Consider the following 57,219-nt stretch of genomic DNA (forward strand, 5'->3'; position numbering starts at 1 on the left):
TGTCAGGCCACGGTCATCGCGTGAAGCTGTTTCTGTCGCTGCTCGATCTGCGTTCGAGGTGATCGTGTTGGACATGAAAGCGGGCGAGAACCGCAAGCCCGCGTACCTCGCGCTGAACCCGTTCGGTCAGGTGCCGGCGATTCAGGACGGCGAGCTGACGCTGTTCGATTCGAACGCGATTCTCGTTTATCTGGCGAAGCGCTATGGCGACGCGTCGTGGCTGCCCAACGATCCAATCGGCGCCGCAGCGGTGCAGCGCTGGCTGTCGCTCGCGGCAGGCCAGATCGCATACGGGCCGTGCGCGGCGCGGCTCGTTACCGTATTCGGCGCGCCGCTCGACCACGAGCGTGCTAAGCAGATCGCCGTCAAGCTGTTCGACGTGATCGACGCGGAGCTTGCCGGCAAGCCGTTCGTGGCTGGCGCGCACGTCACGATCGCCGATATCGCCGCGCACACGTATATCGCTCACGCACCCGAAGGCGGCGTGTCGTTGCAGCCGTATCCCAATATTCGTGCGTGGCTGGGTCGCGTGGAAGCATTGCCGCGTTTCATCGCGATGCCGTCGACGAAGGCGGGTTTGCTGGCGGCGTGATACGCGTTCAGAGCCGCTTCAGATCTTGCAAGGGAGTCAGATCATGTCCGAGTTCGTTCCGCTCAATAACTGGGGAGCCGACGTGTCGCCGTTTCATGCCGGCGAGCAGGATGCGCAGCAGCGCGCGGGTGTGCGCGACGTGGCGGAGTCGATGGGGCGTCGGGGCATTCGCCGTTTCATGCCGGAGCAGCATCGCGAGTTCTTTGCCGCGCAGCCGTTGCTCGTGATCGGCGGCGTCGATGCGAGCGGTCAGCCGTGGGCGACGCTACGCGCGAGTTCGCCGGGCTTCGTCACGTCACCGGATGCGCGCACGCTGCGCATCGAAGGCGGCGCATTGGCTGGCGATCCGCTCGCCGCGGCGTGGCGCGAAGGGGCGCAGCTCGGCGCGCTGGGCATCGAGCCGCGCACGCGGCGCCGCAATCGGGTGAATGGCGTCGTACGGTCGGTGCAGGGCGACGCGTTGCAGGTCGAAGTCATGCAGAGTTTCGGCAATTGCCCGAAGTACATCCAGAGCCGTACGCCGTCTTTCATCGAGCGGGACCCGGCCGCGACGGGCGTGCAGCCCGAGATCTCCACCCACCTGGACAGTGCCGACCGCGAATTGCTCGCGAGCGCGGACACGTTCTTTATCGCCAGTGCGAATCTGAGCGAGGAAGCGGGGGTGGGGAAGGGTGTAGACGTCTCGCATCGCGGCGGTGCACCGGGCTTCGTGCGCGTGGACGACGCAAATACGCTGACCACGCCCGACTACAGCGGCAACCGCTTCTTCAACACGATCGGCAACCTCGTGCACGATCCGCGCGCGGGCCTGCTGTTCATCGACTTCGCAACCGGCGATCTGCTTTATCTGGCGGTGCGAGCGGAGATCGTCTGGGACGGCGACGAACTCGCGGCATTTGCGGGCGCGCAGCGGCTCGTGCGGTTCCATGTGGACGAAGTCCGGCGCAGCCGCGGCGCGTTGCCGTTCCAATGGTCGCAGGTCGAATTCGCGCCGCAGTTTTTGCCAAAGGTTCGAGAAAGCGCCTGAGCCGATGCGAACGCGCGTGCGTTAGCCTGGTGCGGCCGCCGTTTTAGTGTGCATTTCGGCCGAGCCGGTAAGACACGCCGAGTCTGGTGGCCAGTTGCCATACATAGACCCGCGAGTAAGAGATGCCGAACTGACGGCTTATCAGCTCGCGCATGCGCGCATTGCTCCAGCCATCGGAGTCGAAGCCATAGTCGCGCGGCGAGGCCCTCAGCGCCTCGGCCAACCAGTCCAGATCCGCCACCGCGAGTGCGGAATGGCGCCCGCCGACGCTCATGTTTCTGAGCGCGTCGAGCCCGCCTTGCTCCAATAGCTTGCGGTATCGCTCGACGGTCGTCTTTGCCATTCCCATCTGTTTCGCGACCTCGGCCGCAGCGATGCCGTCGAGCAGTTTCTTGCCCGCCGTGAGACGTCGTGCGACGGTCGGTAAATCGTCATTCGGTCGATGCATTGAAGAACTCCGCCGTTGGGTCGCTGACCGGACTGCAATCGGTTGCTGGTGTAGACAGAGAAGAGGGCACGCCCACTTACAGATAATCGAAAAGTCGCCCGCTGTGTCTAAAAGAATAAAAAATCAATCGCGTCTTTCCTCTGATAGAAAACGACGTAATCGTCGAGTAAGACGTCCGCACTATGTTTTTCTTTCTACAACCGTAAAGATCTTCCTTGCGATTGAATTTCACGTTTGCTAACCTGATTGAACTGATTTAAAGAAAAGATCAATCTGGCTGGGCTCGCGCCGATAGCCCCCAAATACCGCCAAGCCGCACAGAGCTTGGCGTCTGGGGCTTGATAGTGGGCGCGGCAGGTCGGAAGACAGAATCGTTTGAATGCGTGGATTTCTGTTTTGCGAATGCAATTCGAATGCATTTTTCGATGCAGGGTCGCATTCGCTTGAAATCTGCGAAAAATGGGTTCTGAAGATTGAAAACCGTTTCGCGGCGCTTTTCCAGGCGGACTATAGGAAAACGGGACATTCGCGCAGAGTATCGCTGTGAATCCCGACTCCGGTAACCATCTGCTTAATTTGACTGCGTCGCTCAATACCCGGAAATACTTTTCCCCCGGGCACTTTCTGACTCGATACGCATAAAACGATCAAAGGTGACAGCAGCGCTCTCATCGGTGCCATTGGGCACTGCAGGCAGGTGGTAAGGAGAATGACATGAACACTGATAGGACCCGCGATATTGCCGCGATGCTATTGCGTGCCGCCAGGCGCAAGAGACTCGTGTCTTATCAGGAACTGCACGCTCTTTTCGGTCGCGACGAACCGTTGCAAAGCCGTTATCGCGCGTTGGCGGACGCGGCGCGCTCGCTGAGCGATTGCGCGTCGCTCGACTACGGCTGCCTGATGAGCCTTGATAATGGCCTGCCGGGTGATGACTTCTTTAATCGTTTCAGGCACGACAGGCCGGGTGAATACGAAAAGGTGATGGGCTTCGGATCGGCGGGACGCTCGACGACCAAGAAACGACTGATTGCGGATGCCGAGCGTCTACGGGTGTTCGAACATGCATCGAAGACCGAGGCAAACGGCAACGCGGCGAACGCGTTGTGTCCGTGCGCCGCGTCGAAATGTACGTAGCGCATGCGCAGTCTTCTGGCGCGAGGAGACGCTCGCCGGGCGGGAGAAAATGCGAAACGTCTCTGAGCCACAAGCCAATAGACAACGATAAAAAATCCGCTTGAGCTGCGATAGCGGTATTCGCGGTAGCTTGAAAGCTTATTCCTCAAGGGCACAAAGAAAGATTTAGCAATTGTCTAATTGCGGCATATCGCGCGCATGGAAGCACCCGATCCGAGTGGAGGGTCGTAATTCGTGAAGGATCTGATTGAGTGCGCGGAAAGTTGACATTGAATTGTCGAACCAGCTTTGTTGACGATCACTGAATCGTCCAGCATCCGGGCGTCGATTGCGGTACGACGGAGACTCGCGCTTTGGACAGCTCGCTATCGTGTTTGGGCATCGTAGGGCCCCGTGGTGGCTGTCTTCGACAAATGCGGCATTTGACATAATATAAATTATCAACAAAAATTCGAATTTGGAGATCGAGTCATTATTTCCGCATTTCGTCGAACGCCGGCGCGCATCGCCGCAGTCGAGCCATTTCCAAATTCTCGTAACGAGATTAGAAAAGCAGCCAGAGAAGTCCGACTTTAGATTTAATGATCGGAATCAATGACCTGAGGACTTTACGTACGCTGCCGCACATTGTGCGCGGCTAGTAGGGAATATTTTTCATTACGGTTGTAGCGCAAAAAAACGAATGGAATTTGGGCTATGGACACCCTGACAGACGTGCGTGGGCACACTGAGATTAACCGGATCCGAATCGACCAAAGCGTCGCCCTGAAATCTTTTGACGACGTAATTCCCCAGGAGACGATCGCCGAAATCAACCAGTTCATCGACCATTTGTTTGACACGACCGCTCCGCGCTCGCAATCCGGCGCGAAGATTGCCGGGATGCTGCGTGGCGTTCAGGCCTTTCGCGAACTCGAGCAGTCGATCTGCGCGAATGCGCGCGCGATGGCCGCCAGGATCGGGCAGACAAACTTACCGGCCGAGCCGTTCCACGTACTGCGTTGCGCGAGCAAGGCTTCGCTGGCGGAGAGCCACTGCCGCCACTACGACTCGCACCTGCTGACGCTGCTGATTCCGCTTCAGCTCGCACCCGACGGCGTTCACAACGGCGATCTCGTGATGTATTGCAAGCCGCGCCTGTCGGTCACGACGCTGACCAACGTGATCTGCAAGATGCGGCATGGTTTCCTGCATAGCCTGCCGCTCAGTTGGCGCAGCTGGCATACCCTGCATGATCTGCGTGTGGGCAACTGCAAGCGCATTCCGGTCAAACCGGGCAGCGTCTACGAATTCAACGGCTTTGCGCTTCAGCATGCGAACCTCGACGTACAGAACGGGCAGCGGCGCACGCTCCTGATTCACTACTACGACCCCGGTCACTCGCTCGGCCTGAGCGGCGTGCTGCGGCGCGGGCGTATCGGCTGAGGTCCGCCTCGCAAGGCTGAAATCGCCACCTTTCCTTGCCGGTATCGCAAGCGCACATCGTAAGTTCTACTGCATCGGACAGCAGGCGTCTGCATGCGGGATCGCAATGCACAAATGCACACCGGCGCACAGCACGCCGCTGCTGCGCGCGCCGGCCACGTCACTGCCCTATCGCCCCGTCGAAGCAAGCCGATTTCACTTTGCTTTTAATCCGGCATAGACTGAATCCAGACTTTTTCCGTAAGACGCTTTCTTCGCACTTGCCGTGACCGTTGCCGTGCGCGGCGACGGATGTTTTTGTCGTGCTCCACGAGCCGATGGCGGTCCGACCGGTTCGTGCCTAATCAACACTGAAAAGGGACGACTCATCATGGCCGATACCGGTTACATGGCACGCAAAACCATCGCTGAGATCGTCGCCAGCGCCGACGTCGAAGAAGGCCGTCATCTGTCCAAAACGCTGGGCGCGACGAGTATCACCGCGATGGGCATCGGCGCGATCATCGGCGCCGGCATCTTCGTGCTGACGGGGACCGCCGCCGCGCAGTTCGCGGGGCCGGCCATCACGCTGTCGTTCATCCTGGGCGGCATCGCGTGCGCGTTCGTCGGCCTGTGCTATTCGGAGCTCGCGGCGATGCTGCCCGTGTGCGGCAGCAGCTACACGTATACGTATGCGACGCTCGGCGAAATCTTTGCGTGGATCATCGGCTGGGATCTGATCCTCGAGTACGCGATGGGCGCCGCGACCGTCGCGGTCGGCTGGTCCGGCTATATCGTGAGCCTGTTGCGCAACGTCGGTATCGACATCCCAGCTACCCTCGCCGCCGCCCCCGGCACCGTCGTCAAACTGGCCGATGGCTCGACGGTCACCGGCGTGATCAACCTGCCGGCGGTGGTGATCATCGCAATCCTGACCACGTTGCTCGTGTTGGGGACCAAGGAATCGGCGCGCCTGAACAACGTGATGGTCGCGGTCAAGCTGACCGTGGTGGTCGCGTTCATCGCGATCGGCGTGTTTTTCATCAAGCCGGAACACTGGCATCCGTTCATTCCTGCCAACACCGGCCAGTTCGGCAGTTTCGGCATGAGCGGCATTCTGCGCGGCTCGGCCGTGGTGTTCTTCGCGTTCATCGGCTTCGATGCGGTGTCGACCGCCGCGCAGGAGGCGCGACAGCCGCAGCGCGACATGCCGATCGGCATTCTCGGCTCGCTGGTCATCTGCACGGTGCTGTACATCCTCGTTGCCGCCGTGCTGACCGGCCTCGTTCCGTACACCGAGCTGAACGTTCCCGATCCGATCGCCAAGGGCGTCGACACGATCGGGCTCACGTGGTTCGCGATACTGATCAAAATCGGCGCGTTGACGGGGCTGACCACCGTGATACTCGTGCTGCTCTATGGACAAAGCCGCATCTTCTTCACGATGTCGCAGGACGGTCTGTTGCCGCACTTTTTCGCGAAGGTGCATCTGCGTCTGCACACACCTTATCTGAGCCAGATCCTGATCGGCACGGTCGTCGCGATCGTCTCGGCGCTGACGCCGATCGGCGTACTCGGCGAGATGGTCAGCATCGGCACGCTGTTCGCGTTCGTGCTCGTGTGCGGCGCGGTGATCTATCTGCGGCGCAGCGACTCCGAGGCGGCGCGTCCATTCCGGGCACCCGGCGTACCGGTCGTGCCAGTGCTCGGCATCCTGTTCTGCCTGCTGCTGATGGTCGGCCTGCCGCTCGTCACGTGGCTGCGTCTCGTCGTGTGGCTCGTGATCGGCATGACGATTTATCTGTCATACGGCCGCAATCATTCGGTGTTGCGCCATCCGGAGCGCAAGCGTACGTGACTGTTATTCAGTGACAATTGCATGCCTTTAAATAGCCGCGATTACCGGATGGGCAATTGACATGTAATTGACGATTGCCATTCAACCTGCCGGTCTCTTTGGACATGCGCGCTGCGTCTCTATCCGGCGATCCACGTGGTGCCGCGTTTGCGAGCGCGAAGCCTGGTCCTGCTCGCGACACCAAGAATAAATTGACAAGCCACCCAGACACGGTAGGATCAACGGAAATATTTTTCCGCGCATTAACGCGCCCACACTCGTTCCCAATAGTTAATTCGACCGCAAACCGGTAAAACCGTCACCGATCTCACGCGCAAAAAAGGCTGCCTTGATCAAAGGAGTTTCGCTTGCTTTGCTCCGCATTCCGCCTGCGTAGTCGTGCCGTATCGCTGCTTGTTACCGGTTTGCCGCTCCTGCTTGCCGCCTGCAACGACCGGTCGCAGACTCCCACCGCCGCGTCGATGCCGCCGCCGGTTCCCGTGCTGGTCGAAACGGTTTCCACCACCCCTGTCGCCGATGTGGTCGAGTTGCCGGGCCGCATCGAGGCCGTGCGTACCGCCGAGATTCGCGCGCGCGTCGATGGCATCGTCGAGCGCACGCTCTATCAGGAAGGCACGGACCTGCCGGCCAACGCCCCGCTCTTCCAGATCGACGCGAGCGACTATCGCGCGCAGTTGCAGCAGGCGCAGGCCGCGCTCACGCGCGCGACCGCCGTGCGAGACAACGCGGCGTCGGTCGTGGAGCGGTTCAAGCCGCTCGTCGGCCGTCATGCGGTCAGCGCGCAGGAATACGACGCCGCGCTCGCGACGATGCAGCAGGCGCAGGCCAATGTCTCCGATGCGCAAGCGGCGGTTGCGCTTGCGCAACTGCGGCTGGATCGCTGCATCATACGCACGCCGATCGCCGGGCGCGCGGGCCGCGCGCTCGTCACCGAAGGCGCGCTCGTCAGCGCGGGCGCGGCAACGCTGCTCACGCAAGTCAATCAGCTGACGCCGATCAACGCGGTGTTCACGCAGTCGAATACTGTGATGCTCGATGTCGAGCAGCAGATCCAGTCGGGCGCGCGCAAGCCGACCAGCATGAAGCACGTCGAGGTGCAACTGATCCTCGCCAACGGCCAGGTCTACAACGAGCGCGGTTTTCTCGACTTCGCCGATCTCGTCATCGATCCGTCGACCGGCACGCAGACGGTGCGCGCGCGCTTCGCGAATCCGGACCGCACGCTGTTGCCGGGGCAGTTCGTGCGCGGGCGCATCATCGCGGCGGGCACGCTGCAGGGCATCCGTATTCCCGAGCGGGCGGTGCAACTCGACAACGGCGTTGCGAGCGTCGCGCTGGTCGCCGACGACGGCACCGTGGTTCGCCGCAACATCGATCTAGGCGAACAGGGCGAAGGATGCTGGACCGTGCGCGGTGGCCTGAAGCCCGGCGAGCGCCTGATCGTCGACGGCTGGCAGAAGGTGCAACCGGGTCAGCACGTCGACGCGCGGCCCGCGCCCGATGCTTCGCCAGCGGCGCAGCCGGCCGCGCCCCCCGCCCCCGCTTCTGCCGCGCACTGACGGGCGGGCCGATGAATCGATTCTTCGTCGCCCGGCCGGTTTTCGCGTGGGTCATCGCCCTGTTTATCGTGCTGTTCGGCGCGATCGCGCTCGCGCTGTTGCCGGTCGAGCAGTACCCCGACGTCGCCCCGCCGTCGCTCAGCATCGCCGCGGTGTACAGCGGCGCCGACGCGAACACGCTCGAGCGTACCGTCACGTCGATCGTCGAAGACGAGATGAATGGCATCGACAATTTCCTGTACATGTCGTCGGTGAGCCGCTCGAACGGCACGATGCAGATCACCGTGGTGCTGAAGCCCGGCACCGATCTCGACGTCGCGCGCAGCCAGGTGCAGGACCGTCTGAGCCGCGTCGAGCCGCGCCTGCCGCTCGAAGTCCGGCAGGTCGGTGTGCGCGTGACGAAGGCGTCGTCGGGCTTTCTGATGCTGCTTGCGCTGCAGGCGACCGACAGCTCCACCAGCGCCGTCGCGATGGGCAACTTCGCGACGAACAACATCGTCAACGAGTTGCGCCGGATCGACGGCGTCGGCGACGTGCAGCTGTTCGGCTCGTCGTACGCGATGCGAATCTGGATCGATCCGCGCAAGCTCGCGGGCTTTGGTCTGTCGGCAAGCGAGGTGCTGCAGGCGATCCAGGAACAGAACAGCCAGACCGCCGGCGGCGGCCTCGGCGATCAGCCGATCGCGCCGGGCTCCGAATTCACCGCGCAGATCGTCACGCAAAGCCGCTTCACCACGCCCGAGCAGTTCCGCGAGATCATCGTGCGCGCGAATCCGGATGGCTCGACCGTGCGGGTAGGCGACGTCGCGCGCGTCGAACTCGGCAACGACAGCTATGGCAACCGGCTCACCGTCAACGGCAAGGCGTCGGCCGGCATCGCGATCCAGCTCGCGAGCGGCGCGAATGCGCTCGCGGTAGCGAACGCGGTGCGCCAGCGCATGCGCGAATTACAGCCGATCTTCCCGCGCGGCGTCACGTGGACCGTGCCGTTCGACACCACGCCGTTCATCACGACCTCGGTGCAGGGCGTGATCCGCACGATGGTCGAAGCGCTGCTGCTCGTGACGGTCGTGGTGTTCCTGTTCCTGCAGGACTGGCGCGCGACCGTGATCCCGACGATCGTCGTGCCGATCGCGCTGATCGGCACCTGCGCGGGGCTCTATCTGTTCGGGCTGTCGATCAACATTCTGTCGCTGTTCGGCATGGTGGTCGCGATCGGTATCCTCAACGACGACGCGATCGTCGTCGTCGAAAACGTCGCGCGCATCATGCGCGAGGAAGGGCTCGGCGCGCCGCGCGCAACCGTCAAAGCGATCGGGCAGATATCGGGAGCGGCGATCGCGAGTACGCTGGTGCTCGTCGCGGTGTTCATTCCGATGGCGTTTTTTCCTGGCTCGACGGGCGGCATCTACCGGCAGTTTTCGGTCACGCTGGCGGTGTCGATCCTGCTGTCGACGGTGCTGGCGCTGACACTCGGCGCGGCGTTGTGCGCGGCGATGTTGCGCAGCGAGGCGGCCGCAAAGCGACGGCCGAAGAACCCCGCGTCACGTCTGCTGCACGGCGTGTTCGGCGGCTTCAATCGCGCGCTCGACGCGGGCACCACGCGCTATATCGGCGGCGTCGATGCGATGCTGCGCGCGCCGCTGCGCTGGCTGCTGGTGTTCGTCGCGGCCTGCGCGATCACCGCGTTTTTCTTCACGCGGCTGCCGACCGGCTTTCTGCCGACCGAGGACCAGGGATACATATTCGTCACCTATACCGGGCCGCCGGGTTCGACCGACCAGCGCACGCAGCGTGCGATCGATCAGGTCGAGGCGTTCTTGCGAACGCAGCCGCAGGTGCGCAACGTCGCGTCCGTGACGGGCTTCAGCTTCTTCGGTCAGGGGCAATCGGCGGCGCTGTCGTTCGTCGATCTGAAGCCATGGGACGAGCGCTCGGGCGAGGAAAATTCGGCGAGCGCGCTGGTGCGCCGCGCGAATGCGGCGTTCCGGCAGATTCCCGAGGCGATCATTTTCGCGCTCGATCCGCCGCCGATTCCGTCGCTCGGCACCGCGACCGGCTTCACGATGAAGATCCAGGATCGTAGCGGCGTCGGCGGCGAAGCGCTGCAACAGGCCGCGCAGCGCATGATGATCGATGCGTCGCAAAGCCCTCTTCTTGCGGGCGTGCGCGCCGAGGGCATGCCGGAGGCGCCGCAACTCTATGTCGAGATCGATCGCGTGAAGGCGCGCGCGCTCGGTCTGCAGATCGGTCAGGTGAACCAGGCGCTCGCGCTGACGTTCGGTTCGAACTACGTGAACGACTTCGTGTTCGAGGGCAACGTGCTGCGCGTGCTGTTGCAGGCTGACGCCGAGCAACGCATGCGCGCCGAGGACGTGAGCGCACTGCGCCTGCGCAACAACCGCGGCGAGATGGTGCCGTTCTCGGCGTTCTCGCACGTGCGCTGGATTTCCGGGCCGCAGCAACTCGAACGCTATAACGGCTTTCCGTCCGCGACGCTGTCTGGGCAGGCCGCGCCCGGCCGTTCGAGCGGCGCGGCGATCGCCGAGATGGAACGCATCGCGTCGCACGTGTTGACCGGCAGCCTGAGCTACGAATGGACCGGCACTGCGTTCGAGGAAAAACAGGCGAGCGGGCAGATCGGCATGCTGCTGGGATTGTCGCTCGTCGTCGTGTTCCTGCTGCTCGCGGCGCTGTACGAGAGCTGGGCGATTCCGGTCGCGGTGTTGCTGATCATCCCGTTCGGCGTGATTGGCGCGGTACTGCTGACGATGCTGCGCGGACTGTCAGCGGACGTGTACTTCAACATCGGCCTCGTGACGATCATCGGCCTTGCCGCAAAGAACGCGATTCTGATCGTCGAGTTCGCGATCAAGGAGGAAGCCGAAGGAAAGGATGCGCTGGCCGCTGCGAAGAACGGCGCACAGCAGCGTCTGCGCCCTATTCTGATGACGAGCGTCACGTTCGTGTTGGGCATGCTGCCGCTCGTGCTCGCGACCGGCGCGGGCGCTGCGAGCCGGCGTGCGGTCGGCACCGGCGTGATGGGCAGCATGCTGACCGCGACGATGTTCGGCATCTTCTTTACGCCGCTGTTCTACGTGGCCGCGCGTCGCTGGCTGAGCCGCAAGAAGCGCAGCATCGATCTCGACGATGACGATCGGCCGACGGCCACGCCGGGCGAATTGGGTAGAGGGCAGCGCGATGCCTAAGAGCCTTCATCCGAGCCTTCATCGGTGCCTTCATCAGCGCCTGCTGCTGCCCCTCTTCTGCTGCTCGCTCGCCGCCTGCAACTTTGCGCCGAAGTATCAGCAGCCCTCGCTGCCGATCGCCGATCATTTCGACACGACGGAGACCGTCAATCCGGCCGCCGCGCATCTGGCAAGCGAAGTCGATTGGCAGACCTTCTTCGCCGATCCGCGACTGAAGCTGCTGATCGAGGCCGCGCTCGAGCACAACCGCGATCTCGCCGCGTCGATCGCGCGCATCGAGCAGGCGCGCGCGTTTTATCGCATCCAGAACGCCGCGCGTTTGCCGCAGGTCAATGCGAACGCGGGTGCGACCCGCACGAAGGCGCCGCTCGGTTCGATCGACCCCGAGTTCGACAACACGGACATCTCGGTCCAGTTCAACCAGTACAACGTGCAGGCCGCGGTGACGTCGTTCGAACTCGACTTCTGGGGGCGCGTGCGCAATACCAGCGAAGCGGCGCGGCGCCGGTATCTGGCCACCGTCGACGCGCAGCACGCGTTCCGTTTGTCGCTGATCGGCAATGTCGCGTCGAACTACTACGCGATCCGTTCGGGGGAAGAAGGCATCGCGCTCGCGCAACGGACGCTCGACAGTCGGCGCTACGCGCTGGAAGTCGCGAAGATGCGGCTCGATGCGGGCGTCACGTCGATGGTCGATTACGACCAGGCCGCCATTCTCGTCACGCAGGCGCAGACGCAGCTCGCGGAGCTGCAACGAACCACCGCGCAGCAGCGCAATCTGCTCGAGGTGCTGATCGGCGGGCCGCTGAACGAGGCGCTACCGCAAGCGCCGCCGATCGCCGACGCCGCGCAGTTCCGCGAACTCGATGCGGGCCTGCCCTCCGCGTTGCTGATCGACCGGCCGGACATCCAGCAGGCCGAGCAGCAGCTGCGCGCGGCCAATGCCGACATCGGCGCCGCTCGCGCGGACTTTTTCCCGCGCATCGCGCTGACGGGCAGCTTCGGTTATGTGTCGCCGGAACTCGGGGATCTGTTCGTGCCGGCCAAGCAGGCGTGGTCGTTCGGCGCGCTGGTCGGCATGCCGATCTTCGATGCGGGACAGCGCCAGGCGCAACTCGCGCAGGCGCGCGCGCGGCGCGACGAACTGGTCGCCGACTATCAGCGCACGGTGCAGAACGCGTTTCGCGAGGTCTCCGATGCATTGGTCGCACGGCAACGCTACAAGGAGCAGATCGCGGCGCAGGAACAGGCGGTGCAGGCGCAGCGGCAGCTCGCCGAAACGGCGGAGCTGCGTTACGAAAACGGGATCTCGATCTATCTGGAGGTAGTGGATGCGCGACGCAATCAGTTTGCCGCCGAGCAGCAATTGATCCAGCTTCGGGCGACAGCGTTGCAGAATGGCGTGTCGCTTTACGTCGCGTTGGGGGGCGGACCCGACGAGCCGCCGAACGTATCGCAAAGCACGTCTCACGCGGATGGGGTCCAGCCGTCCAACTGAGGCACGCGCGCTGCATCAGCGCGTCGTGCCCGCCGCCGGCATTGCACCGGCGGGTTCTACTCATCAGCCAAGCGTCACGTCGACCGACGCCTGTTCGCCATCGCGCACCACGGTGACGGACACGCTTTCGTCCGCCTGCGCGATCATGCGGCGCAGCTGCTCGACGCCGCGAATCACCTTGCCGTCGACGGCAACGATGATGTCGCCCGCCTGAATGCCTGCCTCGGCGGCCGGACCGGTGGCCTGCTGCACCACCACGCCGCCCGGCAGCTGCGCTTGCTGCAGTTCGTCGCGGCTCAGCGGACGCACGGCGACGCCCAGACGCGGACGGTTCTGCTGCTGCGGTTGCTCCTGCTGCTCTTCGCGCGGCTGGGCCGACGCCATGTCCTGCGCTTGCTGCGCGCCTACCGTCACCGACAGCTTGTTTTCGCTGCCGTTGCGCCACACGCTGATCGTCGCTTTGCTTCCCGGCGACAGTTGCGCAACCTGACCGACCAATTCCCTGGTGTTATCGATATGCTTGCCATTCACGCCGACGATCACGTCGCCCTGGCGCAGACCGGCTGCGTGCGCGGGACCATTCGGATCGACGGAGCCGACCAGTGCGCCGCCCGTCGAGTCGAGGCCGAGCGCCTTCGCCTTGTCAGCGCTGAGCGGCTGCACGGCCACGCCGATGCGGCCGCGAGTCACGTGACCAGTGCTCACGAGCTGGTCTTTCACATGCATCGCCGCATCGATCGGAATCGCGAACGACAGACCCTGGAAGCCGCCAGTGCGGGAGTAGATCATCGAGTTGATGCCGATCACTTCGCCATTCAGATTGAACAGGGGACCGCCCGAGTTGCCCGGATTGACCGGCACGTCGGTCTGGATGAACGGGATCGGGCTGTCGTCGGACATCGAGCGCGATTTCGCGCTGATGATGCCCGAAGTCACCGTGCTGTCGAAGCCGTACGGCGAGCCGATGGCCACGACCCATTCGCCGACCTTGCTGCTGTCCGGGTTGCCGATCTTCACGGTCGGTAGATTGTTCGCGTCGATCTTGACGACGGCGACGTCGGTGGTCTTGTCCTTGCCGATCACCCGGGCGCGGAATTCACGGCCGTCGGTGAGCTTCACGCTCACGCTGGTCGCGCCGTCGACGACGTGATTGTTGGTCAGGATGTACCCGTCCTGGCTGATGATGAAGCCCGAGCCGAGCGCTTCGCCGCCGCTCTTGCGTTGACCGTTCTCGTCGATCGACGCGGCTGCCTTGACGCCGATATGCACGACCGCCGGACCATAGCGCGTGACGATGCTGGAGAAGTCCGGTGCCGACGAGCGCGAGCCGACGATATCCGCCGCCGCGTGCAGCGACGACGTCGGGCCCTGCGTGTCGCTCACGGACGCATCGGCATTGCGATGGCTGAGCGCATACGCGCCGCCAAAGGCGAGTACTACGCAAATCGCAGCGCTACCGCTCCAGTATTTTTTCGTGGTCATAGTCAAGGGAATATTGCCGAAAATTTCGAGATGGATGCGTAATGTAGTGGCCTCCTCTTAAACAAGGCTTAAAGATGGTGCTCGATCAGAACGGGCGAAGAAGCCTTGATTTATGGGCTATTTGCGCGTGCGCGCTTGCGGCCACCGTTGCGCGTGCATCTGTCGCGCGACGTGAGCATGAATTGACGTGTGGTTTATCGTGCCCGACCGGTGATTTCCCCAGGATTGACCCCGCCGAAACCGGTTCCGATAATAGCCATATCGTGGACTTGATATCCACCATGTGGACATGAAGTTCTTTGAGCACACTTCGCGAGGAATTTCCGCATGCCAGAGGCTAATCAATCCGCTTTGACGCCGTACCAACTGCCGTTCCCGAAGGAAGCGCGAAAGGAAATCGTCGTGCCCTTCGCGATTCCGACCGACGAACGCGTGTGGGTCCCGCAGGCCGAAAACGTGTCGTTCCGTCCGCTATGTCTGAATGCGTCGCAGGGATACTGGATGAATCTGCTGCGCGTGCGCCGCTCGGGTGTGCTGAGCCGCCATCGTCATCCGCAGGCCGTGCACGGCATGGTGCTCAAGGGCCACTGGCGCTATCTCGAACATGACTGGGTCGCGACCGAAGGCAGCTACGTGTACGAGCCGCCGGGCGAAACGCATACCTTATATGTGCCCGAAGACGTCGAGGAAATGATCACGTACTTCCAGGTCAACGGCGTGATGTTCTATTGCGATCCATACGGCAACTACACCGGCTACGAAGACGTGTTCACGAAGATCGACATGTGCCGCAAGCACTACACGGCGGTCGGGCTCGGCGAAGACTACGTCGACCAGTTCATCCGGTAAACAACACGCCCAACGACTCTGCAATACCCGGAGTCACAGCAACACCATCCCGACACAGCAGGACCCATTGCGCAGGAGACAAGCATGCTTCAGAAGTCGCAACGTCTGAAACGTATCCAGGTGGTCGCCGTCGTCTTCCTGACGGTTGCGGGCATCGTCAATTATCTCGACCGCAGCACGCTGTCGATCGCGAATCATCTGGTCAGCGAGGAATTGCATCTGTCGGCTTCACAGATGGGGTTGCTGCTGTCCGCATTCTCGTTGTCGTATGCGTTCGCTCAGTTGCCGGTCGGCGCACTGCTCGACCGTTTCGGTTCGCGCGTGATGCTCGGCCTCGGCATGCTCGTGTGGTCGATCGCCCAGGTCGCGGGCGGCTTCATCCAGACGCTCAATCACTTCCTGAGCGCGCGCGTCGTGCTCGGCATCGCCGAGGCGCCGTTGTTTCCGGCTGGCGCGAAAGTCGTCAGCGAATGGTTCGCGGTACGCGAGCGCGGCACGCCGATCGGCACCTTCATCTCGTCATCCACCATCGCGCCGATGATCGCGCCCCCGCTGCTCACGGTGCTGATGCTGGCCTTCGGATGGCGAACGATGTTCGTCATCATGGGCGTGATCGGCATTATCGTCGCGCTCGCGTGGTACGTCGTCTATCGCAATCGCAGCGAAATCGCGCTGACCGAAGCCGAAACCGCGCATCTGAACGAAGGCGCGACCGCCCAGGAAAACCCGCAGAGCCTCAGCTGGTCCGAATGGGGCGCGCTGTTCAAGCTGCGCAATACGTGGGGCATGATCTTCGGCTTCATGGGCGTGATCTACATGGTGTGGCTCTATCTGACCTGGCTGCCCGGCTATCTCGAGCGCGAGCGTCATCTGAGCATCGCGCATACCGGCTGGCTCGTCGCCATTCCCTATGTGTTCGGCACGATCGGCATGGCGAGCAGCGGCGTGATCGCCGACTATCTGTTGAAGCGCGGCATGGCGCCGATCCGCAGCCGCAAATGGCCGCTGTGTATCGGCCTCGTCGGCGCGGCCGCGTTCACGGTGCCGGCCGCCTACACGCCGAGCACGACGCTCGCAATCGTCTACGTGTCGCTCGCGATGCTGTTCGTGAACCTGTCGAGCGGCAGCGCATGGGCGCTCGTCAGCGTCGCCGCGCCGCGCCACCTGGTCGCGTCGCTCGGCAGCATGCAGAACTTCGGCGGCTATCTGGGCGGCTCGTTCGCGCCTGTGATCACGGGCATCGTCGTCGATCAGACGCATTCGTTCGTCAACGCGCTGCTGATCAGCGCGGCGGTTGCGTTCGCGGCGGCGCTCGTCTATCTGTTCGTCGTCAAGGAAGTGGCGCCCGCGCCGCTCGCGAGTTCGATCGAGACCCAACCCACCTGACGCGGCTTCTCACATGACATTCCAGAATCAGCTACTCGAAGGCAAGACCGCGCTCGTGACCGGCGGCTTGTCCGGCATCGGCGCGGCAATCGCCAACGCGCTCGCGCAACTCGGGGCGCAGACGATCGCGGCCGGTTTGCCGCTGCCCGCAGGCGCACCCGATACGCTCGAACGCGAGATCCCGCGCGTCACGCTGGACGTGCGCTCGGCGGACGCCGTAAGCGCAGCGGTTAACGCGTTCGAGCGTCTCGACATCGTGGTCAACTGCGCGGGCGTGATAAGCCGCGCCGAAGAACATCGGCTCGACGTGTTCGAACGCGTGATGGATATCAATCTGAACGGCACGATGCGGGTGTGCGCGGCCGCGCGCGACTTGCTGAAGGCGTCGGCGGGCTGCATCGTGAATACGGCGTCGATGCTGAGTTTTTTCGGCGGCGGTCTCGTGCCTGCCTATAGCGCGAGCAAGGGCGCGGTGGCGCAGCTAACGAAGTCGCTAGCCATCGCGTATGCGGCCGACGGCATTCGCGTGAATGCGGTTGCGCCTGGCTGGATCGCAACGCCGCTCACGCAGGCGTTGCAGGACGACGATGGCCGCTCGCAGGCGATCCTCGAACGGACACCGCTGCATCGCTGGGGCACGCCGGCAGAAGTCGCGCAGGTCGCGGTGTTCCTCTGCACGCCGGCGGCGTCGTTCATGACGGGCGCGATTGTGCCGGTCGACGGCGGGTATCTCGTCGCGTGAGCCAGTCGTTGCGTGAAGCGGCGTCACCGTCGATTGAGCCATCGATAAAGCATAATTGCGTACCCCTGCCCTGCCTCTATGTAATGTCAAGTTCCGCTTCCAAACCCGCATCGCGCGCTGGCTCCGCCCGCCATGATGCCGTCCGGCACGCTGAGAACAAAGCCGACTCCAAGGCCGTCGCCGGCGCCGCCGCGTTCTCGAAGTTCATTGCGGTGCTGCAACTGATCGCCGATGCGCCAACGCCGCTCAACGTCGCGAAACTGAGCGCGGCGAGCGGCTATCCTCGCCCGACCGTGCATCGCATCGTCGCCGCATTGCAGGCCGAAGGGCTGATCATCGCGAGCGGTAGCGGCAACACCTTCGGCCTCGGACCGCGCCTGATCGATCTCGCGAGCCATAGCTGGGAGCGCTCGGACCTGCGGCTCGCGGCCGTCGACGCGTTGATGGCCTTGCGCGACCTCACGTCGGAGACGATCCACCTCGCGGTGCCGAGTCAGGGCGAGATGGTCTACATCGAAAAGCTCGAAAGCCCGCACGCGGTGCGCATGGCCTCGCGCATCGGCACGCGCGTGTCGCTGACGTCGAGCTCGGTCGGCAAGGCGTATCTGGCGACACTCACATTGCCCGAGCGCGAGGCGCTGCTGAAGAACGCGCCACTCGCGCGTTTCACCGAGCACACGCTGACCGACCTCGACGCCGTGCGCCGCGAGATCGATGCGACCGCGCAACGCGGCTACGCGGAGGATCAGGAGGAGAACGAAGCTTCGATCTGCTGCTACGGCGCCGCGATTCGCGGGCCGGACGGCCGCGCGGCCGGCTGCGTGAGCATCAGCATGCCGACCTTCCGTCGTCGCGACGATGTGCAGGCTACTTACATCGAGCCGCTGCTTGCGGCATGCCGCACGATCGCGGCGCGGCTGGGTCCGGCGAGCGGCAGATAGCAAACGATACTGCGGCCGCGGCCGTCGATAAACTGCTATTCTTGCTGTCGCGCGGCCCACGCTCCGGCCGCCCGCCGCGTGCAAGCGGCAGACCCCGACAAGCTCCCGGCGGCGCTAACGCGCCCGCCTTCGCAAAGACAGGAATACGCATGTTCGGTTTTCTGCGCGGCTACTTTTCCAACGACCTCGCGATCGACCTCGGCACGTCGAACACGCTGATCTACATGCGCGGCAAAGGCATCGTTCTCGACGAGCCGTCGGTCGTGTCGATCCGCCAGGAAGGCGGGCCGAACGGCAAGAAGATCATTCTCGCCGTGGGCCGCGAAGCGAAGCAGATGCTCGGCAAGGTGCCGGGCAACATCGAGGCGATCCGGCCGATGAAAGACGGCGTGATCGCCGATTTCAACATCACCCAGCAGATGATCAAGCGCTTCATCCAGATGGCGCATGAGGCGCGGCTTTTTGCACCGTCGCCGCGCATCATCATCTGCGTGCCCTGCGGTTCGACCCAGGTCGAGCGTCGCGCGATCAAGGAGGCCGCGCATAGCGCGGGCGCCTCGCAGGTCTATCTGATCGAGGAACCGATGGCTGCCGCGACGGGCGCCGGCCTGCCGGTGTCCGATGCGACCGGCTCGATGGTCGTCGATATCGGCGGCGGCACCACCGAGGTCGGCGTGATCTCGCTCGGCGGCATCGTGTACAAGGGTTCGGTGCGGGTCGGCGGCGACAAGTTCGACGACGCCATCGTCAACTACATTCGCCGCAACTACGGCATGCTGATCGGCGAGCAGACCGCCGAAGCGATCAAGAAGGAAATCGGCTCCGCGTTTCCGGGCTCCGAGGTCATGGAGATGGAGGTCAAAGGCCGCAACATGTCCGAGGGCATTCCGCGCAGCTTCACCGTGTCGAGCAACGAAATCCTCGAAGCGCTGACCGATCCGCTGAACCAGATCGTCTCGTCGGTAAAGATCGCCCTGGAACAGACGCCGCCGGAACTCGGCGCGGACATCGCCGAGCGCGGCATCACGCTCGCGGGAGGCGGTGCGCTGCTGCGCGATCTCGACCGTCTGCTCGCCGAGGAAACCGGCCTGCCGGTGTTCGTCGCCGAGGCGCCGCTGACCTGCGTCGTGCGCGGCTCGGGCATGGCGCTGGAGCGGATCGAGAAGTTCGGCAGCTCGTTTTCCTACGATTGATGTGCGCGCCGACCACTGAACGATGACGACCCTGCCCGCCTACGAGCCGCCCGTCGACGAAACCGAGTTGCTGTTGAAGTGGATTCGCCGCGCGCGCGAATCGCAGATGAGCCATTACGACATGGCGGATCTGCTGTCGGCGCGCGAGCGCCGCATGGGCTGGCTGGTGACCGCGCTGACCGCGTTCGTCGGCACCGCGGTGTTCGCGTCGTTGAGCGTGCCGCCGGTGTCGTTCGAGATGCGGATATTCGTTGGGCTCGTCAGCGTGACGGCGGCGATTTCCGCGGCGTTGCAAACGTTCCTGCGGTATGCGGAGCGAGCCGAGAAACATCGCGCGGCCGGTGCGCGCTATGGCGCGGTGCGCCGGCGGCTCGAAGCGGTGTTTGCCGGCGACGCCGATGCGCGCGAAGCGCACTACCTCACCGGCATTCGTACCGAACTCGACCGTCTCGCCGAAGACTCGCCGAACGTGCCGCCGCGAATCTTCTATCGCACGCAGCGCACGTTGCTGGCGGACAGGCCGCGTCGGCGCGACGCGTGAAACGGGCGGCTTTACGTTTCCGTTTCCATTTCCGTCTTCATTTCAGATCACAAATCGTCCGCGCTGATACCCAGCTCGGCCGCCATGCGCCGCACGACGGCCTGCAGACGGCTGACTTCGTCGGCGAGACGCTTCTGCTCGGCCTTCAGCGCCTCGAATGCGGACAGCGGCACGCTGTCGTCCTCGGCCACCGCCGACTGCGCGGCTTCGCTGAGGCTGACCTCGCCACACAACAGATGCATCCAGCGGTTCTCGCGCTCGCCCGCCATGCGCGGCAGCCGGACGACGCGAGGCGGATCGTTCGCGGCCAGCTCGTCGAGAAACGCTTCGACCGACGAGATATCGGCGAAACCATGCAGACGCGCGCTGTTCAGGCGCAATTCGGCGGCCGTTTGCGGGCCGCGCAGCAGCAGCGTGGTCAACAGCGCGATCGACTGCCCCGGCAGTCCGAGCACGCGGTTCATGTTGTGCTCGAAGCGCGGCACGCGGCTACTGCTGCCCTCGAACACGAGGCTCAGGCGTTTCAAGCCGTCGATGGCGGTCAGCACCTCGGCCTCGGTCGCGTTCATTACCGGCGCGCGGCCGGTCTTCTGATTGCAGCCGAGCGTCAGCGCGTTCAGCGATAGCGGATAACTGTCGGGTACTGTGTTCTGTTTTTCGACGAGCACACCGAGGACACGTCCTTCGAGCGCGGTCAGCGCGCGCAGCGAGGGTCGGGAAGGAGCGTCGGGAGTCGAATTCATGGGGATACGAGGTCTCGTGGAAGATGCGCGCGCCGTTCGCGGCTGGACGGCACGTCCTGTCAGGTGGCCACTATGATAAACGCGGCGCGGCCCGCGCGGTGCGGGAATCTGCGCTGCCGGGGCCGCCGCGCGTCAGGCGGTCTTCGAATACTTGAAGGTGCCCTGCGCGCTCGCGATCAGCAGCTTGCCGTCCACCCATGCTTCCGCCCGAGAAAAGAAAATCGAACGGCCCGAGCGTTCGAGAAAACCCTTCGCGGTGACCGTCGCGCCGAGCCCCTTGTCCAGATAGTTGGTGGTCAGCGACAGCGTGAAGCCATGCCGCGCCGGTTGTCCCGGCTGCGCATACAGGCCCGCGTAGCCCGCGGCGGCATCGAGCAGCGTCGCGATCGCGCCGCCTTGCAGCACGCCCTGACGATTGAGCTTGCTCGCGTCGATCGGCATCAGCAGCTCGGCGTAGCCGTCGCGCCATTGCGTCAGACGCACGCCGAGCGAGTCGAGAAACGGGTTGTCGATGGGAAAGTCGGACATGATTCGGGCCTTGGCTCGGTCGGAACGAACCGTGAGCATACCCTTGAACCGCGCGGCGGCAGCGGCGAGGCGCGCACGCGGGCAAATCCCGCCGCATCTGCTAGTGTGAAGGGATGGACATTCTGTTTCGTGGAGATTCCATGCGCTCCGCTAGCTCGAAATCTGGCGAGCCTACCCGCCTGACCGACGCGCAGATCGCCGCTGAAGCGGCACGCCGTCTCGCGTGGGACTCGGCCGTGCCGCCGCGCGCCGTGCGCGTGAAGGTCACGCGCGGGCGCATCACGCTGTCGGGCGAGCTTCAGCACGAAGCACAGCGCACCGCGATGCTCGAAGACGTGACGCGGTTGTTCGGCGTCACCGGCATCGCGGACCGGACCATGGTCAAATCGGCATAACGCGGCTCGAGCGGGTCAGGCGCGTCAGATCTAGCCCGCTAGCAGCAGTTCCCGACAATGCCGCGCGATCTGCTTCTCCTCCTCGGTGTGCAGCACCCTCACCTTGCCCGCCGGATCGCCCTCGACGAGCCCAAGAAACGCAAGCCCATCGCATACGCGCCGCCGGACCTCGGCGCTGTGCTCGCCGATCCCGCCGGTGAACACCAGTAGATCGATGCCGCCAAGCAGCGCCGCGTAAGCGCCGATCGTCTTGCGCACGCCGGTCGCAAACGCATCGAGCGCGAGCGACGCGTGCGCATCGCCGGCCACCGCGCCTTTTTGCAGCGCTTGCATGTCGCTTTCGCCGTCCGCGTAACCGGCCAGACCGCTCTGGCGATTGAGCAGCGTGTCCAGCGCATCCGCGTCGAGCCGTTCCGCGCGCATCAGATACAGCAGCACGCCCGGATCGAGGTCGCCGCTGCGCGTGCCCATCGGGACGCCGCCGGTCGGCGTCAGGCCCATCGTCGTATCGACCGAGCGGCCGTCGAGCAGCGCGCACAGGCTCGCTCCGTTGCCGAGATGCGCGAACACCGCGCGCGACGGCAACGCCGCGCCGAGTTGCTTGACCAGCGATTCGTACGACAGCCCGTGAAAGCCATAGCGGATCACACCGGCGTCCGCATAACGGCGCGGCAGCGGGAGCCGCGCGGCGCGCGGCGGCAGCGTCGCATGAAAAGCGGTGTCGAAGCACGCGTAATGCGTGGCGTCGCGGAAAATCTGCGTGGCTTCGTTGATCAACTCGAGTGCCGGCGGGATATGCAGCGGCGCGAAGTGCAGCGCGTCGAGCAACTGACGCCGCACGTCGTCGGTGATGCGCTGGTGCGTGCGCAGATGCGGACCGCCATGCACGACGCGATGCCCGACCGCCGGGGGCCGCGCGTGATGCTGTTGCACGAGCAGTTGCGAAAGCTGTTGCAGCGCCTCGGTCTGCGAGTCGAGTTTCTGGTCCTGCTGCAACAGCACGCGGCCGTCGGCCGCCTTGATCCGCAGGCGGCCGTCGGTGCGGCCGATGCCCTCGGCCGCGCCTTCGAGCAGCAGCGTTTCGTCGTCGGCCGAAGGTGCGAAAAGCCCGAACTTCAACGACGACGACCCGCTGTTCAACACGAGGATCGTCCGTTCCTGATCGTGGTCGTGCATGGTGTTCCCCCTCAGCCTTTCCACGTCCAGTTACGGATTTCCTCCTTGTCGATCCCCTCCTCGTGCGCATATGCGAGATGCTCGATGATCTGCCCGCGCAGCCACTCCTTCGTATGATCGCCGACGCCGCGCAGCGTCGGCACGCGATCGATCGCATCGATCGCCAGCGTGAAGCGGTCGACGCCGTTGATGATCGCGAGTTCGAGCGGGGTATTGATGTTGCCCCTCTCGTTGTAGCCATGCACGTGCATGTTGCCGTGGTTCTTGCGGTTGTACGTGAGCTTGTGCACGAGCGCCGCATACGCGTGGAAGTTGAAGATCACCGGTTTGTCGGTCGTAAACAGCGAATCGAAATCACGGTCGGACAGTCCATGCGGATGCGCACGCTCCGGCATCAGGCGGAACAGATCGACCACGTTGACGAAGCGGATCTTCAGCGTCGGGCAGTGCTCCTTCAGGATCTGCACCGCGGCGAGCGCTTCCATCGTCGCGATGTCGCCCGCGCACGCCATCACGACGTCCGGCTCGGCGCCCTGATCGGTCGACGCCCAGTCCCAGATGCCGATACCTTTGGTGCAGTGAATGACGGCCGCGTCCATGTCGAGATAATCCAGATGCGGCTGCTTGTCGGACACGATCACGTTGACGTAGTCGCGCGAGCGCAGGCAGTGGTCGCCAACGCTCAGCAGACAGTTCGCATCGGGCGGCAGATAGATGCGCACCACATCCGGGCTCTTGTTCGTGACCACGTCGAGAAAACCGGGGTCCTGGTGCGTGAAGCCGTTGTGATCCTGGCGCCACACGATCGACGTGATCAGCAGATTGAGCGACGGCACCGGCTGCCGCCAGCCGAGCTCGCGCTTGGATTTTTCGAGCCATTTCGCGTGCTGGTTGAACATCGAGTCGATCACGTGCACGAACGCTTCGTAGGTCGCGAAGAGCCCATGACGGCCGGTCAGGTTATAGCCTTCCAGCCAGCCTTCGAGCGTGTGCTCGCTGAGCATCTCCATCACGCGGCCGTCGGGCGACAGGTGGCCTCCGTCGGCGTCGCTCGGTTCGAGCGGATCGAGCCAGGTCTTGCCCGACACTTCATAAACCGCATGCAGCTTGTTGCTCGACGTTTCATCGGGACCGAACAGCCGGAAGTTCGACATGTTCTTGCGCATCACGTCGCGCAGGAAGGTGCCGAGCACCGCGGTCGGCGACGTATACGCCGCCGCCGGTTTCTTCACGGCGACCGCGTAATCGCGGAACGACGGCATGTCGAGCATCTTGCACAGCAGCCCGCCGTTCGCGTGCGGATTCGCGCTGATGCGGCTCGCGCCTTCGGGCGCGAGCGCGCGCAGTTCTTCGACGAGGCGGCCATTCGCATCGAACAGCGTTTCAGGACCGTAGCTGCGCAGCCAATCCTCGACGATCTTCAGACTCTTGCGATTGGTCACCGCATCGGCCACCGGCACCTGATGCGAGCGCCACGAGCCTTCCACCTTGTGACCGTCCACTTCTTTCGGCCCGGTCCAGCCCTTCGGCGAGCGCAGCACGATCATCGGCCAGCGCGGCCGAGTGGTGTCGTTGTTCTGCCGCGCGTTCTGCTGGATCGCGCGAATTTCGCTGAGGCATTGTTCGAGCGTCGCCGCCATCTGCTGATGCATCGTGTCGGGATCGTCGCCTTCGACGAAATATGGCTTGTGCCCGTAACCGACCATCAATGCCTCGAGCTCTTCATGCGGAATGCGCGCGAGCAGCGTCGGATTGGCGATCTTGTAGCCGTTCAGATGCAGCACCGGCAGCACCGCACCGTCGCGGATCGGGTTCAGGAATTTGTTCGAATGCCACGAGGTGGCGAGCGGCCCGGTCTCCGCTTCGCCGTCGCCGATCATCACGGTGACGATCAGATCAGGATTGTCGAACGCGGCGCCGTAGCCGTGCGACAGGCAGTAGCCAAGTTCGCCGCCTTCGTGAATCGAGCCCGGCGTTTCCGGCGTGCAATGCGAACCGATGCCGCCCGGGAACGAGAATTGCCGGAAAAAGCGCCGCATACCGTCTTCGTCCTCGCTGCGGTCCGGATAGACCTCCGAATAGGTGCCTTCCAGATAGCAGTGCGCGAGACTCGCCGGCGCGCCGTGACCGGGGCCGGACAGAAAGATCATGTCGAGATCGTGTTTGCGGATCAGCCGGTTCAGATGCACGAGCACGAAGCTCTGGCCGGCGTCGGAACCCCAGTGGCCGAGCAGCCGGTTCTTGATGTGCTCGGGCTTCAGCGGTTCGCGCAGCAGCGGGTTGTCGCGCAGATAGATCATGCCGACCGACAGATAATTGCATGCGCGCCAGTACCGATCGAGGTTGCGCAGCATATCGGGGTCCAGAACTTGCGGTGGGGTGGGATGCGAGGTTGCTTCGGCCATGGCGTCACTCCTCGAAAAGAACTGTCAGGCTGGTTGGCGGATGATGCGGTGCAATCGAAACGAAGCCGTGGGGCACGGGTCGAATGTACTAAGCTGCTCAAACCGGGGGCGAATGTTTCTACCCCTCGCAGTATCTGGCGCTGAATGTGGCATTCGTACTGCAATTGCCTTGCGCTGTCTGCTTTCTTTTCGTGATCCTCTGTCTCAGGTCAATGGCCGCCATGTCGACATCTCCCAGTGCGCTCAAAGTGCTTAAGGTTCTGGTCCTTACGCTCGTATTGACGTTCGTGGCGGTCGGAATACCGATAGGCGTATTCGGGCTGCTGGTCAAGCTTTTCAGCCACGCGTAGCACTGCGGCGCCGCTGTCGGCACGCGGACGCGAGCGCCGCGGAATGTGTATGCTCTCTGAAAAACCGGGCGCGACATTTGCATCGCGCCGCTCATTCAACGCAAGGAGAGAGCCTTGGCCAACCACAGCGACCACACCAACAACCCGTCCGCTTCGCAATCCGATCCTGAATTGCAGGCGCTCGCCCGGGAAGTCTTCGACCTCGCGCGACGCGGCGATGCGACGATGCTCGCCGCCGTCATCGAAAAAGGCGTACCGCCGAATCTGCGCAACGAGCGCGGCGACAGCCTGCTGATGCTCGCGAGTTACCACGGCCACGTCGACGCGGTGCGCACGCTGCTCGAACAGGGTGCCGATGCGAACCTGCGCAACGATGCGGGGCAGACGCCGATCGCGGGCGCCGCGTTCAAGGGCTTCGACAACGTGATCGAAACCTTGCTCGCGCATGGCGCCGACGTCGAAGGCGCATCGCCCGATGGCCGCACCGCGCTGATGATCGCCGCGATGTTCAACCGCACCGCAATCGTCGATCTGCTGCTCGCGCACGGCGCGGACCCGCATGCGCGCGACGCGAACGGCGTCAGCGCGGCCGATGCCGCCGCGCGCATGGGCGCAGCCGATACCCAGGCGCGCCTGAAAGCGCTGGGCGCTTGATCTCGCGACTTCACCCGCGACTCCATCCAAGAGGCGGTGCCCGCACATCGCGCGCGGCGCCGCCTAGTTGCCCTTCCCGCTACGCAACAGCGTCTGCACGTCGATCTCCGCCAACTCGCCGATTCGCCCGATGCTCACGTCCGCGGGCGGATTGTTCGCGATCTCCTTCGGATCGAACGCATAGTGTCCCTGGCGCGGAAACACGGTCGTCAGCTCCGCGCCCCATGCCTGCTTCATCGCGCTCAGAATCCGCAGCTTGTCGTCGACCATCACGTAATGGCGCGCCGGATAGCAATCCATCACCTGATCGAGCATCAACTCCTTGTGGATGTAGATCAGCACGCGTCCTTCGACTTCGTCCCACAGGCCCGAGCGCGAAATCTTGCGCGGCTGGAACACGACGTCGCCGTCCGACAGGATCACCGTCGGCCCGTACTTGCCGACATGCCGCAGCGCGTCGAGCGCACCCGGATAGAGCCGGTTCGCAAACGGATACTCAATCAGGAACGACGACATCAGCAGCAGACGCGTGTCGCGTGGATGCTCGGTCCGGTAGCGCTGCAGCGCACCGAGGTAGTCGGCGTAGCCAAGTTCCTTACGCAGGTTCTCGAAAATTTCCCAGTAGCGCGCACTGTTCTCTTCGCCGAACTGCCCCATCATGTGCGCGCGCAGATCCTGCAGCACGTGATCGTTGTCGAGCAGCGTGTTATCGCAATCGAATAGAAATACGACGTCGTGCGGCGTGGCGGAAGTGACTGGCATCGCGGTTCCTCGTGGGCAGGTTCGTGGATCGCCTCGGCTACTTCAGTCCGCCGTCCGGCGCGACGGGTTTTTCCGCGTGACCGCCGAAATCGTGCCGCATCGCCGACAGCACGCGGTTCGCAAAATCGGCTTCTCCGCGCGAACTGAAGCGCGCGAACAGCGCCGCGCTGAGCACCGGCGTCGGCACGCCTTCGTCGATCGCCGCCGCGACGGTCCAGCGCCCTTCGCCCGAATCCGATACGCGGCCGGCGTAGCCTTTCAGTTCGGTGTCGCCGGCGAGCGAGCCGGCGATCAGGTCGAGCAGCCACGAGCCGATCACGCTGCCGCGCCGCCACACCTCGGCGATGTCCGCGAGATTCAGATCGTACTGATACAGCTCGGGGCGGCGCAGCGGCGCCGTCTCGGCATCGGCTTCGCGCGCGTGGCGGCCGGCGTCGGCGTGGCGCAGCACGTTCAAACCCTCGGCGTAGGCGGCCATCAGCCCGTACTCGATGCCGTTATGAACCATCTTGACGAAATGCCCCGCGCCTTGCGGGCCGCAATGCAGAAAACCCTGCTCGGCGGTGCTCGCGCCCGCCACGCGGCCCGGTGTCGCGCTCTCGGTGCCGACGCCGGGCGCCAGCGCCGAGAAGATCGGTTCGAGCCGTTTCACGACCTCGGCCTCGCCGCCGATCATCAGGCAGTAGCCGCGCTCGCGCCCCGCCACGCCGCCGCTCGTGCCGACGTCCACATAGTGAAGCTGGTGCGCGCCGAGCTGTTGGCCGCGGCGGATGTCGTCGTGATAGTAGGAGTTGCCGCCGTCGATCACGATGTCGCCCGGTTCGAGCAGCGGCACGAGCTTGTCGAGCGTCGCGTCGACCACCGCGGCCGGCACCATCAGCCACACGGCACGCGGCCTGGCGAGCTTCGCGACGAGGTCTTCGAGCGAACTGGCGCCGGCTACGCCTTCCTGCTTCAGCCTGTCGACCGCCGCCGGCTGCACGTCGTACACGATGCATTGCTGAGCGCCTTTGGTCAGGCGCCGCACCATGTCGGCGCCCATCCGTCCCAATCCAATCATGCCTAGCTGCATAGCTCGCTCCGAAAGATGCTGCGTTGCGCTGTCCGATTTTCTGGTCGTCGTGTTGCGGCGGCGTGGTTGCCCTTAAGCATAGGCGCTGTGTCGCGAGGTGCGCCGAATGGGTCGAAAGAAGCCGCACTTTTTTGCAGAGGTGCGGCGCGGGTCAAAGTTCCGCGTGGCTGGAGGCGCGCCGCATCCGCACGAAAGCGAACGCGGCGGCATCGCGCGTCATTCGCTGCGCTCGGGCAAGCGCGTGCCGCGGCGCGCGGCCAGCTTCGCGTATTGCTCAGCCGTGAAGCGCTTCACCGCGCGCCACATCACCGGATAGCGATAGCCGGGCACCGCGAACAGCACGAGCGCGCACAGCCCCAGCAGTCCGCAAAACAGGAACGTGCCGCGATAGCTGAACGCCTGCACGAGCAGCCCGGACAGCACGCCCGAAAGGATCGAGCCGACCCGCGCCGCATTGAAGAACAGCGCAGTCGCTCGCCCGGGCGAGTGCGGCATCAGATCCTGCACGTAGGTCATGCCGAGGCACGAGGTCACGGCGACCACGAACGCGTTCAGCATCTGCATCGGGATCAGCACGCTGACGCTGCCGGCCAGCGACATCGCGACAAAGTACACCGCATGCACGGCCGCGCACGCGGCAAGCCAGTTCGGCTTGTGCAGCGACGACGACTTCGCGCCGAGCGCGAGCATCATCGGGATCTCGGTCAGCGCGCCGAGGCCGAGCATCACCGACACGTCGAGATGCGTGCCGTTCAGCCCGTGCACGATGTAGAGCGGCAGCACGATCATCGTCGCGTTCGCGGCGAGGCCGAGCAAGGTCAGCGCGGTCACCGAGCGCAGGATGTCGTTCGCCGACGCGGCCGGCAGCGTTTCGTGCGCATCCTCGCCGGGTTGCCGCAGCGGCGGCACCGTGATCGACGCGGACGGCTCGGACGCGGTGTCCTCGACCGTGTGATCGCCGAGATGGCTCTGCGGCTCCTGCATGCGCCAGACGATGAAGCCGCAGATCGCGAAGCTCGCGGCCGCGAACAGGAACAGCCCGGTGAAGTTCGTCGCCGCGAGCACCAGCGCGCCGACCGACGGCCCGAACACCCATGCGGCCGACAGGATCGTGCGCAGCGTCGCGCTGGCGAACACGCGCTCGGCTGGGTCAGGCACCGGCAGCGCCGCGCGGCTGAACGAGAACACCATCGAAATCGCCGAGCCGCCCGCGCCGATGAACACGATACCGACCACGAGCAGCAGCCGGTAATCGCGCACCACGCACAGACACAGGTAGCCGAGCGCGGCCAGGATCAGCGCCGCCAGCAACAACGGGCGGTGCCGCCCGCTCCTGTCGCTCCAGCGCCCGGCGGCCGTGCTCGCGAGCACGCCGCTCGCGGCGATCAGCGTCATGAAGACGCCGAGCCGGAACGGGGTCATGCCGGCGCGTTCGATGCCGAACAAAGACAGATACGGTGCGGTGAAGGACATCGCCACACCGAGCATCAGGGTGGCGGCAGCGAGCGGCTTGAAGCCAGGAATGCGAAGCAGGTCGAAAAAACGCGCAGTTTTCAACACGGGGACGGAAGGTCAGGTGGAGCGGGCCTCGCTGCGCTTCGATGCGCGCGACGGCACGATAGGCGTCGCGGGCTCGGGGCCAAAACGACCGGGGCATTATCGACCCGGAGCGCGGCTCGCGTAAACCCGCTCACAGCCGTCCCAAATGTGAAATGCGCGCGCGTGGGTGTAGCGCTGCTCGCGCCGTGCGGTGCCGATGCGCGCCGTTAGCGGCAAGCTCCCAGCACACTCGCCGCTACTTGCCCTCAGTTGCGCGCATTTGCTGCGCCTGCGCCTTGTAGTCGTAGGTCGGATAGAACTCGGTGTGATAGCCGCCCCACGCGGTCGATTCGATCGCGCGGTTCACTTCGCGCAGCCGGCTCGCGGGCACGCGCAGCGTCACGACTTGTCCGATGCCCATCATCACGTACCACGACACGACTTCGATGCCGGGCGGCGGAAAGGTCTTGAAGAAGCCCTGCTCGCGCAGTTGATCGTTGATCTTCGGCAGCGGCTTCGATTCGTCGTGGCGCAGGAAGATCGTCAGCAGGAAGGTGTCGTCGGCGGGAGCGGACGTTGGGGTCGCCGGGGTGGCCGCGATCGTGGCGGGGGGCGCCGGGTCGGCGGCGTGGGCGAGCGGCGCGATGGCCAACATTCCCAACGACACGGCGAGACCAGCGACTGTCGATGCAATGAGCATGAAACGCCTCCATCACGGATTGAACCGAGCTTCGATCACACGCCCGCGCAGCAATCCGCGCTCCAGCGTGAACGCATCACACGACGACGTAGCCGCGCTGTTCGAGCGTCCAGCGATGCCACCGGTTGCCATACGCGCCGCACGCGAACGCGAACACGATCGACAGCCCGAAGCCGATCAGATCGGCCGTCTCGCCCCACAGACCGATGCCGAGCAGGATCACGTTGATGCCTAGCATCACGAAAGCGGCGAACCACATTCTTTTCGACAGCGCCCAGATGAAGCCGAGCAGGCACGCGCCCCAGCTGAAGCCGGTCGCGACCGCGATCGCGTCCTTGTGTTGCGGATGTTGCAGATAGATTCGTGCGTTCATGTCTTGCGAGGTTCCGTGCGATGACGCGGCGCGTCGATCGGTCGAGCACGCGCGCACGGCTTTTTAACATGCCGCGGCGACATCACGCGCATCGGCTGCATACGGCCGCTGCGCTGACGATCCGCGGCATAGCTGCTACCCTTGGCAGATCACGATCAAGAGCGGAGCACGCATGACCTCCCCGACAGCTTATTCCCCGAAAGCCCCTTCCCGCGCCGAGCTCGACTCGCTGCCCGGTGCCACCGTCGTCGAATTCGGCACCGACTGGTGCGGCTATTGCCAGGGTGCGCAGGCCTCGATCCGGCAGGCGCTCGCACCGCACGCGGGCGTGCGGCATCTGAAGATCGAGGACGGTCCCGGCCGCCCGCTCGGCCGCTCGTTCAAGGTTAAGCTTTGGCCGACGCTCGTGCTGATGCGCGACGGCGCCGAGGTCGCGCGCGTGGTGCGGCCACGCAGCGCCGAGGACATCGAGGACGCGTTCGCGTCGCTCTGAGATTCGAGCTCCATCATGCGCCAGGTCATCCATCATCTGCGTGTCCAGGCCCGTGGCCGCGGCCTGGTCGAATTTACCGACGACGCGCGCCGCTTCGTCGACGATACGGACATCCGTACCGGTCTGCTCACGGTATTTTGCCGGCACACGTCGGCGTCGCTGCTGATTCAGGAGAATGCCGATCCATCGGTACGGCGCGATCTGCAGCGCTACTTCGAGACCCTCGCGCCCGAGGACGACACGCGCTACGAGCACGACACCGAAGGCCCCGACGATATGCCCGCGCATCTGCGCACGGCACTCACCCAGGTGCAGCTATCGGTGCCCGTCGAGCATGGAAGAATGGTGCTCGGCACATGGCAGGGGCTCTATCTGTTCGAACATCGGCGTCAGCCACAGCCGCGCGATATCGTGTTGCATCTGCTCGGCGAATAAAGTCCGCTTTCGCACCCACTCGTCACGCAAAGGAAACTGTCACCGGCACTTCTCCGCACACCGCATCGTACGGAGCCTACCCAAGGGAGCACACCTCATGGACACCCGTAGCGAGCTGCAAGCCACCGTCAAGGCGATGATTCAACCCGGCAAGGGTCTTCTCGCCGCCGACGAAAGCGGCCCGACCATCGCCAAACGCTTCAAGACGATCGGCCTCGAATCGACCGAAGAAAACCGTCGCGCGTATCGCAACCTGCTGCTGACGACACCCGGCCTCGGCGAGTTCGTGAGCGGCGTGATCCTCTACCAGGAAACGCTCGGCCAGAAAGCCGACGACGGCACGCCGTTCCCGCAAGTGGCCGCGGCGAACGGCATCGTGCCGGGCATCAAGGTGGACCTCGGCAAGGTGCCGCTCGCGCTCGCTCCGGGCGATGAAATTACCGAAGGCCTCGACGGTCTCGCCAAACGCTTCGTCGATTACAAGCGGCAAGGCGCGCGCTTCGCGAAGTGGCGCGCGGTCTACAACATCACCGCGAGCCTGCCGAGCCGGCTCGCGATCGAGGCGAACGCCGATTCGCTCGCGCGCTACGCGGCGATCAGCCAGGAAGCCGGCATCGTGCCGATCGTCGAACCCGAGGTGCTGATGGACGGCGATCACACGATCGAGCGTTGCGCGGAAGTGACCGAGGCCGTGTTGCACGAGGTGTTTCATGCGCTGCATCGGCATCGCGTCGTGCTCGAACATATCGTGCTGAAGCCGAGTATGGTGCTGGCTGGCTCCGAGCATGAGCAGCAGTCGAGCACCGCGCATATCGCGGCGGCGACCGTTCGCGTGCTGATGCGCACGGTGCCCTCTTCGGTGCCGGGTCTCGTTTTCCTGTCGGGCGGACAGTCGCCCGAGGAAGCTACCGCCAATCTCAGCGCGATGAACCGGCTCGGCGCGCTGCCGTGGAATCTGAGCTTCTCGTATGGGCGCGCGTTGCAGGAGCCGCCGTTGAATGCGTGGCGCGGCCAGCCGGGCAACGTGAAGCAAGCGCAGCAGGCGCTGCTCAAGCGCGCGCGTCTGAATGGCGCGGCCGCGCTCGGCAAGTACGACCCGTCGATGGAAAAGGATTGACCCGCCGGCGGGCGAAGCGCGAATCGCCCGTCAGCACGCTTCTATACGAAACCACAGGAGCCCACACGCCGGGGGACCGGCGCGCGGCTCCTGCCGTCCTTCTGCCTCGATACGCGGCGCTTACTGCCCCTTCGTATCGCTGCTCGCGTCGGCGCCCGGCATATTCGTCGAATCGGTCATGGGCTTTTTCGACTTCGAATGCTTCTTCATGTGATGGTGGGTCGCAGGCGTGGTCGTCGCCGCCGGGCCCGCATCGCCGCCCTCGCGCGACGAGGTCGCGGCGTTGGTGCTCGGGTCGGTGCCGGCCGGCCCCCCGCCGCCGCCGCCGGCGCCTTGCGCCATCGCGAGCGACGAAGCCGCGAGCAAGGTGGAAACGAGCACTGCGTGTCTGATCTTCATGGCGATTCTCCTTGGTGTCGAAACTGTCGAAAGGAAGTGGGCGCGCGACAGCCGCACGCGCAAACCTCGCACTCTTTTCAGCAAGGGCTGTGCCGCAGCACAGCACGACAGGAAAAGCTCATGCACGCAATGCGCGAACGGCGTGCCGCGGCTTCAGGTGCCGCACGCCACCAGCGCATGCAATTCGTCGATGTTGAAAGGCTTCGCGAGTATCGCGATGCCGAGCCGACGCGCGCGGTCTAGTTCGTCGGCGTAACCGGTCATCAGCGCGATCTTTTGCGTCGGCCACGCGCTGCGGATCTTCTCCGCGAGGTCGATACCGTTCAGCTTGCCTGGCATCTGGATGTCCGACAGCACGAGCTCGAAGCGCTCGCCGGCGCTGAGCACGTCGAACGCCTGGTCGGCGGTCGGCTCGTGATGGACCTCGCAGCCGAAGGTTTCGAGCACCGCGGTCACGCCGGCCGCGACGTCCTCGTTGTCCTCGACGAGCAGCACGACCCCGGCCGCGGTCGGCTGCGGCTGGCGCGCATCGACGCCGGCCGTTGCCGCGCGCTCGCGATAGCGCGGCAAAAACATCCGTACCGTCGTGCCGCTGCCCAGCACGCTGTCGATCTTCGCGGTGCCGCCGGCCTGCTCGGACATCGACAGCACCTGGGCGAGCCCGAGGCCGGTGCCCGCGCCGCGCAGCTTGGTCGTGAAGAGCGGCTCGAACGCGCGCCGCGCGACCGATTCAGGCATCCCTTCGCCGTCGTCGGAACAGGCGATCAGCACGTACTCGCCGTCCGGCAGCAGCGTGTCGCTGCCGACCAGCCGATTGTTCTGGCAGCGGATCACGAAGCGTCCGCCGCGCGGCATCGCATCGCGCGCGTTCATCGCGATGTTCACGATCGCGAACTCGAGATCGGTCGGATCGACGAGCACCTGCCACAAGCCCTCCGGTATGCGCAGCGCCAGCTCGATGGTGTCGCCGAGCGCCGCGTTGATCAGCGGCACGGCGGCCGGCAGCCAGCGCGCAAGCTCGACGGGCTCCTGCTTCAGCGGCTGTTTGCGCGCGACGGTGAGCAGACGCCGTGTCAGCGCTTGGGCCGTGGCGGTGGCACGCTCGACCGCATGCACTTCCTTCTCGAGATCGTTGTAATGCTTGAGCCGCGCGAGCTCGGTGTTGGCCGACACCACCATCAGCAGGTTGTTGAAATCGTGCGCGACATTGGCGACCAGATTGCCGAGCGCGCCCATGCGCTGCAGTTGCCGGCTCGACGCCTCGGCCGACAGACGCATCGCGACCTCGCCCTGCCAGCGCTCCCACGCGCGCCGCTCCGCTTCGAGCTGGCGCAGCGAATACAGCACGAGCGCCCAGATCGCGATACACGGCACCGCCGTCAGCGCCGCGATCAACAGAAAGTGCGTGCGCCACGCCGCCACGATCGACGACGTCGCGTACGCGCTCATCACATACAACGGGTAGTCGCCGACGCGGCGAAACGCGAGAAGCCGCTCGACGCCGTCGACGGTCGAATTCAGACGCACGTGGCCGAACAGCTGTTTGTCGCGCAACGCGGACATGAAGGCGCTGTGCATCGACGGCCGCGCGCCGGCCGGCCATGGCGGATAGCGCACCAGCAGATTGCCGTCCTGCCGGTAGAGTGCGAGCGCGAGCGACGGATCGCCGTTGGTCAGTTCGTGATAGAAGCGCGAAAAATATTCGTTGCGCAGCGCGACCGTGACCGCGCCGAGAAACCGACCGTTCGCGTCCGAGCGGCCGATCGCGGTCGTGAAGACGTCGACCTTCGACAGTGCGCCGAACATCGGCAGCGAGAAGTACGGCTGCGGACGCATCGCCTTCGCGGCGAGAAAATCGTCGCGCTGGCCGGTCTGCACCGCCGGCGCCGGGTACGCGAGGCTCGACGCGAGCAGCTCGCCGTTCACGCCGAGCAGCGCGATCGATGCCACCTGCGGAAAGTCGCCCCCAATACTCTGCAGACGCGCGTGGAGTTCGCGCTCGCGCGCACGGATCTGCGCATCGTCGGAATCGCCGAGCAGCTCGATCACGCGCGAGGCCATCTGCCGGTTCAGATCCAGCACCTTGACGGCCTGCTCCTGCGCCACGCGCGCGAGGCGGTCGATCATATCGTTCGCATCGGAGATCCTGCGCTGGTAGTCGAAGTAGCCATAGCCCGCGAGGCAGGCCAATGGAAACACGATCGACACGGCCAGCACGATCAGCAACATGCGCCGTGTCGCCGCGAAGTTGCGTGACGGCATCGGCACATCGACTGCGACACGTTCTGCACGCTGCACGGTCACCTGCTCCATCAAAGTTGCACACGGTCAGGGAAGGCATTGCCTGTGAATTCGCACGCCGCTGTTCGCGTGCTAATTCCCCTGCCTCGAAATTTACCGCAACTCGGCCTATCTTCCCAAGCGGGTTCGCTGCATCACTTCGCGAACCCGGACGGGCACAGCGATTGCTGCCTTATCGCTGCTTGATGGCAAGCCCACTTCCGTTCCTGCTCGCGACGCGCCTCGCTGCGCTGCGCGAGCCTTTCCATGCGCGAGGCCTCACCATGTCGACGACTGCCCGCCGCGTTGCGCGGCTATCGGAATTGCCGGCTGAGCGCGCGGTGCGCGTCACCGTGGACGACACGCCGATCCTGCTGGTGCGCGACGGCGACACCGTGCACGCGTACTCCCCGGATTGCCCGCATGCGGGGGGCCCGCTCGAAGAGGGTGCGCTGTGTCACGGTCGCATCATCTGTCCGTGGCACAAGGGCACCTTCGATGTCGCGACCGGCAACGTGCTGGAGCCGCCCCCGCTGCTGCCGCTCGATCGCTATCCGGTCACGCTCGATGGCGACGACGTGCTCGTGTCGGCGGAAAAAATCGCCGCGCCGGAAGCGGCGGCGCACACGCCCGCACTCGATACCGCCGCGCAACGCAAGCACTACGTGGTGATCGGCGCGGGTGCGGCCGGCGCTGCCGCCTGTGCCGCGTTGCGCGAGTTCGGCTTCGAAGGCCGCGTCACGCTGATCGGCGACGAAGCGCACGCGCCCTACGACCGCACCTCGCTGAGCAAATTCGTCCCCTCGTTCGAGATGCCACCCGCCGACGTGCCACCGCTGTTGCCGCCCGATTGGCTGCACGCGCACGGCATCGAACGGATCGTCGCGAAGGTCGCGCGGCTCGATGTGCCCGCGCGCACGATCCATTTCGAAGCCGGCGCGGGTAATGGCGGGCAGAGCATCGAGCCGCTCAAATACGACACCGCGCTGCTCGCCACCGGCAGCGTGCCGAAAGTGCCCGACATTCCCGGCTGCGAACTGGGCGGCGTGCATGTGCTGCGCCACCTCGACGATGCCGCCGCATTGATCGACGCGCTGGGCGACGATGCATCGCAAACCCGCGTCGCGATTCTGGGCAGCAGCTTCATCGGCCTCGAAGTCGCATCCGCGTTGCGCAAGCACGGTGTGCCCGTCACCGTGATTTCGCACGACAAGGTGCCGTTCGTGAAGCAGTTCGGCGAGCGCGCGGGCCAGATGTTTCGCGCGCTGCACGAAAGCAATGGCGTGAAGTTTTATCTCGACGCCAAGGTCGCGTCGCTCGAGGGCGAGGAAGGCAACGTGCATACGGTAATGCTCGCGGACGGCGAAGCCATTGCCGCGGATGTCGTGCTGCTGGGCACGGGGGTTGCGCCGGCTACAGGGTTCGTCGAAGGACTGCCGTTGCAGAAGGACGGCGGCGTGGTGGTCAATGCCGGCATGAGCGCCGCGTGCGGTCTGTATGCGGCCGGCGATATCGCCGTGTTCTCGCTGCACGAGAACCAGGAGCCGCTGCGTATCGAACATTGGCGCGTCGCGCAGCAGCATGCGCGCATCGCCGCGCAGAACATGTGCGGCGTGCGTACCCGCTATGCGGACGTGCCGTTCTTCTGGACCTATCACTACGGCAAGAACTTCGAATACCTGGGTCACGCTAGCGAGTGGGATGAGATCGTCGTCGATGGCGACTTCGATCATCACCAGTTCATCGCGCTGTACGTGCGCGACGGGAATGTCGACGCGGTGTTCGCCTGCGAGCGCGAAGCGCTGACCGCGCGGCTTTCGGACGCGATGCGCGGCGGGCTGTCGCGCGCCGACGCGCTCGCGATCATCGGCGCGACGGCCGGCAGCGCGCCGCAAGCGGCGGCGTCGTGATCCATCGTTTTGCCGTTCAACCTGGAGGAAGGAGCCACCATGACGACACACAAGGAACAGCATCCGCACTCGGAAAAGAGCGAACAGCAGATCGACGAACAGGTCGAGGACAGCTTCCCGGCGAGCGACCCGCCTTCGACCGGCGGCACCACGAAGATCGAGCCGGAGCAGGACAAGGCAAAGACCGGGCACGACAAGCCCGCCGGTCAATAGGCGCGTGGCAGCGCGCTACGCGCTGCCCGCGCTTCCCGAGCGCCCGCGGCCTCGCCCATTGCGGTAATCACGGCGGCCGTGGGCGGCATCTATTGCACTCCCCATTCTCAACCCACTGGAACGATGGAAACGACTCACCATGTCAGACGAGACCGGCTCGGCCAGCACCGGGAAGGAAGCATCCGGGCGCGATGCGCCGCACGGCGCTGCGCGCCGCGACGGCAACGACGCACGCGATGACGGGGGCAAACGCGGCAACGAGAAGAACAAGGACAACGGCGACGACGACGGCCAGCAGAAAAAGCCCGGCAAAAAGCCGCTGATCATTCTAGGCGCGGTCGTGATACTGATCGGCATCGTCGGCTTCGTCTGGTGGTTCGCGACCCGGAATGAAGTAACGACCGACGACGCCTACACCGACGGCAACGCAATCACGATGGCGCCGAAAGTCTCCGGCTACGTGGTGACGCTAGCGGTCGACGACAACCTGTTCGTGCACAAAGGCGACCTGCTGCTAGTAATCGACAAGCGAGACTACCAGGCACAGGTCGATCAGGCGAAGGCGCAGCTCGGTCTTGCGAAGGCGCAATTGAACGCCGCGCAGGTGCAGCTCGATATCGCGCGCGTGCAGTATCCCGCGCAGTACCGCCAGGCGAAGGCGCAGACCTCGTCGGCGGAAGCGAATCTGCGCGAGGCGCAAGCCGCCTGGCAGCGGCAGCACTCGGTCGATCCGCGCGCGACCACGCAGCAGAACGTCGATACCGCCGACGCGCAGCGCCAGTCGGCCGGCGCGAGCGTCGAGCAGGCGCGTGCGCAGCAGCGCACCGCGAGCCTCGTGCCGCAGCAGTTGCGGGAGGCCGAGGCCAGCGTCGACGAACGCCGCCAGCAGGTGCATCAGGCCGAGGCGCAGCTCGAACAGGCGCAGCTGAACCTGTCCTACTGCGAGGTGCGCGCGCCGTCTGATGGCTGGATCACGCGGCCCAACGTGCAGCTCGGCAGCTTCCTCACCGCGGGGGTGTCGCTGTTCTCGATCGTCACGCCGCAGGTGTGGATCACCGCGAACTTCAAGGAATCGCAGCTCGAACGCATGCGCCCCGGCGACAAGGTCAAGGTCGACGTCGACGCGTATCCGAAGCTCGAGCTGCGCGGCCATGTCGATAGCGTGCAACTCGGCAGCGGCTCGCGCTTCTCGGCGTTCCCCACCGAAAACGCGACCGGCAACTTCGTGAAGATCGTGCAACGCGTACCGGTCAAGATCGTCATCGACGAAGGTCTGCCGCGCGATCATCCGCTCGGGCTCGGCTTGTCGGTTACGCCGAAGGTGTACCTGAAATGACGGCGTCCGATGCCGCGCCGGGCGACGCATCGTCGAACTGGAAGCCATCCGCGAATCCGTGGCTGATCGCGATCGTCGTGACGCTCGCGGCGTTCATGGAAGTGCTCGACACGACCATCGTCAACGTCGCGCTGCCGCATATCGCGGGCACGATGTCCGCGAGCTACGACGAAGCGACGTGGACGCTGACCTCGTATCTGGTCGCCAACGGCATCGTGCTGCCGCTCTCGGGTTTCTTCGGCCGGTTGCTCGGCCGCAAGCGCTATTTCCTCGTCTGCATCGTTGCGTTTACCGTCTGCTCGTTGCTGTGCGGCATCGCGACCGATCTATGGCAGCTGATCATCTTCCGCTGTTTGCAGGGCTTTTTCGGCGGCGGACTGCAACCGAACCAGCAGTCGATCATCCTCGACACGTTCCCGCCGCAGCAGCGCGGCCGCGCGTTCTCGATCTCGGCGGTCGCGATCGTCGTCGCGCCGGTGCTGGGGCCGACGCTCGGCGGCTGGATCACCGACAACTTTTCGTGGCGCTGGGTGTTCCTCGTGAACGTGCCGTTCGGCGTGCTGACCTCGCTCGCGGTGATGCAGCTGGTCGAGGACCCGCCGTGGAAACGCAAGGGCGACCTGCGCGTGTCGGTGGATTACGTGGGCATCCTGCTGATCGCGATCGGCCTCGGCTGCCTGCAGGTGATGCTCGATCGCGGCGAGGACGACGACTGGTTTTCATCGAACTTCATTCGCGCGTTCACGGTGCTCGCGGTATCGGGCATCGTCGGCGCGACCTACTGGCTGCTGTACACAAAGAAGCCGGTCGTCGACCTGCGCTGTCTGAAGGACCGCAACTTCGCGCTCGGCTGCGTGACGATCGCCGCGTTCGCGACGATGCTCTATGGCAGCGCGGTGCTCGTGCCGCAGCTCGCGCAGCAGCAGCTCGGCTATACGGCGATGCTCGCGGGCCTCGTGCTATCGCCGGGCGCGGTGCTGATCACGATGGAAATTCCGCTGATCAGCAAAATGATGCCGCACGTGCAGACGCGTTTTCTGGTGGCGACCGGCTTCGGGCTGCTCGCGTGCGCGCTCGCGTATACGCACACGCTGACGCCGGACATCGATTACTTCACGCTAGTGAAGATGCGCAGCGCGCAGTCGCTCGCGATCGGCTTCCTGTTCGTGCCGATCACGACGCTCGCGTATCTGACGGTGCCGCCGCGACTCAACGACGACGCGTCCGCGCTGTTCACGATGTTCCGCAACGTCGCGGGTTCGATCGGCATCTCGCTGTCGACCGCGATGGTTCGCGAGCGCACGCAGGCGCGCATGGCGCATCTGTCGGAGTTCATGTCGCCGCTCTCGCAGAACTACGACGATACCTTGCAACGCAATGCGCAAAGGATCGCGGATATGAATGGCATGCCGCTTTCGCAGGCGCTGCAAACCGCCAACGGCCATCTGTACACCACGTACATCTCGCAGGCGACGTTCCTCGCCTATGTCGACGTGTTCGCGTTCCTCGCGATTTTCTGCACGCTTTGCATCCCGATCACGATTTTCTTTTCACCGGTCAAGGCGTCCGGCGGCGGAGGACATTGAAGTGAAGCTTCGTTCGAAGCGCGGCGTTCTCGATTCCGCTGCGGGTTTCATCGCGTGTTTCGTCATCGGCATGCCCGCGCTGCTGCTCGCGTCCTGCACGGTAGGCCCCGACTTCCATGCGCCGCACGCCGACGTGCCGGCGCAGTGGCACAATACCGAGCGCACCGCTGCGAGCGAGGCGGCCGCAAGCGGCGCATCATCCGCAACGGCGGCTAAAGTCGCTTCCGTGCCGACGCTCGACACCGATCCCGACCCGCGCTGGTGGCGCAGCTTCAACGATCCGACGCTCGACGCGCTGATCGCCCGCGCCGCGCTCGGCAACCTGGACTTGCAGCAGGCTGTGCTGCGCATCGTCGAAGCGCGCACCCAGGTGCAAGCGGCGGCCGCGCAAGGTTTGCCGAATCTGCGCGCGACCGGCAGCTATCAGCGCGAGCAGCTCGGCCTCAAAGGCTTTCTGGAGGAGAACGGCGCGTTCGATAAGGTCGATCAGCTCGGCGCGCCGAATTCGCCGGTCAATGCGATCGCACCGGGAGCGGGGGCCGCGCTGCAAAACGGCGCGAACAACCTGCTCGATCAGCTCACCGCGCCGGTCAATCTGTGGCAGGTCGGCTTCGACGCGACCTGGGAGCTCGATCTGTTCGGCCGCGTGCGTCGCTCGGTCGAGGCCGCGAACGCGCAAACCGAGGCCGCCTACGAAAGCCGCAACGACGCGTTGCTATCGCTCGAAGCCGAGGTCGCGCAGACCTATATGCAGCTGCGCGGCGCGCAGACCTTGCACGACATCGCGGTGAGCCTCGTCGAGCAGCAAGGCGAGACCGTCGCGTTGACGGAGAACCAGGCGAAGGTCGGACTCGCGAGCCAGCTCGATGTGCAAAGCGCCCGCGCCCAGCTCGCGCAAACCAAAACGCAGTTGCCGCAATTCGATCAGCAGATTGCCCAGGCGCTGAACGCGCTCGCGTATCTGATCGGTGAGCCGCCCGGCGCGCTAGAAGCGCAGCTGAGCACGCCGCAGACCGTGCCGCCGGTGCCGCCCGTCGTGCCGGTAGGCTTGCCTTCGACGCTCGCGCGGCGCCGGCCCGACATCCGCCGCGCCGAGGCGAACCTGCATGCGGCGACCGCGAGTGTTGGCGTCGCGGTCGCGCAGTTCTATCCGGACGTATCGCTGACCGGCCAGGCCGGCATGCGCGCGACGAATGCGCGCGATCTCGCGCGCTGGTCGCACCTGTTCTATTCGTTCGGACCCACGGTGTCGCTGCCGATTTTCCAGGGCGGCGCGCTGGTCGCCAATCTGCGCATGTCGAAGGCCCAGCAGGCCGAGGCCGCGCTCGATTACCGCAAAACCGTGCTGACGGCGCTGCGGGACGTCGACAACGCGCTCGTCGTCTATCGCACCGATCAGGCGCGGCGCGATGCGCTCGCCGACAGCGTCAGCGCGCAGCAGACCTCGTTCGATCTGTCGCGCGACAGCTATCGAAAGGGGCTCACGAGTTTCATCAACGTGCTCGACGCGCAGCGGCAGCTCGCGCAGGCACGCGAGCAATACGCTCAAGGCACGACCCAGGTCAGCACCGATCTGGTGGCGCTCTACAAGGCGCTAGGCGGGGGCTGGCAGAGCGATGCGGATGCGGCGGGGGCAACCGGCGCGGCGGCGCCGCCAGGCAGTGGCGGATAAGCGGCCGCAATGCAGCGGTGCCGCAAGGTCGCAAGGTCGCAAGGCCGCAAGGCTTCAGCCATGCTCGAACTGCGGCTCCGCAATCTCCGTTCGCGTCGCATCGAGATGACGGCATGCGGCTAGCATCTGCTGCAACGACGTCACCGCGCAATCCGCTTCCAGCGACTCTTGCTGTTCCGCGCTCCACTGCTGCGTATCCTCGGGTGCCCAAAGGCCGACCACGATCGACACGTTCGGCAGGCGCGCGCGGATGCGCCGGATCAGATTGCGCAAATGCGACGGAATGCCGTCGATCTGCAGATACAGAAGGCAGACGATGCCGATGTCGTCTGCCTCGAGGCGATCGATCGATGCGCGCGATACCGCCTCGTGCGGCAGCGAACGCGCCGCGAAGCCGTGCTTGCCGAGCAACTGCAGCAGGATGACCGTCGCGAGCGCGTCGAGCGGACCACGGCCCGGCAGGCACAACACGCGGCTCGTCGGCGCATGCCACGCGAATACGGGCTCTACGACGGACGGTTCGCCGCCCGGCTCCTGCCGCGGGCCGTGGCTCTGTTCCGGCGCGAGCGTCGCGGTGCTCACGCCACTGATCGCCGCGTCGACCGATCGTGGCATCGCCCGAGCGGTCTGCGTTTCGTCGGAGGGCGCGAGCGGCCCCGCCGCGCCCCAGTTCGGCTGTGTTGGGAGCGGTGCGGGCTCGCGATCCTCGTAGCCGTCGAGGCCGTCGACCAGCTCGTTGGTCGTCGATTCGATGCGCGCGAGTTGTGCGCTCGTCACGCTGCCGCTCGTTACGTCGCTGGCCGCGAGCCGCAAGCCCTTGATTGCGACTTCGTCGTAATAGGCCGACAACGAGCGATCACGCAGCAGCACTTCGGCCTGCTCGATCGGTTCATCCGGATCGCCGGCGAGCGCGCGTTGATAGAAGTTTTCGACCGGCGTCAGCGGCGGCTGATCGCCGAGCAGCACGTCGAGAAACTCCAGACGCCGCACATGCCGGCCGAGCACCATCAGACACAGCGTCAACGGTGTCGACAGGATCAGGCCGATGGGCCCCCAGATCCAGCTCCAGAAGATCGCCGCGACCACCACCGAAAACGGCGACAGGCCCGTGCTGCGCCCATACAGCAACGGCTCGACCACCTGCCCCACTGCGAGCTCGGCGACCACGAACAGCACCAGCGACCAGATCGCCATCTCCCAGCCGGGACTGACCGCGGCCGCGAGCGCGGTGGGCAGTATCGCGGCGATCCAGATGCCGACGTAGGGCACGAGCCGCAGCAGCGCCGCGAGAATGCCCCACAGGATCGGGCTAGGCACGCCGATCAGAAACAGCCCCGCGCCGATCACGACGCCGACGCCGGTGTTCACGCCGAGCTGCGACACGAAGTAGCGGCTCAGGCGCCGCGCGGTCTCGTCCATCACCGTGGTCGTGCGATGCAGGTCGCGCGAGCCGAACAGACGGATCGCGCGATCGCGCAGGTCGTCGCGTTGCAGCAGGATCACGATCGTGACGACGAAAACGATGAACGCGGTTTCCAATGGACTGATGGCCGGCGACAGCACGCGTCGCGCGAGCTCGAACGGCGTCGGCACCGGCTCGCGCACTTCGACCGGCACGGCCGTCGATGCCTGCGGGCTCGCCGCGGCCGCCGCGCCGTTCGGCGCTCGTAATTGCGGCGGCTCGATCGTCGTGCGCTGCAACGCCTGCCCTGCCTCGCTCGCGAAACGGTTCAGCTTGCCGATCGTCAGGCTGTGCACGGTATCGAGCTTGTGCTGGATGGTCGCCTGATAGCGCGGCATGCCGGCGGCGAGATCGGTCAGTTGCGTGGCGATCACCGCGCACAACAGCGCGATGACCGACACCGAGATCAGCACCGCCGCGCACACCGACGCGACATGGCCGAGTTTGAGCCGGGCCAGTGCATCGGCGAGTGGCGCGACGAGAAAGCTCAACAGGATCGCGAGCGTGATCGGAATCATCACCGCGCTCGCGAAGTACAGGCATGCGACCGCGATCACCGCGACGACGAACGTGACGAGGCCCTCGATACCGAATGCGGCGCTCGCCGCCTGAATGCGCGCGGCGGGGCTCGTGGCGCGCGGCTCGGGTGTGTCGTTCATCTCGTTGAAGAAGATCGGGCATGGGAAAGCGGTCCCTGAGCCGCGCCGCGATGCGCCGGCTCAGAGTCTAGTTACTTGTGAAGGCCAAGTAACGCCTATTTCATCGTGTCGCCCGACACCGGCCCGCTCTCGACCGGTGGTGCCTCCTTCTCGATCTCACTGCGCGCCTGCTCCCAGTATTGCTCGGGCCTGCCCTTCGGCTCGGCCGCCTGCTCCCACAGATAGTAGGCGCGCATGCGGATCTGCTCGTCGACGCTCGGTTCCTGTTCCATTTGTTCACCCCAGCCTGGCTGTTTGCGTTCGCGCGTCTATCGTCGCGAAGATCGGAGACGCGTGCGTGTCGTCGACAACAGAGGGAGCAAACCTTGTACCCGGGCTGCGGCCCGCTTGTACCACGGAGTGCGACGGAACTGGCGTCGCTCGCTCACGCGGACTAGCCTGGCGATGAGTCGCCTTCGTCGGAAGTCAACTGCTCTTCGAGACGGTCGAACACGCGCTGCGTCGCGCGGCTCGGCGCTTCGAGCGCGAACAGCAGCAGCGAGCGGCCCGTCACCTGGTAGGCGTCGCCCGCGCTGAATTGCGGCAGCTCGGCGCGCACCGGCATGTTGGTGTCGACGAGGCAGGTCCAGCGCTCGCCCTCGGGAATGTCGGGCAGCGTGAAGTTGACGACGTCGTGATGCGCGTTCAGCACCAGCAGCAAGGTCGCGTCGGACGCGAGACGGCGAATGCCGCTCGCCTGCGCGCGGCCGTCGATCACGAGGCCGAAGCAGCGCATCGCCGGATCGGCCCATTGCTCGTCCGTGATGTCGGTGCCGTCCGGCGATAGCCAGCGCGTGTCGGTCACGTCGAGCGTCTCGTTGTATTCGCCAGTCAGAAACCGGCCGCGCCGCAGCACCGGCAAGCGGTGGCGCAGCGTGGTCAGCTTGCGCACGAACTCCGTCAGCGCGCGGCCGTCGTCGTCGATCGCATCCCAATCGACCCAGCTGATCTCGTTGTCCTGGCAATACGCATTGTTGTTGCCCTGCTGCGTGCGGCCGAATTCGTCGCCGGCGAGGATCATCGGCGTGCCCTGCGAGAGCAGCAGCGTCGCGAGCAGATTGCGCTTCTGGCGCTCGCGTTGCTGGCGGATGTCGGGGTCGTCGGTGGGTCCTTCGGCGCCCATGTTCCACGACCGGTTGTCCGCGTGGCCGTCGCGATTGTCCTCGCCGTTTGCGTCGTTGTGCTTGTCGTTGTACGAGACCAGATCGTTCAGCGTGAAGCCGTCGTGCGCGGCGATGAAGTTCACGCTCGCCCACGGCCGCCGGCCGCGGTGATTGAACTTGTCGCCCGACGCGGTGATGCGTGTTGCGAGATCCGCGGCGGTGCTCTCGTCGCCCTTCCAGTACGCGCGCACGGTGTCGCGGAAGCGATCGTTCCATTCGGCCCAGCCCGGCGGAAAACCGCCCACCTGATAGCCGCCGGGGCCGCAATCCCAAGGCTCGGCGATCAGCCGGATGCTGGAGAGCACCGGGTCCTGGCGGCAGCTGTCGAGAAAGCCGCCGCCTTCGTCGAAGCCGTGATCTTCGCGGCCGAGGATCGTCGCGAGATCGAAGCGGAAACCGTCCACTTTCATTTCGGTGACCCAGTAGCGCAGACTGTCGGTCACCATCTGCAGCACGCGCGGATGCGAGAGGTTCAAGGTATTGCCGGTGCCGGTGTCGTTGATGTAGTAGCGCGGCTCGTCGGGCATCAGCCGGTAGTACGACGCGTTGTCGATGCCCTTGAACGAGATCGTCGGGCCGCGTTCGTTGCCTTCGGCCGTGTGGTTGTACACGACGTCCAGTATCACTTCGAGATCGGCCTGGTGAAAGCGGTCGACCATCTCCTTGAACTCGCCGACCGATTCGGTCGACGACGCGAAGAAACGCGGATCGGCCGCGAAAAAGCCGATCGTGTTGTAGCCCCAGTAGTTCGTCAGCCCCTTGTCGAGCAGATGTTTGTCGTTGACGAAGGTCTGGATCGGCATCAGTTCGACCGTGGTCACGCCGAGGCTGCGGATGTGGTCGAGCACCGGCTGCTGCGCGAGACCCGCGAATGTGCCGCGCAAACGCTCGGGCACTTGCGGATGACGTTTCGTATAGCCGCGCACATGCGTCTCGTACAGAATCACGCGCTCCCACGGCAGCGCGTTACGCTCCGGATGACTCCACGAAAAATTCGCGTCGACCACCTTGCATTTCGGCACGAATGGCGCGCTGTCGCGCTCATCGAATGACAGGTCGAGCTCTTCCGAATCGAGCGTATAGCCGAAAATTTCCGGCGCCCATTTCAGCTCGCCGATGTGCGCCTTCGCATACGGATCGAGCAGCAGCTTGTTCGGATTGAAGCGATGCCCGTTCTGGGGCTCGTAGGGACCATGCACGCGATATCCATAGACGGCACCCGGTTTCAGATTCGGTACGAACACATGCCATACCTCGTCGGTGTACTCGGGCAGCTCGATGCGTTCGAGTTCGTGCTGGCCGGATTCGTCGAACAGACAGAGTTCGACTTTCGTCGCGTGCGCGGAGAACAGGGCGAAGTTCACGCCGCTGCCGTTCCATGTCGCGCCGAGCGGAAAAGGCGCGCCTTCGGAAATGCGCGTCGAGTAGCTGGCTGGGAATGACATAGATGGTCTCAGTGGATGCAAGGAAGGTTGGTATCTCGGGGGCATGCATGTGCTTTTTTCAACTGCCTTTCCACCTGTTCCGGGCTGCTCTCTATTCAAGTGTAGGCATTCGGGGCGAACGCGCCGGACAATGCACAGCGCGCACCCAGCAGGCGAGTTGAGATAGCAACTTATGGGCCTGATCGGCTCCCCTTCCCTCAGATCAAAGTCGCGGCATGAGATTTGCAGCACAGCGGCAAGGCGCACGCGTTCCGCGCCATCGAAAAGCCACGACAGCAATCAGGGAGAACACAGATGATGCGCAACACGCAGATCAAACCGCTGGCCGCTTCCGCATCGCTTCTCGCCGCCATTACGCTGATTTCCGCGTTCGGCACATGCGGCAGCGCGTTCGCGCAAGGCGCGCCGCAGGCGATCACCGAAAAACGCACCGACGTCGTGCAGCTCGCGAGCGGCTATCGCGCGTCGAAGCTGTCGGGCGCGGACGTGTACAACCGCAACAAGGACAACATCGGGACGCTCGACGATCTGATCGTTTCGCCAGGCACCGAGCGCACCACTTACGCGATCCTGTCGGTCGGCGGCTTTCTCGGCCTGGGCAAGCATCTGGTCGCCGTGCCGTTCAACGATCTGCAGATCGACAACCGGCGTGTCGTGCTGCCCGATGGGACGAAGAAATCGCTCGAGGCGTTGCCGGAATTCAAGTACGCGGATTGAGCGCGGCGTTGCCGCGTCGCATCGATCGACGCGGCAACGGGCCGTCAGCCGAGCAGCTTGTCGGGCGTAATCGGCAAATCGCGGATGCGTTTGCCGGTCGCATGCCAGATCGCGTTGCAGACCGCCGCGGCCACGCCCACCACGCCGATTTCTCCGACGCCTTTGACGCCGAGCGGATTGACGATGTCGTCGCGCTCGTCGACGAACAGCACGTCGATTTCGTGAATGTCGGCGTTCACGGGCATGTGGTATTCGGCGAGGTTGTGATTCATCTGCCGTCCGAGCACATGATCGAACTGGCCGTGCTCGTGCAACGCCATGCTGATGCCCCACACGACGCCGCCCGCGACCTGATTGCCCGCCGTCTTCGGATTGACGATGCGCCCCGCCGCGACCGCGCTGAGCACGCGCGTCACGCGCACGGTGCCGAGCGCTTCGTCGACACGCACTTCCGCGAACACCGCCGAATGCGTGCCCATCGAATACGCCTGCTGCTTTATGTGCGGCTGCACGCTCGCCTGCTCTTCGAGTTCGTCGAGCCCCGCGCGTTCGAGCAGCGTCGCGATCGCGATCGAGTCGTCCGCGTGCGGGCCGCATACGAGCCGGTTGCGCTCGCGCCGCACTGCTTCGCGCTCCACCGACGCGAAGCGCGCACCGCCATGTTCGCGCGCGAGTTCGACGAGACGATTGTGCAGGCGCGTACAGGCCGCATCGACTGCGCTGCCCACTGACGACACCGTCCACGATCCGCCCTCGATCGGCGCCTTCGGCAACCGCGTATCGCCGAGTTCGAAGCTGACGTCCGCGAGCGGCACGCCGAGCGCATCGGCGGCGATCTGCGTCATCGCGGTGTAGGTGCCGGTGCCGATATCGGAGGTCGAACTCGACACTCTGACGCGGCCATCGGGCGTCAGCACCGCGCGGGCGGCCGCTTTGTTCTGCATCGCGTCCCACGCACCGGTCGCCATCCCCCAGCCGATCAACTCGTTGCCTTCGCGGCGTGCGCGCGGTTCGAGCGGCCGCCCCGCCCAGCCGAAGCGCGCCGCGCCTTCGCGATAGCAGTCGCGCAGCGCCTTGCTCGAAAACGGCAGGTTCTTGTTCGCGTCGCGCTCCGCATAGTTGACGAGCCGCAATTCGAGCGGGTCCATCCGCAATGCCTCGGCGAGCTCGTCCATCGCGACTTCGAGCGGAAAGAGCCCCTGGGTCGCGCCGGGCGCGCGCATGTCGGCCGGCGTCGGCACGTCGAGCTTCGCGACCTTGTATCCCATCGACACGTTGTCGCATCGATACAGCTGCCCGGCCCAGTTGACCACGACGTCGCAGAACTCCTCGTAGCGTGAGGTTTCCGACACCGCCTCGTGAATCACCGCCTGCAGGCGGCCGTCCGCCGACGCGCCGAGCGCGACGCGTTGCACCGATTGCGGCCGATGCGCGAAGGTGAACATCTGTTGCCGGGTCAGCGTGACGCGCACGGGTTTCTTCAGTTCGCGCGCCGCCATCACCGCGAGCGCCAGATGATATTGCGGCCGCAAGCCGGAGCCGAACGCGCCGCCGACGAACGGCGACACCACCTGCACTTCGTCGTCTTGCAACCCGAACACGCGCTTCAGATAGCCCTTCGTATTGACGACGCCCTGAGTCTTCTCATAGACGGTCAAGTGTCCTTGCGCATCGGGCACCACGGTACAGCCGTGCATTTCCATCGGATTGTGGTATTCCGCGGGCGTCGTGTAGAACGCGTCTACGCGCACCCTGGCGTCGGCCAACGCTTTGCGCGGCTCGCCGCGCTCGGGCGGCGGCGGATCGAAGCCGCCTTTCTCCGCTGACGGCGGCACGGCGCTCATCAACGCCGCTTCGATATCGGTCTGATGAGATGCGGCCTCGTAGCGCACCCGCACCAGCGACGCCGCGTAGCGCGCGAGTTCGAGCGACTGCGCGACCACCAGCGCGACGGGCTGCCCGCTGTACCACACGCGCTCGTCCCACAGCGGCCTCAATGGCGTGCCGGCCGGCGCGATCATGTCCTTGAACGCATCGACATCCGACGGCAGCGCCGGGCGCTTGCGATGCGTGAGCACGAGCAGCACACCGGGCAGCGCCTCGGCGGCCGAGGTATCGATCGACACGATCTTGCCCGTCGCGATGGTGCCCGACACGACGGCGCCATACACGAGCCCTTCGGCGCAGAACTCGGCCGCATATTGCGCGGCGCCGGTCACTTTGGCTGGCCCGTCGACACGCGAATGCGGCACGCCGATCGCGGGCTTCGGGCTGCCTGTCGATGGCAAGGTTTCGGCACGGTTCATCGCGCGGCCTCCTCGAACGAACGTTGTGTAGCCTCGCCGAAGGCGCGCACGATCACGCGCGCCGCGAGTTCGATCTTGAACGCGTTGTCGCGCTGAGCGCGCGCATCGCGCAGCAGCGCCGCCGCGAAATCGCGCACGGTCCGCTCGTTCAGCGTCTCGCCGCGCAGTGCAGCTTCGGCGGCGGGATCCCGCCACGGCTTGTGCGCGACGCCGCCGAGCGCGCAACGCGCGTCGACGATGCGCGAGTCGGCATCGAGTTCGACACCGACCGCGGCCGACGCCAGCGCGAACGCATACGATGCGCGGTCGCGCACCTTCACGTACGCGTGATACGTGGCAAAGCCTTGCGCCGGCAGTTCGATCGCGGTCACGAGTTCGTCGTCGCGCAAGTTGGTATCGATGTTCGGCGTGTCGCCGGGCAGCCGGTGAAAATCCGCGAACGGCAGCGTGCGTGCGCCGTCGTTGCCGATCAGATGCACGGTGGCGCCGAGTGCCGCCAACGCCACGCACATATCTGACGGATGCACCGCAATGCAGTGTTCGCTCGCGCCGAGGATCGCGTGAATGCGGTTCACGCCGTGCAGCGCCGGACAGCCGCTGCCCGGTTCGCGTTTGTTGCACGGCGTGCCGACGTCGTAGAAGTAGTAGCAGCGCGTGCGTTGCAGCAGATTGCCGCCGACCGTCGCGACGTTGCGAATCTGCGGCGACGCGCCGGCCAGAATCGCTTTCGCGAGCAGCGGGTAGCGTGTTGCGACGGTATCGTCATACGCGAGCGCGCTGTTCGTTACCAGCGCGCCGATCACCAGGCCGCCTTGCGCCGACGCTTCGATCCGCCTGAGCGGCAAACGGTTGATGTCGACGAGCAAAGCCGGCCGCGCCACATCTTCGCGCAACAGGTCGACGAGATTCGTGCCGCCCGCGATGAACGCGGCGGCCTTGTCCGAACGATGCCGTTCGAGCGCATCCTGCACCGCATCGGCGCGCGTGTATGAGAAGCGGTTCATGGCCGCGCTCCGCGCTGATTGCCGACCGGACTGTCGTGCGGTGCATCCTCGTCGCCGAAATGCGCCACGTCGAGAATCGCGGCGACGATATTCGTGTATGCGCCGCAGCGGCACAGATTGCCGCTCATCTGCTCGCGCACGTCGTCCGCGCAGCGCGCATGGCCTTCTTCGAGCATCGCGTACGCCGAGCAGATTTGCCCCGGCGTACAGTAGCCGCACTGGAACGCGTCATGTTCGATGAACGCCTGCTGCAATGGATGCAACGTATCGCCGTTCGCGAGACCTTCGATCGTCGTGATCGATGCTCCGTCGTACACGACCGCGAGCGCGAGGCAGGTATTGATCCGCTGACCATTGACGAGCGCGGTGCACGCGCCGCATTGGCCGTGATCGCAGCCCTTCTTGGTGCCGGTGAGGTGCGCATGCTCGCGCAGCAGATCGAGCAGCGAGGTCCACGCTTGAACGTCGAAGTGCCGCGTCTCGCCGTTGATATCGAACGTCAATGCATGCGACGCGGGCGCGTCGGCCTGCGCGGCTTCAGCATCGGGGGTAGCCATCGGATTTCCTCCTCACAAGGCGTCGCGCAAGCAACGCGGCGCGCGACGAAACTCCATGCAACTCGAACCCATGCAAAACGGCGGCAGCGCGCGAGCGCGATGCCGCCGCGGCCTCCGGCGCGGCGCGACGCAGCCCGCCGCGCGCGGCTGAACGCTTATTGCCCCGCCGCGCTACCCGCGCGCGGCGGCGTCGCGCCTTTGAAGCGCTTGTTGGTGGCGCGGCCATTGCCGCCGCCGGCGACACCATTGGTCGCGCCCCCCGACTCGCCGACATTGCCGTTCGCGTCGTTCGTGCTGGTCGTATCCGGCGTGCGCGATTCTTCCAGACTTGCGCCCGGTTTTGCGGCGGACTTGCCGTGTTGCGTAGACGGATTGGAACCGGTCTGCGCGAAGCCCGCCTGCGCAAACCCTAGCGCAAGGCAGCCCGACACGAGCGCGGCACCCAGTTTGACGGATACATCGATCTTCATGTCACTCTCCCTTATGACGTTATGGAAACCACTGCGAGAAGCTGCTGCGCGGTCCATGGCAGCCTCGCCGCCTTCGGTTCGACAACCTAAATAATCGGTGCGCCGCCTGTCACCGCAATCGTCGCGCCCGAGATATAGCTGGCTTCGTCCGACGCGAGCATCACATACGCGGCCGCAAGCTCGGCCGGTTGTCCGGGGCGCTTCATCGGCACCTGCTTGCCGAACTGCTCGACCTTGTCGGGCGGCATCGTCGATGGGATCAACGGCGTCCAGATCGGTCCCGGCGCCACGCAGTTCGCGCGAATACCCTTTTCCGCGAGCAATTGCGCGAGGCCGCCGGTGAAGTTCTGAATCGCGCCCTTGGTGGTCGCATAGGCGATCAGGCCGGGGTTCGGATGATCGGCATTGATCGACGACGTATTGATGATCGCGCCGCCCGGTTTCATATGGCGGACCGCCGCGCGCGTGATCCTGAACATCGCGCCGATGTTGGTATCGAAGGTCTTGTCCCATTCTTCGTCGCTGATCGCGTCGAGCGACGGATAGCTCATCTGATACGCGGCGTTGTTGACCACCACGTCGAGCCGGCCGAAAGCCTCGATCGCCTTGTCGACGATCGCATCGCAATGCTCGCGATCGCGGATATCGCCGCCGACCAGCACCGCTTTGCGACCGGCGTCCTCGACCCAGCGCGCGGTCTCGCGCGCATCGTCTTCTTCGTCGAGATAGGCGATCAGCACATCGGCGCCTTCACGCGCGAACGCGATCGCGACCGCACGGCCAATGCCGCTGTCGCCGCCGGTCACGATTGCTGCCTTGCCGGCGAGACGCCCCGAACCTTCGTAGGTTTTCTCGCCGTGATCCGGTTGCGGGTTCATGCCGGCCGTGCGGCCGGGCGTCTGCTCCTGCTGCTGTTTGGGAAACGGCGGTGCCGGGCGTTGCGTGTCGCTCATGTCTGATCTCCCTCGTTGCAAATCACAAATGACCATGGACGGCGCGCATGAGCGCGCCGCGTCATCGGTCTTTGAGCAACGAGTGGGCCCGCACCGCTAAAGAAGCTGCGGCGGATAGAACGCTGGCAGAAAGATGGCAGACAAATGACAAACCGGTTCGCATCGCGCCAGGTGCGATTTCCGGCCACGACCCTGCATAAATGACAGAACGGTCAGCAAGTTTTCGCTAACAGCCTGATTCAGATGGCTCCGCCGCGTGCAACGCGGCCGCCGATTCGAGCACCCGCAACAGCCGCTCGGGCGTCAATGGTTTCGCGCAATGCGCGTCGAAGCCCGCCGCCTTGGCGAGCGCGCGATCCTCTCGCGACGCGAACGCGGTGCACGCAACCAGCAGCATATGCGCAGTCTGCGGATGCGCGCGCAGACGCCGCGCGAGTTCGAGCCCGTCGAGTCCCGGCATCTTGATGTCGAGCAGTACCGCAAACGGCTGCCACTCGCACGCGGTCTCGCACACCGCATACGGATCGTCGAGCGCACGGCACTCGAAGCCGTCGGCCGTCAGTAGCATTTGCAGCGCGTCGGCTGCTTCCCGGTAATCGTCGACTACCAGCACGCGACGATGCGCGGCCATCGCATAGCGGATCTGCCGCCATACGAGCACGTCGTCGCTGCTGTCCACGTTGTCGTTGAACACAGTCATTTTTTCTCGCCCTTTTACATTCGCCCTGAAGGGCATCCCGCGCCACGCGCGCAAGATTCGATCCCATTGCGTCTGCCGGACTGCGGCCAGGTTTTTGTTATTTCCGCTTCATTCGGACGATGCCGCGGCCAACATGCGTCATCCCGCATTCCAGCGTTGCAATCACCTGGTATGCGGGATTCAGCGTGCCCATACATCACGGCGTTTGAATGACGGCGACGACGATGTGCGTGCTGCGCAACATCGTTTGACGCTCTGTCTTTGTGCGATCCGCCTCGCTAAGGGGCGTCGCACGACATCGGTATTCCAACGGATCGAGGGTCCACGCAATGCATGCCGCGAGCGCTCTCATGGCGCGAATCGATGACGCGGTCATAAACAAAGGATAAGCGACGCTGCCGATAAAAAAATGCTCGACGTGTTAGGGGTTTGTGCTCTGCGGGTTATCCCGCACGATTATCGATAAAGCCTTTCAGCATCGCGAGCGTGTCGGCGTCGTCGATATGTTTGTCGGTACGCCAGCGCAGCATGCGTGGAAAACGCACGGCCACGCCTGACTTATGGCGCGAACTCGCTTGTATCCCTTCGAAGCCGATCTCGAACACGAGCGTCGGCGTTACGCTGCGCACCGGGCCGAATTTGTCGACTGTGGTCTTGCGCACGATCGCATCGACGCGATGCATCTCTTCGTCGGTGAGCCCTGAATAGGCCTTCGCGAAAGGCACGAGCGTGCGCACGCCGTCGGCTTCGTCCCATACCGCGAACGTGTAGTCGGTGTAAAGACTCGCGCGCCGGCCATGACCGCGCTGCGCGTAAACAAGTACAGCGTCTACCGCATACGGCTCGATCTTCCATTTCCACCACGTGCCCGATGCCTTGGTACGGCCGACGCCATACATCGATTCACGCTCCTTCAGCATCAAGCCTTCGACGCCGCGCGCGCGGCTCTCCTCACGCAAGGCCGCCAGCGCATGCCAGTCCGCGCCACGGACGAGCGGCGATACGCGCAACAGACCGCGCGCGAGCGTGCCATCGACCGACGCGCTCAACGCATCGAGCCGCGCGCGCCGATCGACGAGCGGGCTCATGCGCAGGTCCTGGCCGTTCGCTTCGAGCAGGTCGTAGGCGAGCAGCGCTGCGGGCGAATCCGCAAGGATCTTGCGCGTCAGCGTCTTGCGCGCGATGCGCGGTTGCAGCCGCGCGAACGGCAACGGCGCAGCCGCACCGGGTTCCCACGCGAGAATCTCGCCATCGATCACATAGCCATCGGGTAAGGACTCGCCCAATGCCGCGACCTCGGGAAAGCGATCGGTAATCAGATCCTCGCCACGCGACCACAACCACACGCGGCCGCCGCGTTTGACGAGTTGCGCGCGTATCCCGTCCCACTTCCATTCGATCAGCCAGTGCGCGGGATCGCCGAGCGTCGCCGGATCGCTCTGCAACGGATGCGCGAGAAAGAACGGGTACGGCAGGCCCAGGTCGCTATCGTGTTGAGGGGCATGCGCTTGCGTATCGTCGTCGGTCTGCGGCGCGATCAGACGCAGATAGCGCGCCGCATCGGGCTTCTGTCGCGAATCGGTCCAGCCGACCATTCGTTGCGCGATCCGCTTGTGATCGACGCCGGCCACTTCGGCGAGCGCGCGCACCACCAGTTGCCGTGCGACGCCGACACGAAAGCCGCCGCCGATCAGCTTGGTCAGCAGGAAGCGGCCGCCCCAGTCGAGTTCGTCCCAGTAACTGAGTAGACGCGTGCGCAACTCGTCGGGCGGCAGGCCGCGCAATGGCAGCATGCGTTGCTCGATCCATTGCGTAAGGCCCAGCTCGGAGTCGCGCGACGCGGGCGGCAGAATATGCGCGATGGTTTCGGCCAGATCGCCCACCGCGTGATACGACTCTTCGAACAGCCACTCGGGCAAGCCGGCGCGCTCACGCGCGATGTCGGTCAGCAAACGCGTCGGCACCAGTTGACGCGGTTTGCCGCCCGCGAGGAAATACGACGCCCATGCAGCGTCTTCAGGCTCCGCCACCGAGAAATAACTGGTCAGCGCCGCGAGTTTGTCGTGCGTCGACGTGGTCGCATCGAGCGCGGTGTAGAGAGCCGCGAAGCGTTTCATACGGTGTCCGTCATGTTTCGCTCGCCGCGGGCGCTTCGTCGGCGCCGGCCGCATCCGCTTCGACGGTATCGTCGCCGTATTGCGTGTCGAACGCGCTCGCCTGCAGGCCTTGCTCGTTGAGCCAGCGCACCATCGGTTCGATCGAGCCATGCGTGACGATCACACGCGAGGCGCCGCTCTCGCGGATCGCCGTTTGCAAACCCGGCCAGTCGGCGTGATCGGACAGCACGAAGCCGCGATCGACGCCGCGCCGGCGGCGCGCACCGCGCAGGCGCATCCAGCCCGACGCGAACGCATCGCTGTAATCGCCGAAGCGCTTGAGCCACGCGCTGTTCTGCGCGGACGGCGGCGCGACGATCAGCGCCTGTCTGAACACGGCCTTGTCTTTCGCGGCGATCTCGCTGACGAGATTGACTGGCGGCAGGCGCACGCCCGCGTCGCGATACGCGCGATTGAGCGGCTCGACCGCGCCGTGACAGAAGATCGGTCCGATCGCGGCATCGACGCTCGCGAGCACGCGTTGCGCCTTGCCGAACGAATAGCAGAACACCACCGACGCGCGCCCTTCGGACGCGTTGTGACGCCACCATGAATCGATCGAATCGAACACGCTTTGCGGCGTATCCCAGCGATAGATCGGCAGACCGAACGTCGATTCAGTGATGAAGGTATCGCAGCGCACCGGTTCGAACGCGGCGCAGGTCGGATCGGCTTCGAGCTTGTAGTCGCCCGATGCGACCCATACGCGGCCCCCGTGCTCGATGCGCACCTGCGCCGAACCGAGCACATGCCCGGCCGGATGCAGCGACACGCGCGCCGCGCCGACCATGAGCGGCTCGCCATAGTCGAGCGTGTGCAGCGCGATGCCGGGCAGCCGCGACAGCAGCACGCTCGCGCCTGCGCGCGTCGCCAGATAGCGCTGATGGCCGAAGCGCGCATGGTCGGAATGCGCATGCGTGATCACCGCCCGCTCCACCGGCCGCCATGGATCGATGTAAAAATCGCCGGCCGGGCAATACAGTCCCTCGGGCCGCGCGACCACCAGATCGTTGGCTTGCGGCGCGGCGTTGGTCTGACGGGGCGGCTGATCCATCGGCTGTCCTCGGGATTGGCGGGCGATCTTCCGAACGCGGCCAAGCAAACTGTATGCCGCGCCATTGATGGCCCCGTTTCTGCTTACGGTATATAAAGCACACAGGCGTGTCGAGAGCGGTTGCCATCCGGCAGCGCCCGGCGCGCACCGCGAGGCCTCATGCCGATCCTGCTCGACCAGCATGCGCTGTTTATCGCCAGGCATCCCGGGCGCTTCCTGCTGCAAACGCTGAAGGCGTTTCGCGCGAACCAGGGGCTGCTGCTCGCGGGCGCGGTCGCGTATTACGCGTTGCTGTCCATCGTGCCGCTGCTGATTCTGGTCGTCATCGTGCTGTCGCGCGTGGTGCCGCAGCAGTTGGTGCTAGAGGCGCTGTCGCATTTGCTGCGCTGGCTCGTGCCCGGGCAATCGGCCGCGCTCGTGCGTGAGCTGTCGAACTTTTTGCAGCATCGCGCGGTGATCGGCTGGGTGCTGCTGCTGACGATGCTGTTCTTCAGTTCGCTCGCGTTCACCGTGCTCGAAAACGCGATGTC

General features: G+C 64.9%; 49 protein-coding genes and 1 pseudogene (2 of these 50 only partly in view). 26 read left to right on the plus strand and 24 right to left on the minus strand.

What is annotated here, in order from left to right:
• Nucleotides 1-592 (plus strand): annotated as a pseudogene (locus AB3X89_RS12590) (glutathione S-transferase family protein); it begins 49 nt to the left of the window's first position.
• Nucleotides 593-635: 43 nt separating this feature from the next.
• On the plus strand, nt 636-1,619 hold the full coding sequence (locus AB3X89_RS12595) for a pyridoxamine 5'-phosphate oxidase family protein (RefSeq protein ID WP_368583563.1): 984 nt from the start codon (nt 636-638) through the stop codon (nt 1,617-1,619).
• Nucleotides 1,620-1,662: 43 nt separating this feature from the next.
• Here the strand turns inward: AB3X89_RS12595 and AB3X89_RS12600 are convergent, their stop codons facing one another.
• A complete protein-coding gene (locus AB3X89_RS12600) occupies nt 1,663-2,067 on the minus strand; it encodes a helix-turn-helix domain-containing protein (RefSeq protein WP_176105912.1) in 405 nt (134 codons plus the stop codon).
• A 714-nt stretch (nt 2,068-2,781) separates the two neighbouring features.
• Between AB3X89_RS12600 and AB3X89_RS12605 the strand changes: the two genes are divergently transcribed.
• The 6 genes from AB3X89_RS12605 (at nt 2,782) to AB3X89_RS12630 (ending at nt 12,732) form a co-directional block, all read left to right on the plus strand.
• Entirely contained in the window at nt 2,782-3,204 is a 423-nt protein-coding gene (locus tag AB3X89_RS12605; protein ID WP_368583564.1) for a hypothetical protein, read from the plus strand.
• Between the two features lie 696 nt (nt 3,205-3,900).
• The gene (locus tag AB3X89_RS12610) at nt 3,901-4,629 is read left to right on the plus strand and encodes a hypothetical protein (RefSeq protein ID WP_368583565.1); all 729 of its coding nucleotides are present in this window, start codon (nt 3,901-3,903) and stop codon (nt 4,627-4,629) included.
• 370 nt (nt 4,630-4,999) lie between these two features.
• Nucleotides 5,000-6,466: an amino acid permease gene (locus AB3X89_RS12615; RefSeq protein WP_368583566.1), complete on the plus strand. Its 1,467-nt coding sequence runs from the start codon at nt 5,000-5,002 to the stop codon at nt 6,464-6,466.
• 347 nt (nt 6,467-6,813) lie between these two features.
• Nucleotides 6,814-8,025 carry an efflux RND transporter periplasmic adaptor subunit gene (locus AB3X89_RS12620; protein ID WP_368583567.1) on the plus strand — a complete coding sequence of 404 codons (1,212 nt, stop codon included), beginning with the start codon at nt 6,814-6,816 and terminating at the stop codon, nt 8,023-8,025.
• An 11-nt stretch (nt 8,026-8,036) separates the two neighbouring features.
• Nucleotides 8,037-11,234, plus strand: a complete 3,198-nt coding sequence (locus AB3X89_RS12625) for a multidrug efflux RND transporter permease subunit (protein WP_368583568.1) — start codon at nt 8,037-8,039, stop codon at nt 11,232-11,234.
• A complete protein-coding gene (locus AB3X89_RS12630) occupies nt 11,227-12,732 on the plus strand; it encodes an efflux transporter outer membrane subunit (RefSeq protein ID WP_368583569.1) in 1,506 nt (501 codons plus the stop codon). The genes AB3X89_RS12625 and AB3X89_RS12630 overlap by 8 nt, the downstream gene beginning before the upstream one ends.
• A gap of 63 nt (nt 12,733-12,795) precedes the next feature.
• Here AB3X89_RS12630 and AB3X89_RS12635 read toward each other — a convergent pair whose 3' ends face one another.
• On the minus strand, nt 12,796-14,214 hold the full coding sequence (locus AB3X89_RS12635; RefSeq protein WP_368583570.1) for a Do family serine endopeptidase: 1,419 nt from the start codon (nt 14,212-14,214) through the stop codon (nt 12,796-12,798).
• 327 nt (nt 14,215-14,541) lie between these two features.
• On the opposite strand from AB3X89_RS12635, the gene AB3X89_RS12640 reads away from it, so the two are divergent.
• The 6 genes from AB3X89_RS12640 (at nt 14,542) to AB3X89_RS12665 (ending at nt 19,866) form a co-directional block, all read left to right on the plus strand.
• The gene (locus AB3X89_RS12640) at nt 14,542-15,063 is read left to right on the plus strand and encodes a 2,4'-dihydroxyacetophenone dioxygenase family protein (RefSeq protein WP_368583571.1); all 522 of its coding nucleotides are present in this window, start codon (nt 14,542-14,544) and stop codon (nt 15,061-15,063) included.
• Nucleotides 15,064-15,147: 84 nt separating this feature from the next.
• Nucleotides 15,148-16,449: an MFS transporter gene (locus AB3X89_RS12645; protein ID WP_368583572.1), complete on the plus strand. Its 1,302-nt coding sequence runs from the start codon at nt 15,148-15,150 to the stop codon at nt 16,447-16,449.
• Nucleotides 16,450-16,462: 13 nt separating this feature from the next.
• Nucleotides 16,463-17,191, plus strand: coding sequence for an SDR family NAD(P)-dependent oxidoreductase (locus tag AB3X89_RS12650; protein ID WP_368583573.1), 729 nt, complete (start codon nt 16,463-16,465; stop codon nt 17,189-17,191).
• A gap of 83 nt (nt 17,192-17,274) precedes the next feature.
• Nucleotides 17,275-18,132: an IclR family transcriptional regulator gene (locus AB3X89_RS12655; RefSeq protein ID WP_368583574.1), complete on the plus strand. Its 858-nt coding sequence runs from the start codon at nt 17,275-17,277 to the stop codon at nt 18,130-18,132.
• 149 nt (nt 18,133-18,281) lie between these two features.
• The gene (locus tag AB3X89_RS12660) at nt 18,282-19,325 is read left to right on the plus strand and encodes a rod shape-determining protein (RefSeq protein WP_176105923.1); all 1,044 of its coding nucleotides are present in this window, start codon (nt 18,282-18,284) and stop codon (nt 19,323-19,325) included.
• Nucleotides 19,326-19,347: 22 nt separating this feature from the next.
• Nucleotides 19,348-19,866 (plus strand): SLATT domain-containing protein, encoded by a 519-nt coding sequence (locus AB3X89_RS12665; RefSeq protein ID WP_176105924.1) that lies wholly within the window; start codon nt 19,348-19,350, stop codon nt 19,864-19,866.
• A 47-nt stretch (nt 19,867-19,913) separates the two neighbouring features.
• Here the strand turns inward: AB3X89_RS12665 and AB3X89_RS12670 are convergent, their stop codons facing one another.
• A complete protein-coding gene (locus AB3X89_RS12670; protein ID WP_368583575.1) occupies nt 19,914-20,609 on the minus strand; it encodes a YceH family protein in 696 nt (231 codons plus the stop codon).
• 132 nt (nt 20,610-20,741) lie between these two features.
• Entirely contained in the window at nt 20,742-21,137 is a 396-nt protein-coding gene (locus AB3X89_RS12675) for a PaaI family thioesterase (RefSeq protein ID WP_368583576.1), read from the minus strand.
• A gap of 140 nt (nt 21,138-21,277) precedes the next feature.
• Here AB3X89_RS12675 and AB3X89_RS12680 point away from each other — a divergent pair, with 140 nt between their 5' ends.
• Nucleotides 21,278-21,532, plus strand: coding sequence for a BON domain-containing protein (locus tag AB3X89_RS12680; RefSeq protein WP_368583577.1), 255 nt, complete (start codon nt 21,278-21,280; stop codon nt 21,530-21,532).
• 30 nt (nt 21,533-21,562) lie between these two features.
• Here AB3X89_RS12680 and AB3X89_RS12685 read toward each other — a convergent pair whose 3' ends face one another.
• Together AB3X89_RS12685 and AB3X89_RS12690 are read right to left on the minus strand one after the other, a co-directional pair.
• Nucleotides 21,563-22,708 carry an acetate/propionate family kinase gene (locus tag AB3X89_RS12685; protein ID WP_368583578.1) on the minus strand — a complete coding sequence of 382 codons (1,146 nt, stop codon included), beginning with the start codon at nt 22,706-22,708 and terminating at the stop codon, nt 21,563-21,565.
• A gap of 11 nt (nt 22,709-22,719) precedes the next feature.
• On the minus strand, nt 22,720-25,113 hold the full coding sequence (locus AB3X89_RS12690; RefSeq protein WP_368583579.1) for a phosphoketolase: 2,394 nt from the start codon (nt 25,111-25,113) through the stop codon (nt 22,720-22,722).
• Nucleotides 25,114-25,577: 464 nt separating this feature from the next.
• On the opposite strand from AB3X89_RS12690, the gene AB3X89_RS12695 reads away from it, so the two are divergent.
• Entirely contained in the window at nt 25,578-26,117 is a 540-nt protein-coding gene (locus tag AB3X89_RS12695) for an ankyrin repeat domain-containing protein (protein WP_368583580.1), read from the plus strand.
• A gap of 63 nt (nt 26,118-26,180) precedes the next feature.
• Here the strand turns inward: AB3X89_RS12695 and AB3X89_RS12700 are convergent, their stop codons facing one another.
• The 5 genes from AB3X89_RS12700 to AB3X89_RS12720 form a co-directional block, all read right to left on the minus strand.
• A complete protein-coding gene (locus AB3X89_RS12700; RefSeq protein WP_368583581.1) occupies nt 26,181-26,879 on the minus strand; it encodes an HAD family hydrolase in 699 nt (232 codons plus the stop codon).
• Between the two features lie 37 nt (nt 26,880-26,916).
• Nucleotides 26,917-27,951, minus strand: a complete 1,035-nt coding sequence (gene gnd, locus AB3X89_RS12705) for a phosphogluconate dehydrogenase (NAD(+)-dependent, decarboxylating) (protein ID WP_368583582.1) — start codon at nt 27,949-27,951, stop codon at nt 26,917-26,919.
• Between the two features lie 216 nt (nt 27,952-28,167).
• The gene (locus AB3X89_RS12710) at nt 28,168-29,511 is read right to left on the minus strand and encodes a sugar efflux transporter (protein ID WP_368583583.1); all 1,344 of its coding nucleotides are present in this window, start codon (nt 29,509-29,511) and stop codon (nt 28,168-28,170) included.
• A gap of 235 nt (nt 29,512-29,746) precedes the next feature.
• A complete protein-coding gene (locus AB3X89_RS12715; RefSeq protein ID WP_368583584.1) occupies nt 29,747-30,190 on the minus strand; it encodes a hypothetical protein in 444 nt (147 codons plus the stop codon).
• Nucleotides 30,191-30,266: 76 nt separating this feature from the next.
• On the minus strand, nt 30,267-30,563 hold the full coding sequence (locus AB3X89_RS12720; protein ID WP_368583585.1) for a DUF2628 domain-containing protein: 297 nt from the start codon (nt 30,561-30,563) through the stop codon (nt 30,267-30,269).
• 172 nt (nt 30,564-30,735) lie between these two features.
• Here AB3X89_RS12720 and AB3X89_RS12725 point away from each other — a divergent pair, with 172 nt between their 5' ends.
• The 3 genes from AB3X89_RS12725 (at nt 30,736) to AB3X89_RS12735 (ending at nt 32,608) form a co-directional block, all read left to right on the plus strand.
• Entirely contained in the window at nt 30,736-31,056 is a 321-nt protein-coding gene (locus AB3X89_RS12725) for a thioredoxin family protein (protein ID WP_368583586.1), read from the plus strand.
• A 15-nt stretch (nt 31,057-31,071) separates the two neighbouring features.
• Nucleotides 31,072-31,491: a secondary thiamine-phosphate synthase enzyme YjbQ gene (locus AB3X89_RS12730; protein WP_368583587.1), complete on the plus strand. Its 420-nt coding sequence runs from the start codon at nt 31,072-31,074 to the stop codon at nt 31,489-31,491.
• Between the two features lie 97 nt (nt 31,492-31,588).
• Nucleotides 31,589-32,608, plus strand: coding sequence for a class I fructose-bisphosphate aldolase (locus AB3X89_RS12735; RefSeq protein ID WP_368583588.1), 1,020 nt, complete (start codon nt 31,589-31,591; stop codon nt 32,606-32,608).
• Between the two features lie 120 nt (nt 32,609-32,728).
• Here the strand turns inward: AB3X89_RS12735 and AB3X89_RS12740 are convergent, their stop codons facing one another.
• Together AB3X89_RS12740 and AB3X89_RS12745 are read right to left on the minus strand one after the other, a co-directional pair.
• Nucleotides 32,729-33,007: a hypothetical protein gene (locus tag AB3X89_RS12740; RefSeq protein ID WP_368583589.1), complete on the minus strand. Its 279-nt coding sequence runs from the start codon at nt 33,005-33,007 to the stop codon at nt 32,729-32,731.
• 153 nt (nt 33,008-33,160) lie between these two features.
• Nucleotides 33,161-35,320 carry a response regulator gene (locus AB3X89_RS12745; protein ID WP_368583590.1) on the minus strand — a complete coding sequence of 720 codons (2,160 nt, stop codon included), beginning with the start codon at nt 35,318-35,320 and terminating at the stop codon, nt 33,161-33,163.
• A 251-nt stretch (nt 35,321-35,571) separates the two neighbouring features.
• On the opposite strand from AB3X89_RS12745, the gene AB3X89_RS12750 reads away from it, so the two are divergent.
• The 5 genes from AB3X89_RS12750 to AB3X89_RS12770 all read left to right on the plus strand — a co-directional run bounded on the left by AB3X89_RS12750 (nt 35,572) and on the right by AB3X89_RS12770 (nt 42,004).
• Nucleotides 35,572-37,197: an FAD-dependent oxidoreductase gene (locus AB3X89_RS12750; protein WP_368583673.1), complete on the plus strand. Its 1,626-nt coding sequence runs from the start codon at nt 35,572-35,574 to the stop codon at nt 37,195-37,197.
• A 39-nt stretch (nt 37,198-37,236) separates the two neighbouring features.
• On the plus strand, nt 37,237-37,410 hold the full coding sequence (locus AB3X89_RS12755; protein ID WP_184227466.1) for a hypothetical protein: 174 nt from the start codon (nt 37,237-37,239) through the stop codon (nt 37,408-37,410).
• Between the two features lie 139 nt (nt 37,411-37,549).
• Nucleotides 37,550-38,746, plus strand: a complete 1,197-nt coding sequence (locus AB3X89_RS12760; RefSeq protein WP_368583591.1) for an HlyD family secretion protein — start codon at nt 37,550-37,552, stop codon at nt 38,744-38,746.
• Nucleotides 38,743-40,332: a DHA2 family efflux MFS transporter permease subunit gene (locus AB3X89_RS12765; RefSeq protein WP_368583592.1), complete on the plus strand. Its 1,590-nt coding sequence runs from the start codon at nt 38,743-38,745 to the stop codon at nt 40,330-40,332. Before AB3X89_RS12760 ends, AB3X89_RS12765 begins: the two co-directional genes overlap by 4 nt.
• Nucleotides 40,333-40,402: 70 nt before the next feature.
• Nucleotides 40,403-42,004, plus strand: coding sequence for an efflux transporter outer membrane subunit (locus tag AB3X89_RS12770; RefSeq protein WP_368583674.1), 1,602 nt, complete (start codon nt 40,403-40,405; stop codon nt 42,002-42,004).
• A 54-nt stretch (nt 42,005-42,058) separates the two neighbouring features.
• Here AB3X89_RS12770 and AB3X89_RS12775 read toward each other — a convergent pair whose 3' ends face one another.
• From AB3X89_RS12775 to glgX, 3 genes are all read right to left on the minus strand, one after another.
• Entirely contained in the window at nt 42,059-44,125 is a 2,067-nt protein-coding gene (locus AB3X89_RS12775; protein WP_368583593.1) for an AI-2E family transporter, read from the minus strand.
• A 95-nt stretch (nt 44,126-44,220) separates the two neighbouring features.
• The gene (locus AB3X89_RS12780) at nt 44,221-44,397 is read right to left on the minus strand and encodes a DUF2934 domain-containing protein (RefSeq protein WP_368583594.1); all 177 of its coding nucleotides are present in this window, start codon (nt 44,395-44,397) and stop codon (nt 44,221-44,223) included.
• Between the two features lie 161 nt (nt 44,398-44,558).
• Entirely contained in the window at nt 44,559-46,772 is a 2,214-nt protein-coding gene (gene glgX, locus AB3X89_RS12785; RefSeq protein WP_368583595.1) for a glycogen debranching protein GlgX, read from the minus strand.
• A 294-nt stretch (nt 46,773-47,066) separates the two neighbouring features.
• On the opposite strand from glgX, the gene AB3X89_RS12790 reads away from it, so the two are divergent.
• Entirely contained in the window at nt 47,067-47,489 is a 423-nt protein-coding gene (locus AB3X89_RS12790; RefSeq protein ID WP_368583596.1) for a PRC-barrel domain-containing protein, read from the plus strand.
• 44 nt (nt 47,490-47,533) lie between these two features.
• On the opposite strand, the gene AB3X89_RS12795 is transcribed toward AB3X89_RS12790, so the two are convergent.
• The 8 genes from AB3X89_RS12795 to AB3X89_RS12830 form a co-directional block, all read right to left on the minus strand.
• Nucleotides 47,534-49,795, minus strand: a complete 2,262-nt coding sequence (locus AB3X89_RS12795) for a xanthine dehydrogenase family protein molybdopterin-binding subunit (RefSeq protein WP_368583597.1) — start codon at nt 49,793-49,795, stop codon at nt 47,534-47,536.
• Nucleotides 49,792-50,799: a xanthine dehydrogenase family protein subunit M gene (locus tag AB3X89_RS12800; protein ID WP_368583598.1), complete on the minus strand. Its 1,008-nt coding sequence runs from the start codon at nt 50,797-50,799 to the stop codon at nt 49,792-49,794. The genes AB3X89_RS12795 and AB3X89_RS12800 overlap by 4 nt, the downstream gene beginning before the upstream one ends.
• Complete coding sequence (locus tag AB3X89_RS12805) at nt 50,796-51,356, minus strand: (2Fe-2S)-binding protein (protein WP_368583599.1); 561 nt, start codon at nt 51,354-51,356, stop codon at nt 50,796-50,798. The genes AB3X89_RS12800 and AB3X89_RS12805 overlap by 4 nt, the downstream gene beginning before the upstream one ends.
• A 155-nt stretch (nt 51,357-51,511) precedes the next feature.
• On the minus strand, nt 51,512-51,826 hold the full coding sequence (locus AB3X89_RS12810) for a hypothetical protein (protein ID WP_368583600.1): 315 nt from the start codon (nt 51,824-51,826) through the stop codon (nt 51,512-51,514).
• A gap of 86 nt (nt 51,827-51,912) precedes the next feature.
• On the minus strand, nt 51,913-52,779 hold the full coding sequence (locus AB3X89_RS12815; RefSeq protein WP_368583601.1) for a glucose 1-dehydrogenase: 867 nt from the start codon (nt 52,777-52,779) through the stop codon (nt 51,913-51,915).
• 226 nt (nt 52,780-53,005) lie between these two features.
• Complete coding sequence (locus tag AB3X89_RS12820) at nt 53,006-53,479, minus strand: response regulator (RefSeq protein WP_368583602.1); 474 nt, start codon at nt 53,477-53,479, stop codon at nt 53,006-53,008.
• A gap of 443 nt (nt 53,480-53,922) precedes the next feature.
• Entirely contained in the window at nt 53,923-55,596 is a 1,674-nt protein-coding gene (locus AB3X89_RS12825) for an ATP-dependent DNA ligase (protein WP_368583603.1), read from the minus strand.
• Nucleotides 55,597-55,606: 10 nt separating this feature from the next.
• Nucleotides 55,607-56,689, minus strand: a complete 1,083-nt coding sequence (locus AB3X89_RS12830) for a ligase-associated DNA damage response exonuclease (RefSeq protein WP_368583604.1) — start codon at nt 56,687-56,689, stop codon at nt 55,607-55,609.
• 159 nt (nt 56,690-56,848) lie between these two features.
• Between AB3X89_RS12830 and AB3X89_RS12835 the strand changes: the two genes are divergently transcribed.
• A protein-coding gene (locus AB3X89_RS12835; protein WP_368583605.1) for a YihY/virulence factor BrkB family protein crosses the window boundary here: on the plus strand, nt 56,849-57,219 show its beginning. Its footprint extends 532 nt past the window's final position; 371 of the gene's 903 nt are visible here — the first part of the coding sequence; the start codon lies at nt 56,849-56,851; its stop codon lies beyond the right edge, outside the window.

This window comes from Paraburkholderia sp. BR14320 (genome assembly GCF_040948665.1).
GTDB classification, from domain to species: Bacteria; Pseudomonadota; Gammaproteobacteria; order Burkholderiales; family Burkholderiaceae; genus Paraburkholderia; species Paraburkholderia youngii.

What these genes read in the sequence shown, in the direction of transcription:
- AB3X89_RS12825 (WP_368583603.1), bottom strand. Translation starts at nt 55,596, where the DNA reads ATGAAACGCTTCGCGGCTCTCTACACCGCGCTCGATGCGACCACGTCG.
- AB3X89_RS12715 (WP_368583584.1), bottom strand. Translation starts at nt 30,190, where the DNA reads ATGCTCATTGCATCGACAGTCGCTGGTCTCGCCGTGTCGTTGGGAATG.
- AB3X89_RS12680 (WP_368583577.1), top strand. Translation starts at nt 21,278, where the DNA reads ATGCGCTCCGCTAGCTCGAAATCTGGCGAGCCTACCCGCCTGACCGAC.
- AB3X89_RS12650 (WP_368583573.1), top strand. Translation starts at nt 16,463, where the DNA reads ATGACATTCCAGAATCAGCTACTCGAAGGCAAGACCGCGCTCGTGACC.
- AB3X89_RS12670 (WP_368583575.1), bottom strand. Translation starts at nt 20,609, where the DNA reads ATGAATTCGACTCCCGACGCTCCTTCCCGACCCTCGCTGCGCGCGCTG.
- AB3X89_RS12830 (WP_368583604.1), bottom strand. Translation starts at nt 56,689, where the DNA reads ATGGATCAGCCGCCCCGTCAGACCAACGCCGCGCCGCAAGCCAACGAT.
- AB3X89_RS12665 (WP_176105924.1), top strand. Translation starts at nt 19,348, where the DNA reads ATGACGACCCTGCCCGCCTACGAGCCGCCCGTCGACGAAACCGAGTTG.
- AB3X89_RS12750 (WP_368583673.1), top strand. Translation starts at nt 35,572, where the DNA reads ATGTCGACGACTGCCCGCCGCGTTGCGCGGCTATCGGAATTGCCGGCT.
- AB3X89_RS12690 (WP_368583579.1), bottom strand. Translation starts at nt 25,113, where the DNA reads ATGGCCGAAGCAACCTCGCATCCCACCCCACCGCAAGTTCTGGACCCC.
- AB3X89_RS12660 (WP_176105923.1), top strand. Translation starts at nt 18,282, where the DNA reads ATGTTCGGTTTTCTGCGCGGCTACTTTTCCAACGACCTCGCGATCGAC.
- AB3X89_RS12810 (WP_368583600.1), bottom strand. Translation starts at nt 51,826, where the DNA reads ATGAAGATCGATGTATCCGTCAAACTGGGTGCCGCGCTCGTGTCGGGC.
- AB3X89_RS12700 (WP_368583581.1), bottom strand. Translation starts at nt 26,879, where the DNA reads ATGCCAGTCACTTCCGCCACGCCGCACGACGTCGTATTTCTATTCGAT.
- AB3X89_RS12805 (WP_368583599.1), bottom strand. Translation starts at nt 51,356, where the DNA reads ATGGCTACCCCCGATGCTGAAGCCGCGCAGGCCGACGCGCCCGCGTCG.
- AB3X89_RS12685 (WP_368583578.1), bottom strand. Translation starts at nt 22,708, where the DNA reads ATGCACGACCACGATCAGGAACGGACGATCCTCGTGTTGAACAGCGGG.
- glgX (WP_368583595.1), bottom strand. Translation starts at nt 46,772, where the DNA reads ATGTCATTCCCAGCCAGCTACTCGACGCGCATTTCCGAAGGCGCGCCT.
- AB3X89_RS12760 (WP_368583591.1), top strand. Translation starts at nt 37,550, where the DNA reads ATGTCAGACGAGACCGGCTCGGCCAGCACCGGGAAGGAAGCATCCGGG.
- AB3X89_RS12595 (WP_368583563.1), top strand. Translation starts at nt 636, where the DNA reads ATGTCCGAGTTCGTTCCGCTCAATAACTGGGGAGCCGACGTGTCGCCG.
- AB3X89_RS12725 (WP_368583586.1), top strand. Translation starts at nt 30,736, where the DNA reads ATGACCTCCCCGACAGCTTATTCCCCGAAAGCCCCTTCCCGCGCCGAG.
- gnd (WP_368583582.1), bottom strand. Translation starts at nt 27,951, where the DNA reads ATGCAGCTAGGCATGATTGGATTGGGACGGATGGGCGCCGACATGGTG.
- AB3X89_RS12755 (WP_184227466.1), top strand. Translation starts at nt 37,237, where the DNA reads ATGACGACACACAAGGAACAGCATCCGCACTCGGAAAAGAGCGAACAG.
- AB3X89_RS12655 (WP_368583574.1), top strand. Translation starts at nt 17,275, where the DNA reads ATGTCAAGTTCCGCTTCCAAACCCGCATCGCGCGCTGGCTCCGCCCGC.
- AB3X89_RS12795 (WP_368583597.1), bottom strand. Translation starts at nt 49,795, where the DNA reads ATGAACCGTGCCGAAACCTTGCCATCGACAGGCAGCCCGAAGCCCGCG.
- AB3X89_RS12630 (WP_368583569.1), top strand. Translation starts at nt 11,227, where the DNA reads ATGCCTAAGAGCCTTCATCCGAGCCTTCATCGGTGCCTTCATCAGCGC.
- AB3X89_RS12770 (WP_368583674.1), top strand. Translation starts at nt 40,403, where the DNA reads ATGCCCGCGCTGCTGCTCGCGTCCTGCACGGTAGGCCCCGACTTCCAT.
- AB3X89_RS12730 (WP_368583587.1), top strand. Translation starts at nt 31,072, where the DNA reads ATGCGCCAGGTCATCCATCATCTGCGTGTCCAGGCCCGTGGCCGCGGC.
- AB3X89_RS12720 (WP_368583585.1), bottom strand. Translation starts at nt 30,563, where the DNA reads ATGAACGCACGAATCTATCTGCAACATCCGCAACACAAGGACGCGATC.
- AB3X89_RS12600 (WP_176105912.1), bottom strand. Translation starts at nt 2,067, where the DNA reads ATGCATCGACCGAATGACGATTTACCGACCGTCGCACGACGTCTCACG.
- AB3X89_RS12625 (WP_368583568.1), top strand. Translation starts at nt 8,037, where the DNA reads ATGAATCGATTCTTCGTCGCCCGGCCGGTTTTCGCGTGGGTCATCGCC.
- AB3X89_RS12675 (WP_368583576.1), bottom strand. Translation starts at nt 21,137, where the DNA reads ATGTCCGACTTTCCCATCGACAACCCGTTTCTCGACTCGCTCGGCGTG.
- AB3X89_RS12645 (WP_368583572.1), top strand. Translation starts at nt 15,148, where the DNA reads ATGCTTCAGAAGTCGCAACGTCTGAAACGTATCCAGGTGGTCGCCGTC.
- AB3X89_RS12820 (WP_368583602.1), bottom strand. Translation starts at nt 53,479, where the DNA reads ATGACTGTGTTCAACGACAACGTGGACAGCAGCGACGACGTGCTCGTA.
- AB3X89_RS12815 (WP_368583601.1), bottom strand. Translation starts at nt 52,779, where the DNA reads ATGAGCGACACGCAACGCCCGGCACCGCCGTTTCCCAAACAGCAGCAG.
- AB3X89_RS12775 (WP_368583593.1), bottom strand. Translation starts at nt 44,125, where the DNA reads ATGAACGACACACCCGAGCCGCGCGCCACGAGCCCCGCCGCGCGCATT.
- AB3X89_RS12635 (WP_368583570.1), bottom strand. Translation starts at nt 14,214, where the DNA reads ATGACCACGAAAAAATACTGGAGCGGTAGCGCTGCGATTTGCGTAGTA.
- AB3X89_RS12740 (WP_368583589.1), bottom strand. Translation starts at nt 33,007, where the DNA reads ATGAAGATCAGACACGCAGTGCTCGTTTCCACCTTGCTCGCGGCTTCG.
- AB3X89_RS12735 (WP_368583588.1), top strand. Translation starts at nt 31,589, where the DNA reads ATGGACACCCGTAGCGAGCTGCAAGCCACCGTCAAGGCGATGATTCAA.
- AB3X89_RS12765 (WP_368583592.1), top strand. Translation starts at nt 38,743, where the DNA reads ATGACGGCGTCCGATGCCGCGCCGGGCGACGCATCGTCGAACTGGAAG.
- AB3X89_RS12615 (WP_368583566.1), top strand. Translation starts at nt 5,000, where the DNA reads ATGGCCGATACCGGTTACATGGCACGCAAAACCATCGCTGAGATCGTC.
- AB3X89_RS12745 (WP_368583590.1), bottom strand. Translation starts at nt 35,320, where the DNA reads ATGGAGCAGGTGACCGTGCAGCGTGCAGAACGTGTCGCAGTCGATGTG.
- AB3X89_RS12790 (WP_368583596.1), top strand. Translation starts at nt 47,067, where the DNA reads ATGATGCGCAACACGCAGATCAAACCGCTGGCCGCTTCCGCATCGCTT.
- AB3X89_RS12605 (WP_368583564.1), top strand. Translation starts at nt 2,782, where the DNA reads ATGAACACTGATAGGACCCGCGATATTGCCGCGATGCTATTGCGTGCC.
- AB3X89_RS12780 (WP_368583594.1), bottom strand. Translation starts at nt 44,397, where the DNA reads ATGGAACAGGAACCGAGCGTCGACGAGCAGATCCGCATGCGCGCCTAC.
- AB3X89_RS12610 (WP_368583565.1), top strand. Translation starts at nt 3,901, where the DNA reads ATGGACACCCTGACAGACGTGCGTGGGCACACTGAGATTAACCGGATC.
- AB3X89_RS12640 (WP_368583571.1), top strand. Translation starts at nt 14,542, where the DNA reads ATGCCAGAGGCTAATCAATCCGCTTTGACGCCGTACCAACTGCCGTTC.
- AB3X89_RS12800 (WP_368583598.1), bottom strand. Translation starts at nt 50,799, where the DNA reads ATGAACCGCTTCTCATACACGCGCGCCGATGCGGTGCAGGATGCGCTC.